At 64.1% G+C, this 57,494-nt stretch carries 55 protein-coding genes and 1 pseudogene (2 of these 56 only partly in view); 21 read left to right on the top strand and 35 right to left on the bottom strand.

The window, feature by feature from the left end; all coding sequences use genetic code 11:
* Window positions 1-1,003, bottom strand: the 5' portion of a protein-coding gene (locus tag B4393_RS08555) for an AI-2E family transporter (RefSeq protein WP_078333749.1). The gene continues 197 nt to the left of window position 1, outside the view; only the first 1,003 of its 1,200 coding nucleotides appear in the window; its start codon is at window positions 1,001-1,003; its stop codon lies beyond the left edge, outside the window.
* Between the two features lie 54 nt (window positions 1,004-1,057).
* Window positions 1,058-1,936, bottom strand: a complete 879-nt coding sequence (locus B4393_RS08550) for an alpha/beta fold hydrolase (RefSeq protein ID WP_078333748.1) — start codon at window positions 1,934-1,936, stop codon at window positions 1,058-1,060.
* A gap of 164 nt (window positions 1,937-2,100) precedes the next feature.
* Here B4393_RS08550 and B4393_RS08545 point away from each other — a divergent pair, with 164 nt between their 5' ends.
* From B4393_RS08545 to B4393_RS28280, 5 genes are all read left to right on the top strand, one after another.
* Window positions 2,101-3,624: an adenylate/guanylate cyclase domain-containing protein gene (locus B4393_RS08545; protein WP_078333747.1), complete on the top strand. Its 1,524-nt coding sequence runs from the start codon at window positions 2,101-2,103 to the stop codon at window positions 3,622-3,624.
* A 27-nt stretch (window positions 3,625-3,651) separates the two neighbouring features.
* Window positions 3,652-4,872 (top strand): lysylphosphatidylglycerol synthase transmembrane domain-containing protein, encoded by a 1,221-nt coding sequence (locus B4393_RS08540; protein WP_078333746.1) that lies wholly within the window; start codon window positions 3,652-3,654, stop codon window positions 4,870-4,872.
* 54 nt (window positions 4,873-4,926) lie between these two features.
* A complete protein-coding gene (locus B4393_RS08535; protein ID WP_078333745.1) occupies window positions 4,927-5,466 on the top strand; it encodes a YceI family protein in 540 nt (179 codons plus the stop codon).
* A gap of 30 nt (window positions 5,467-5,496) precedes the next feature.
* Window positions 5,497-5,889 carry a DUF3054 domain-containing protein gene (locus B4393_RS08530; RefSeq protein WP_078333744.1) on the top strand — a complete coding sequence of 131 codons (393 nt, stop codon included), beginning with the start codon at window positions 5,497-5,499 and terminating at the stop codon, window positions 5,887-5,889.
* A 65-nt stretch (window positions 5,890-5,954) separates the two neighbouring features.
* Complete coding sequence (locus tag B4393_RS28280; RefSeq protein ID WP_269087565.1) at window positions 5,955-6,080, top strand: hypothetical protein; 126 nt, start codon at window positions 5,955-5,957, stop codon at window positions 6,078-6,080.
* Between the two features lie 84 nt (window positions 6,081-6,164).
* Here the strand turns inward: B4393_RS28280 and B4393_RS08525 are convergent, their stop codons facing one another.
* Window positions 6,165-6,920, bottom strand: a complete 756-nt coding sequence (locus B4393_RS08525; RefSeq protein ID WP_078333743.1) for a hemophore-related protein — start codon at window positions 6,918-6,920, stop codon at window positions 6,165-6,167.
* Window positions 6,921-7,272: 352 nt separating this feature from the next.
* On the opposite strand from B4393_RS08525, the gene B4393_RS08520 reads away from it, so the two are divergent.
* From B4393_RS08520 to B4393_RS08510, 3 genes are all read left to right on the top strand, one after another.
* On the top strand, window positions 7,273-10,047 hold the full coding sequence (locus B4393_RS08520) for an MMPL family transporter (protein ID WP_078333742.1): 2,775 nt from the start codon (window positions 7,273-7,275) through the stop codon (window positions 10,045-10,047).
* The gene (locus B4393_RS08515) at window positions 10,044-10,574 is read left to right on the top strand and encodes a helix-turn-helix domain-containing protein (RefSeq protein WP_078333741.1); all 531 of its coding nucleotides are present in this window, start codon (window positions 10,044-10,046) and stop codon (window positions 10,572-10,574) included. The genes B4393_RS08520 and B4393_RS08515 overlap by 4 nt, the downstream gene beginning before the upstream one ends.
* Window positions 10,575-10,687: 113 nt before the next feature.
* Window positions 10,688-11,134, top strand: a complete 447-nt coding sequence (locus tag B4393_RS08510) for a CD225/dispanin family protein (protein WP_078281090.1) — start codon at window positions 10,688-10,690, stop codon at window positions 11,132-11,134.
* Here B4393_RS08510 and B4393_RS08505 read toward each other — a convergent pair whose 3' ends face one another.
* Complete coding sequence (locus tag B4393_RS08505) at window positions 11,135-12,370, bottom strand: GNAT family N-acetyltransferase (protein ID WP_078333740.1); 1,236 nt, start codon at window positions 12,368-12,370, stop codon at window positions 11,135-11,137.
* A gap of 79 nt (window positions 12,371-12,449) precedes the next feature.
* On the opposite strand from B4393_RS08505, the gene B4393_RS08500 reads away from it, so the two are divergent.
* On the top strand, window positions 12,450-12,869 hold the full coding sequence (locus B4393_RS08500; RefSeq protein ID WP_078333739.1) for a CoA-binding protein: 420 nt from the start codon (window positions 12,450-12,452) through the stop codon (window positions 12,867-12,869).
* Here the strand turns inward: B4393_RS08500 and B4393_RS08495 are convergent.
* Genes B4393_RS08495 through B4393_RS08490 form a run of 3 tightly spaced genes read right to left on the bottom strand, consistent with a single transcriptional unit; the run spans window position 12,866 to window position 14,225 of the window.
* On the bottom strand, window positions 12,866-13,567 hold the full coding sequence (locus tag B4393_RS08495; RefSeq protein WP_078333978.1) for a hypothetical protein: 702 nt from the start codon (window positions 13,565-13,567) through the stop codon (window positions 12,866-12,868). The two genes, B4393_RS08500 and B4393_RS08495, sit on opposite strands and share 4 nt — an antisense overlap.
* A gap of 8 nt (window positions 13,568-13,575) precedes the next feature.
* Window positions 13,576-13,743: a hypothetical protein gene (locus B4393_RS27445; protein ID WP_157901270.1), complete on the bottom strand. Its 168-nt coding sequence runs from the start codon at window positions 13,741-13,743 to the stop codon at window positions 13,576-13,578.
* Window positions 13,740-14,225 (bottom strand): hypothetical protein, encoded by a 486-nt coding sequence (locus tag B4393_RS08490; protein WP_078281280.1) that lies wholly within the window; start codon window positions 14,223-14,225, stop codon window positions 13,740-13,742. The genes B4393_RS27445 and B4393_RS08490 overlap by 4 nt, the downstream gene beginning before the upstream one ends.
* Before the next feature lie 123 nt (window positions 14,226-14,348).
* Between B4393_RS08490 and B4393_RS08485 the strand changes: the two genes are divergently transcribed.
* A complete protein-coding gene (locus B4393_RS08485; protein ID WP_078333738.1) occupies window positions 14,349-16,331 on the top strand; it encodes a M13 family metallopeptidase in 1,983 nt (660 codons plus the stop codon).
* A 62-nt stretch (window positions 16,332-16,393) separates the two neighbouring features.
* Here the strand turns inward: B4393_RS08485 and B4393_RS08480 are convergent, their stop codons facing one another.
* From B4393_RS08480 to B4393_RS08465, 4 genes are all read right to left on the bottom strand, one after another.
* Window positions 16,394-17,389, bottom strand: coding sequence for a L,D-transpeptidase (locus B4393_RS08480; protein WP_078333737.1), 996 nt, complete (start codon window positions 17,387-17,389; stop codon window positions 16,394-16,396).
* A 225-nt stretch (window positions 17,390-17,614) separates the two neighbouring features.
* Complete coding sequence (locus tag B4393_RS08475) at window positions 17,615-18,775, bottom strand: acyl-CoA dehydrogenase family protein (protein WP_078333736.1); 1,161 nt, start codon at window positions 18,773-18,775, stop codon at window positions 17,615-17,617.
* Entirely contained in the window at window positions 18,772-20,733 is a 1,962-nt protein-coding gene (locus tag B4393_RS08470) for an acetyl/propionyl/methylcrotonyl-CoA carboxylase subunit alpha (protein WP_078333735.1), read from the bottom strand. Before B4393_RS08470 ends, B4393_RS08475 begins: the two co-directional genes overlap by 4 nt.
* A 4-nt stretch (window positions 20,734-20,737) precedes the next feature.
* Entirely contained in the window at window positions 20,738-22,315 is a 1,578-nt protein-coding gene (locus B4393_RS08465; protein ID WP_078333734.1) for a carboxyl transferase domain-containing protein, read from the bottom strand.
* Window positions 22,316-22,417: 102 nt separating this feature from the next.
* Between B4393_RS08465 and B4393_RS08460 the strand changes: the two genes are divergently transcribed.
* On the top strand, window positions 22,418-23,020 hold the full coding sequence (locus B4393_RS08460) for an SACE_7040 family transcriptional regulator (RefSeq protein ID WP_078333733.1): 603 nt from the start codon (window positions 22,418-22,420) through the stop codon (window positions 23,018-23,020).
* Here the strand turns inward: B4393_RS08460 and ricR are convergent.
* The 3 genes from ricR to B4393_RS08445 all read right to left on the bottom strand — a co-directional run bounded on the left by ricR (window position 23,017) and on the right by B4393_RS08445 (window position 25,419).
* On the bottom strand, window positions 23,017-23,319 hold the full coding sequence (ricR, locus tag B4393_RS08455) for a copper-sensing transcriptional repressor RicR (RefSeq protein ID WP_070937980.1): 303 nt from the start codon (window positions 23,317-23,319) through the stop codon (window positions 23,017-23,019). The genes B4393_RS08460 and ricR overlap by 4 nt on opposite strands.
* Window positions 23,320-23,325: 6 nt before the next feature.
* Window positions 23,326-23,958 carry a DUF305 domain-containing protein gene (locus tag B4393_RS08450; RefSeq protein ID WP_078333732.1) on the bottom strand — a complete coding sequence of 211 codons (633 nt, stop codon included), beginning with the start codon at window positions 23,956-23,958 and terminating at the stop codon, window positions 23,326-23,328.
* 75 nt (window positions 23,959-24,033) lie between these two features.
* On the bottom strand, window positions 24,034-25,419 hold the full coding sequence (locus B4393_RS08445) for a WS/DGAT/MGAT family O-acyltransferase (RefSeq protein ID WP_070937978.1): 1,386 nt from the start codon (window positions 25,417-25,419) through the stop codon (window positions 24,034-24,036).
* A gap of 110 nt (window positions 25,420-25,529) precedes the next feature.
* Here B4393_RS08445 and ilvD point away from each other — a divergent pair, with 110 nt between their 5' ends.
* Entirely contained in the window at window positions 25,530-27,266 is a 1,737-nt protein-coding gene (gene ilvD, locus B4393_RS08440) for a dihydroxy-acid dehydratase (protein ID WP_078333731.1), read from the top strand.
* On the opposite strand, the gene B4393_RS08435 is transcribed toward ilvD, so the two are convergent.
* Complete coding sequence (locus B4393_RS08435) at window positions 27,263-28,075, bottom strand: SDR family NAD(P)-dependent oxidoreductase (protein ID WP_078333730.1); 813 nt, start codon at window positions 28,073-28,075, stop codon at window positions 27,263-27,265. The genes ilvD and B4393_RS08435 overlap by 4 nt on opposite strands.
* A 51-nt stretch (window positions 28,076-28,126) precedes the next feature.
* Window positions 28,127-28,852, bottom strand: coding sequence for a TetR/AcrR family transcriptional regulator (locus tag B4393_RS08430; RefSeq protein ID WP_109558208.1), 726 nt, complete (start codon window positions 28,850-28,852; stop codon window positions 28,127-28,129).
* 86 nt (window positions 28,853-28,938) lie between these two features.
* On the opposite strand from B4393_RS08430, the gene B4393_RS08425 reads away from it, so the two are divergent.
* On the top strand, window positions 28,939-30,657 hold the full coding sequence (locus B4393_RS08425) for an aldehyde dehydrogenase family protein (RefSeq protein WP_078333728.1): 1,719 nt from the start codon (window positions 28,939-28,941) through the stop codon (window positions 30,655-30,657).
* Window positions 30,658-30,706: 49 nt separating this feature from the next.
* Window positions 30,707-31,351: an O-methyltransferase gene (locus tag B4393_RS08420; protein ID WP_078333727.1), complete on the top strand. Its 645-nt coding sequence runs from the start codon at window positions 30,707-30,709 to the stop codon at window positions 31,349-31,351.
* Here B4393_RS08420 and B4393_RS08415 read toward each other — a convergent pair.
* Together B4393_RS08415 and B4393_RS08410 are read right to left on the bottom strand one after the other, a co-directional pair.
* The gene (locus tag B4393_RS08415) at window positions 31,348-31,842 is read right to left on the bottom strand and encodes a TIGR04338 family metallohydrolase (RefSeq protein ID WP_078333726.1); all 495 of its coding nucleotides are present in this window, start codon (window positions 31,840-31,842) and stop codon (window positions 31,348-31,350) included. The two genes, B4393_RS08420 and B4393_RS08415, sit on opposite strands and share 4 nt — an antisense overlap.
* Before the next feature lie 8 nt (window positions 31,843-31,850).
* Entirely contained in the window at window positions 31,851-32,603 is a 753-nt protein-coding gene (locus B4393_RS08410) for a DUF2786 domain-containing protein (RefSeq protein WP_078333725.1), read from the bottom strand.
* A gap of 137 nt (window positions 32,604-32,740) precedes the next feature.
* Here B4393_RS08410 and B4393_RS08405 point away from each other — a divergent pair, with 137 nt between their 5' ends.
* A complete protein-coding gene (locus B4393_RS08405; protein WP_330359273.1) occupies window positions 32,741-34,000 on the top strand; it encodes an oxygenase MpaB family protein in 1,260 nt (419 codons plus the stop codon).
* Window positions 34,001-34,093: 93 nt separating this feature from the next.
* On the opposite strand, the gene B4393_RS08400 is transcribed toward B4393_RS08405, so the two are convergent.
* Window positions 34,094-34,930 (bottom strand): alpha/beta hydrolase, encoded by an 837-nt coding sequence (locus B4393_RS08400; RefSeq protein WP_078333724.1) that lies wholly within the window; start codon window positions 34,928-34,930, stop codon window positions 34,094-34,096.
* Window positions 34,931-34,995: 65 nt separating this feature from the next.
* On the opposite strand from B4393_RS08400, the gene B4393_RS08395 reads away from it, so the two are divergent.
* Both B4393_RS08395 and B4393_RS08390 read left to right on the top strand, forming a co-directional pair.
* The gene (locus B4393_RS08395; protein WP_078333723.1) at window positions 34,996-36,678 is read left to right on the top strand and encodes a DUF3556 domain-containing protein; all 1,683 of its coding nucleotides are present in this window, start codon (window positions 34,996-34,998) and stop codon (window positions 36,676-36,678) included.
* 41 nt (window positions 36,679-36,719) lie between these two features.
* Window positions 36,720-37,685, top strand: coding sequence for a sigma-70 family RNA polymerase sigma factor (locus B4393_RS08390; protein ID WP_078333976.1), 966 nt, complete (start codon window positions 36,720-36,722; stop codon window positions 37,683-37,685).
* 20 nt (window positions 37,686-37,705) lie between these two features.
* On the opposite strand, the gene B4393_RS08385 is transcribed toward B4393_RS08390, so the two are convergent.
* From B4393_RS08385 to B4393_RS08370, 4 genes are all read right to left on the bottom strand, one after another.
* The gene (locus B4393_RS08385; protein WP_078333722.1) at window positions 37,706-39,190 is read right to left on the bottom strand and encodes a M1 family metallopeptidase; all 1,485 of its coding nucleotides are present in this window, start codon (window positions 39,188-39,190) and stop codon (window positions 37,706-37,708) included.
* A 74-nt stretch (window positions 39,191-39,264) separates the two neighbouring features.
* Window positions 39,265-39,666, bottom strand: a complete 402-nt coding sequence (locus B4393_RS08380; RefSeq protein WP_070937968.1) for a VOC family protein — start codon at window positions 39,664-39,666, stop codon at window positions 39,265-39,267.
* 109 nt (window positions 39,667-39,775) lie between these two features.
* Window positions 39,776-40,390: a LemA family protein gene (locus tag B4393_RS08375; RefSeq protein ID WP_078333721.1), complete on the bottom strand. Its 615-nt coding sequence runs from the start codon at window positions 40,388-40,390 to the stop codon at window positions 39,776-39,778.
* 9 nt (window positions 40,391-40,399) lie between these two features.
* A complete protein-coding gene (locus B4393_RS08370; RefSeq protein ID WP_078333720.1) occupies window positions 40,400-41,083 on the bottom strand; it encodes a DUF3137 domain-containing protein in 684 nt (227 codons plus the stop codon).
* A gap of 110 nt (window positions 41,084-41,193) precedes the next feature.
* Between B4393_RS08370 and B4393_RS08365 the strand changes: the two are divergent.
* Window positions 41,194-42,744: pseudogene (locus B4393_RS08365) on the top strand (acyl-CoA synthetase); the annotation flags it as partial.
* Here B4393_RS08365 and B4393_RS08360 read toward each other — a convergent pair.
* Complete coding sequence (locus B4393_RS08360; RefSeq protein ID WP_078333718.1) at window positions 42,741-43,016, bottom strand: hypothetical protein; 276 nt, start codon at window positions 43,014-43,016, stop codon at window positions 42,741-42,743. The pseudogene B4393_RS08365 and the gene B4393_RS08360 sit on opposite strands and share 4 nt — an antisense overlap.
* 195 nt (window positions 43,017-43,211) lie before the next feature.
* Between B4393_RS08360 and B4393_RS08355 the strand changes: the two genes are divergently transcribed.
* Entirely contained in the window at window positions 43,212-44,336 is a 1,125-nt protein-coding gene (locus B4393_RS08355; protein ID WP_070937963.1) for an NDMA-dependent alcohol dehydrogenase, read from the top strand.
* A gap of 87 nt (window positions 44,337-44,423) precedes the next feature.
* Window positions 44,424-45,164, top strand: a complete 741-nt coding sequence (locus B4393_RS08350; protein ID WP_078333717.1) for a pirin family protein — start codon at window positions 44,424-44,426, stop codon at window positions 45,162-45,164.
* A 37-nt stretch (window positions 45,165-45,201) separates the two neighbouring features.
* Here B4393_RS08350 and B4393_RS08345 read toward each other — a convergent pair whose 3' ends face one another.
* From B4393_RS08345 to B4393_RS08310, 8 genes are all read right to left on the bottom strand, one after another.
* Window positions 45,202-46,455: an MlaD family protein gene (locus B4393_RS08345; RefSeq protein ID WP_078333716.1), complete on the bottom strand. Its 1,254-nt coding sequence runs from the start codon at window positions 46,453-46,455 to the stop codon at window positions 45,202-45,204.
* Window positions 46,452-47,660 carry an MlaD family protein gene (locus B4393_RS08340; RefSeq protein ID WP_078333715.1) on the bottom strand — a complete coding sequence of 403 codons (1,209 nt, stop codon included), beginning with the start codon at window positions 47,658-47,660 and terminating at the stop codon, window positions 46,452-46,454. Before B4393_RS08340 ends, B4393_RS08345 begins: the two co-directional genes overlap by 4 nt.
* Window positions 47,657-48,790, bottom strand: coding sequence for an MCE family protein (locus B4393_RS08335; RefSeq protein WP_078333714.1), 1,134 nt, complete (start codon window positions 48,788-48,790; stop codon window positions 47,657-47,659). The genes B4393_RS08340 and B4393_RS08335 overlap by 4 nt, the downstream gene beginning before the upstream one ends.
* Window positions 48,787-49,833 (bottom strand): MlaD family protein, encoded by a 1,047-nt coding sequence (locus B4393_RS08330; protein ID WP_078281060.1) that lies wholly within the window; start codon window positions 49,831-49,833, stop codon window positions 48,787-48,789. The genes B4393_RS08335 and B4393_RS08330 overlap by 4 nt, the downstream gene beginning before the upstream one ends.
* Window positions 49,826-50,881, bottom strand: a complete 1,056-nt coding sequence (locus B4393_RS08325) for an MCE family protein (RefSeq protein ID WP_078333713.1) — start codon at window positions 50,879-50,881, stop codon at window positions 49,826-49,828. Before B4393_RS08325 ends, B4393_RS08330 begins: the two co-directional genes overlap by 8 nt.
* Complete coding sequence (locus tag B4393_RS08320) at window positions 50,878-52,413, bottom strand: MlaD family protein (protein WP_078333712.1); 1,536 nt, start codon at window positions 52,411-52,413, stop codon at window positions 50,878-50,880. Before B4393_RS08320 ends, B4393_RS08325 begins: the two co-directional genes overlap by 4 nt.
* 219 nt (window positions 52,414-52,632) lie before the next feature.
* Complete coding sequence (fadD5, locus tag B4393_RS08315; protein ID WP_078333711.1) at window positions 52,633-54,225, bottom strand: fatty-acid--CoA ligase FadD5; 1,593 nt, start codon at window positions 54,223-54,225, stop codon at window positions 52,633-52,635.
* An 11-nt stretch (window positions 54,226-54,236) separates the two neighbouring features.
* Entirely contained in the window at window positions 54,237-55,043 is an 807-nt protein-coding gene (locus tag B4393_RS08310) for an enoyl-CoA hydratase-related protein (protein WP_078333710.1), read from the bottom strand.
* A gap of 104 nt (window positions 55,044-55,147) precedes the next feature.
* Between B4393_RS08310 and B4393_RS08305 the strand changes: the two genes are divergently transcribed.
* A complete protein-coding gene (locus B4393_RS08305) occupies window positions 55,148-55,825 on the top strand; it encodes a GntR family transcriptional regulator (protein ID WP_078333975.1) in 678 nt (225 codons plus the stop codon).
* On the opposite strand, the gene B4393_RS08300 is transcribed toward B4393_RS08305, so the two are convergent.
* The 3 genes in view from B4393_RS08300 to B4393_RS08290 are tightly spaced (at most 13 nt apart) and all read right to left on the bottom strand, a layout consistent with a single transcriptional unit that may run on beyond the window.
* Window positions 55,793-56,287, bottom strand: a complete 495-nt coding sequence (locus B4393_RS08300) for an SRPBCC family protein (protein WP_070937953.1) — start codon at window positions 56,285-56,287, stop codon at window positions 55,793-55,795. The two genes, B4393_RS08305 and B4393_RS08300, sit on opposite strands and share 33 nt — an antisense overlap.
* Before the next feature lie 4 nt (window positions 56,288-56,291).
* The gene (locus tag B4393_RS08295; protein ID WP_070937952.1) at window positions 56,292-57,209 is read right to left on the bottom strand and encodes an alpha/beta fold hydrolase; all 918 of its coding nucleotides are present in this window, start codon (window positions 57,207-57,209) and stop codon (window positions 56,292-56,294) included.
* 13 nt (window positions 57,210-57,222) lie between these two features.
* Window positions 57,223-57,494: the 3' end of a TetR/AcrR family transcriptional regulator gene (locus tag B4393_RS08290; protein WP_070937951.1), read on the bottom strand. Its footprint extends 412 nt past the window's final position; the window shows 272 of its 684 coding nt (coding positions 413-684); its start codon lies off the right edge, out of view; its stop codon occupies window positions 57,223-57,225.

Below are 57,494 nucleotides of genomic sequence, written 5' to 3'. Positions count from 1 at the left end.
GCACCGCCAAAAGCGCGCCGATGATGCCACCCAGCACACCGCCCGTAGCGATGGCGAATACCACCGCCAACGCATGGATCTGTACCGCGTGACCCATGATGAGCGGTTGCAGCACATGGCCTTCCACCTGCATCACCACAACGACGATGACCAAGATCATTGCCGCGGTGAAGGCGCCCTTGGTGATGAGCGCGATGAACACCGCGACAAATCCGGAGATCGCGGCACCGATAATCGGGATGAATGCACCCAGGAAGACCAGTGAGGCCAGCGGAAGAGCAAGAGGCACACTGAAAGCCGCCAGACCCACGCCGATACCGATGGCATCCACCAGCGCCACCGCGACAGTGGCACGCACGTAGCCGATCAACGATCCGAAGCCCAGGACACCTGCACGGCGCACCCGCGGTCGCACCGCCGTCGGGAAGACGCGGGTGACGAACTCCCAAATCTCCTTGCCGCCGTAGAGAAAGAAAATGGTGGTGAACAAGGTCAGCACGGCGCCGGTAATGATCTCGGTGACCGTGGTGGCCGTGGCCAATGCCCCGCTGGTGACCTTGTCCTGGTTGTCCTTGATGGTGTTGACCAGCGCGTCGCCGGCCTTACTGATCTGTTCCTCGCTGATGTGGAACCGGCTGTGAATCGCCCAGTTCTTCAGCGACTCGATGCTGTTGGTCAGCTGGGCCGACAGGTCTGGGAGACCCTTGATGAACTGATCCACCACAAACGTCAGGATCCCGCCGACCGCGGCGCTACCGGTCAACAGGACTACGACGACCGCCAATGAGCGCGGAATATTGTGCCGCTGAAGGTAGTTGACTGTCGGAACCAGCAGCGCCGAGGCCATCAGGGCCAGCAGCAGCGGGATGGTGATCGTCTTCAGGTGCCAGAACAACCACAGAAAGGTGAGTCCGAAAGCAAGCAGCACCAGCAGGCGCCAAGCCCACGCAGCCCCCTTGCGCACATACGGGTGAACCGACTCTGCGGCATCAGCGTGCGTCATGGGCCGAGCCTAACGGCGATGAGCCGCTTGTGCGACGGGCTTCACCATGACCAGCTATCCCTTCGGCGCGGGCTCGGCCAGTACCTCCGAAAGCCACTTCACGACCAACTCGGGCTGCTCGTCGACGATGAAGTGACCGCAGTTGGGCACTTCGGTGATGTTCAGGTCGTCGGCGTGGTCCTTGAAACCATCGAGTAGCGACGGGTGCACGGCCACATCGTCGAGCCCGAACAGCACCCGCACCGGCATGGTCAGCTTCTGGTCGTCGTAGGGGCCGCGCGCAAGATTGACGAACTCCTTGCCCACCATGGAGCGATAGATCTTGGACCCCGCCACGCGACGGTCGCGATCGCGAAAACAGCCGCGGAAGAAGTCCACCGACTCCTTGGGCATGCCGCTGCGGCGAATGAACCACCACAGCGTCGGCGACAGATGCGAGAGAGGCCCGACCACGGGAGCGCCCACCACGAGCTGGTAGGCCAGCTTGTGCGCGTGCCGGGCGACGCGGCCCGGCTGCTGCCACACCGGCGGGATGTTCAGGACGGCCAGCCGCCGGATGCGCGACGGCGCCTTCAGCGCGACCAGCTGTGCGGTCCAGCCACCCCAGTCGTGCCCGACCAGGTCGAAAGATTCGAGCCCCAGCGCGTCAGCCGCGGCCAGCACATCGGAGGCGAACTGCTCCTTCTCGTAGCCCGTCGGAGCCACCTCGCTCCAGCCCGCGCCGCGCAGATCCATGGCGTGCACCCGATATCCGGCAGCAGCCAGGGCCGGGATCACCTTGTGCCACATCCACCAGTTCTCGGGCCAGCCGTGCAACAACACCACCGGTCGTCCGTCCTGCGGCCCCGCGACGGCGACATGGATCTTCACGTCCCCTGCTTGTACGTACTGGTGATCCACGCCGTCGAGAGCGGGCATGCTGCGCTGCGTCATGGACCGAACCCTACCGCGCAGTAGGTTCCGTGGCACCAGGGTCCCTGAGCCACCGCGCCAGCCCGACCTGGACATACCCGTGCTCTGAAGCAAGAAGAACTGGCATGCTTCGTCATGTCACGGAATTCGGAGTACAACGGGAGTAGACCGATCGGAATACCTGTGTGATGGAACGGCTGCGCGAATGGTTTCGGGCCATGCATGTGCTGGGCCCACGTTGGAGCGTGTTCGTGGGATCCATGGTCGGTATCAACGCCGCCACTCTCCTATTGTTGTTCTACTTTCTGCGCCACTGGATGCCGTTCAAACGCCCGGCTCACGACTGGGTATTCGAAAACGGGCCACCGCTGTTCTGGCTTCTCTTCGGCGTCATGATCCTCACCAGCGTGGGGTGGGCGCTGCACATGGAGCACCGGCTGGCCCGCTGGTACTGCCGGGGCGGACCACCCACCGCACTGGAGCTTCGCACCGCGCTCACCGCGCCGCTACAGCAGTCCTTGCTCCACCTCGCCGGATGGGCTTTGGGCGCCGGGGTCTTCATCGCGGCCGGAGCAGTCCACGACTCCAAGTGGACCCTCGCAACCATCATCGGTTGTGTGCAATCGGCAACGGCCAGCTTCGGCATCACCTATCTGCTCGGTGAGCGCATCCTGCGGCCCATTGCCGCGAAGGCATTGAGCGCCAGCGAGTTCCACGGCCGCTTCGCGCCCTCGGTGTTCGTGCGGGTCCGGCTCAGCTGGTGGATCGGCACCCTAGCGCCGGCGATCGGGCTCATCTCGCTGTGCGGCATGGCCCTCTGGAAGCCCGACGATTTGACCTCGACACGCGACCTTGCCCTCACCGTCTTGCTGATCGTCTCGACCACCTTGGTCGGCAGTTACGGGCTCGCACTGCTCACGGCCGGGCAACTGGCCGACCCGGTGCGACAGCTGCGCAGCGCGATAAGCGATGTGGCACAAGGTAATTTCGACGCGCGCGTCGAGGTTTATGACGGCAGCGAGCTCGGCGTACTACAGGCCGGTTTCAACCGGATGATGCAGGTCGGCGAGGAACGCCGTCAGCTGCGTGAGCTGTTCGGTAAACACGTGGGCGCCGACGTCGCCAGCCAGGCGCTGCAGCTGGGTACCAACCTCGGCGGCGAGAATCGTTATGTCGCAGTGTTCTTCGTCGATATGATCGGGTCCACGTCGATGGCGGCGGATCGTGACCCCGAAGAGGTGCTGACGATCCTCAACGACTTCTTTCGCATCGTGGTGGAGGTGGTCGACAGTCGCGGCGGCTTCGTCAACAAGTTCGTCGGCGACGAGGCCTTGTCGGTCTTCGGAGCGCCACTGCACCGCCCCGACGCCACCACGGCATGCCTGGCGGCCGCGCGCGAGCTGCGGGACCGGCTTGACGAGGACTTCCCCCACCCGTTCGAGTTCGCGATCGGTGTCTCGGCCGGGCTGGCGGTTGCCGGGAATGTGGGCGCCCCCGAGCGCTACGAGTATTCGGTGATCGGTGACCCGGTGAACGAGGCCTCACGACTGACCGAGCTCGCCAAGCACCGGCCAAGCCGGCTGTTGGCGTCCACCAACGCGCTGTATTTCGCCGACCCCGATGAACAGAAACACTGGGATCACGGCGACTCTGTGCTGCTCCGGGGCCGCACCAGGGCGACACACCTGGCGTGGCCTGCGGGAACCTGAAAGAAGTGGCCAGCCCGCGCCGTTACTGTGGTGCCCGTGCCCCCGTCCGATGACCGAGACCGCGACCGTCTCGAGGGCGGCTGCACGCCGCCCGAGCGAAACGGCCCGGAGCCGTGCTCGGACGACCCCGAGGCGGACACCGCTCCGCAACCCGTCATCAAGCGCCGGGGAAAGTACTGGTGGATTCGCTGGGCGATCCTCGTCGTGCTCGCGATCGTGCTCGCGGTGGAAATCGGCTTCGTCTCCGATCAGCTGGATCGGGCCTGGCAGAGCCTGAAGACCGCTAATCCCTGGTGGGTGCTGGCAGCCGCGCTGGCCGCGATGGCGTCCATGCACAGCTTCGCCCAGATTCAGCGGACGCTGCTGCGTTCGGCGGGCGTGAAGATACGTCAGTGGCGCTCCGAGGCCGCCTTCTACGCGGGGAACGCGTTGAGCACCACCCTGCCCGGTGGTCCCGTGCTCTCGGCCACCTTTATCTATCGACAGCAGCGCCTGTGGGGTGCCACGCCGGTGGTCGCGTCCTGGCAGCTGGTGATGTCCGGGGTACTGCAGGCGGTCGGACTGGCGATCCTGGGCCTCGGCGGGGCATTCCTATTGGGCGCCAAAACCAACCCGTTCTCACTGGTCTTCAGCATCGGCGGCTTGTTGGCGATCCTGGTCCTCGCCCAAGCCGTCGCGTCGCGACCGGAGATGCTCGACGGTATCGGTGTCCGCATCCTGCGCTGGGTCAACGATCTGCGCGGCAAGCCACCGATGATGGGCGTGGCCCGCTGGCGCGAGATGCTCAAGCAGATGGAGGCGGTGACGCTGACCCGTCGCGCCCTCGGGGAAGCATTCGGTTGGTCGTTGTTCAACTGGATCGCCGATGTGGCCTGCCTGGCCTTCGCCGCGTATGCGGTGGGAAGCCGTCCCTCGCTGGTCGGTGTCATGGTGGCCTATGCGGCGGCGCGTGCCGCCGGATCGGTCCCACTGATGCCCGGCGGTCTGCTGGTGGTCGAGGCCTTCCTGGTGCCCGGTCTGGTGACCTCCGGGATGACACTGCCCGACGCGATCTCGGCGATGCTCATCTACCGCGCGGTCAGCTGGGTCTTCATTTCCGCGATCGGCTGGGTCATCTTCTTCTTCTTGTTCCGCGACGAGAGCCAGATCGACCCGGACGCGAAGCCCGGGTCGACCAAGGACCCCGAACCCGACGCCGGAGCTGCGCCGGATACACCGCCGAAAAAATCTTCCGATCCCCCGAAATAAAGCGGACCATAGTCCGGTTGGCATGAGTGTCCGACCCACACTCAAGGAGCACTCATGACCACCACCACGCCCGTTCTCACCGCCGGAACCTGGACCATCGACCCGGTCCACTCCGATATCACCTTCTCCGTACGCCACCTGGGCGTCTCGAAGGTTCGCGGGTCGTTTACCGACTTCAGCGGTGAAATCACGGTTGCCGAAGACGGCACCCCCTCCGTATCGGCCACCATCTCCGTGGCCTCGGTGAGCACCCGCAACGACCAGCGCGACGGCCACCTGCGTTCGGCCGACTTCTTCGACACCGACAACCACCCCACCGCCACCTACCGGTCCACCTCGGTGCGCGCCGACGGTGACGACTACATCGTCGACGGCGAGCTGACCCTGCACGGCGTCACCCAGCCGGTCGCGCTGAACCTCTCCCTGGAAGGTGTCGGACCCGGAGCGCAGGGCGGCGCGGTTGCGGGCTTCGAGGCCAGCACCCAGATCAACCGCGGCGACTTCGGCGTCAACGGCGGCGCCGGACTGGTCGGCGAGAAGGTCGCGCTGACCTTCAACATCGAAGCCGGCCACCCCGAGGCACCCTCCAACTGATCGCCGCGCGGCACCCGCTACGGTCGGGGAATGCCCAGCGCGCAACCGAATTCACTGACGAAGAAGCCGACGGCGTCCGTACTGCTTGCACTGGTACTGGATGTCGTCGGCATCTTCGTTTTTTGCACCATCGGTCGCCGCAGCCATGCCGAGGGCATCACAGCGCTCGGCGTGTGGCAGACGGCCTGGCCGTTTCTGTCGGGTGCCGGCATCGGATGGGTGCTGAGCCGGGGCTGGTCACGCCCCGCATCGATAGCCCACACCGGCATCGCGGTATGGGTCTGCACCGTGCTGTTCGGAATGATCCTGCGCCGGCTGAGCAACCAGGGCGTCGCATTCAGCTTCGTGGTGGTCGCATCACTGGTCACCGCACTGTTCCTGTTGGGGTGGCGTGCCGTCGCCGCCCGAGTCTCAAGAAGCTGACGACCACCGTCAGGATCTCGTCAACGCGCTTGGATCGGCGCCCGGGGGACACGCAAGCTGGCTGCATGGAAGGTCTCGCCGCCGTGCTGGTTCCCCTCGCCGGTTATGCCGCGGTACTGCTGTCTGTGCGGTACCTCAATCGTCACGACGACATCGCCCCAGTGGCGAGCTCCGACGCGCTCACCCACTGAGCCCTTCAACGCCGAGTGCGAGCCTGGCGCGGATATCTCAGTTGAGATCCGCGCCAGGCTCGCACTCGATGTAGGTATGTGCCCTTAGATACGCGGCCCGGGCGCGGGGCCCGTTCCTACCGGACCCGCGGGAGCGGCGGGCTGCGCCGGTCCGGGGGCCGGTCCGGGGCCCTGCGGGAAGTTCGGCGCCGCCTGCGCGGGCGCCGGGTTCTGGATGGCGGCCTGTACGGCCGGGTTCTGCACGAGAGCCTGGGCGGCCGGGTTCTGTGCCACCGACTGCGCGGCCGGGTTCTGCGACAGGGCGGTCAGCAGCGCCGGGTTCACACCCATTGCGGCCGGGTTCAAGCCACCACCATTGACAACCTGAGCCAGATCCAGCGGCAGACCGCACTTGGTACGCAGCTCATTCAGCGGTGCGGCGATACCGCCCATGGAGGCGGCGACATCGGGACGCGACACCAAGTAGCTCTGTGTTTTCGTGGCGATCTGGTCCTGCGGAGCCGCCTTGATCTCCGTAAAGGCTTGGTCGACGTCCGGATGCTGCTCTAGGTAGCTTGCCGCGTTCTGCACGACGTTGCCGACAGTCTTGGTCATCTTGCTGGCCTGGCATCCGTCCGGCGTGGGTGTGGCCGGAGCTGCCCCCAACGTCCCAGCCGCGGCCGGTGCGGCAGCGTTGGGGGCGGGTGCCGGCGCAACGGGAGCCGCTGGGGCCGGGACGGGCGTCGGGGGGACCGGCTCGGCCGCGGCAATCGGTGCCAGGGCGCTCATCGCGAGCCCGCCAGCTAGAACACCTGCGCTCAGCAAGCCATAGGCTGCGCGCCGCGAGGTTGTGGCTGACATGGAATTCCTCCTACTTGTTGCGGGATTACAGCCAACGTATCGAAATCCGGCGCCATTTCGAAACACGGACGCGCACCGTCACCAGAGCGTTACCCACTCTTTATCGTCGCCCAGATTCTGAAATTCAAGATCCACCCCTAGATCCAATTCAACGTTGCCAGGAACGACGAAGAGCATGTACAGCCACCACTGGTTTTTCGCTAAGGGCCGCTGTTAGTAAACACGTCACCGCAGGTTGCCGCGATATATACAGACAGGGGGCGCGGTTGGTCGCGTTGCTGTAGCATCACGACCACGCCACAGGAGACTGCGTGCGTCACACCGAAGGACAGGAACCATCGTGCAGTCAGTCATGATGCGCACCAGCGACTACCTCCGTAGGTACCGATGGTTGACCGTCGCTGTCTGGCTGATTCTTATTGTCGCCGCGGTAGGACTGGTGGCGGGCAAGGGCGAGAAACTCACCGGCGGCGGTTTCGAGGTTGCCGGATCGCAATCGCTGAAAGTGCATGACGCGATGGAGACCGGATTCCGGGAACATGGGGCCTCCCCGCTGGCACTGGTCGCCGCGCCCCGTCCCGATGCGACGGTCGCAGATATGACGGCCGCCGTCGACTATCTCAAGCAGGTGGCGGCCCAGATTCCGCAGGTTTCGGTCGAGCCGATCCCCCCACAGCTCACCCCGCAACCCGACCGCCCGTTCGTCGTCACCCTGCGGATCGGCTTCGATAACACCGGCGCCACCGATATCGCCAAGAGCCTCCGCAAGAAAATAGGGGTGCAGGGCGGCCAGCCCGGCCAGATCGCCGGGGGCCGGGTATCGCTGTATGTGATCGGCCAGGGTGCGCTGGGTGCCGCGATGACCGAACAGATCGCAGGTGACATCAAGAAGGCCGAGAAGTGGAACATCCCGGTCATCCTCATCGTGCTGATCGCGGCGTTCGGGTCCCTTGCCGCGGCCTCGCTGCCCTTGTTGTTGGGTGTGTGCACGGTGGCGTTGAGCGTGGCAATCGTCCTCGGGCTGTCGAACATCACCACCATCTCGGTGTTCGCCCTGCCAACGGTAACCATGATCGGCCTCGCTGTGGCGGTGGACTATTCCCTTTTCATCCTGATGCGGTACCGCGAGGAGCTGAACTCCGGGAAGAATCGGCAGGAGGCCATCGCAGGCGCCATGGCCACCTCGGGCCTCACCGTCACATTCTCCGGATTGACGGTGATCGCCGCCCTCGCAGGTATCTATCTGATCGGCACTCCCGCACTGGCATCGATGGCCTCCGGCGCCATCATCGTCGTCGCCATCGCAGTCCTTACCTCCACCACGCTGATGCCCGCAATGCTGGCCATCTTCGGCAAGGCGGCCGCGAACCAGTCCCGCTTCCTTCGTATTTCACCGTTGCGCAAGCATTCGATTCCGTTCTGGCGCAAGTGGACCCAGCAGGTGATGCGCCGACCATGGCTCTCCGCGTTGGGTGCATCGGTTCTCCTGCTGGTGCTCGCGGCACCGAGTCTGCAGATGCATGTCTCCAATAGCATGCTGCGTCAGTTCGATTCGTCGCACGAGATCCGCCGGGGAATCGACGCTGCAGCGGTCGCGATGGGTCCGGGTGCGCTCGGGCCGGTGCAGGTACTGCTGACGTTCAAGGACAACCCCAGCAACCCGGACAACGCGGCGGCGCTCGAGACCGCCAAGGAAACCATCGCGCACGCTCCCAATATCGCGCGGGTTTCCGACGCGTCCTTCTCCACCAACGGACATGACGCGCTGATCTCGGCAGTGCTATCGGTGGACCCCGAGGCGAACGCGGCGCGCGACACCGTCAATTGGCTGCGCACGAATGTGCCCGATGCGCTCAAAGATTCGGGTGCCGATATCAACGTGGGCGGGCCTACGGCATTGCTGTTCGACTACGACGCCCGCGTCGAACACTCGCTGCTGGGGGTGTTCGCCTTTGTCTGCGTGCTGGCATTCGTGATGCTGCTGGCCACACTGCGTTCACCGGTGCTGGCGCTCAAGGGCGTGGTCATGACGGTGCTGTCGGTCGCCGCTGCCTACGGCAGCCTGGTGATCGTCTTCCAGTGGGGATGGCTGGAATTCCTGGGCTTCCACAAGGCCAATATCGACAGCAGTATCCCGCCTTTGGCGTTGGCGCTGACCTTCGGTCTCACCATGGATTACGAGATCTTCTTGCTGGCACGGGTGCGTGAGCGGTATCTGCGCACGGGAGATTGCGGCGACGCCGTCTCCTATGGGGTCCGCACCAGCGCACGCACCATCACCAGCGCCGCACTGATCATGATCGCGGTGTTCATCGGATTCGCCTTCGTCGGAATGCCATTGGTGGCACAGCTGGGCGTCGCATGCGCGGTGGCTATTGCCGTCGACGCGACGGTCGTACGCCTGGTGCTGGTACCTGCGTTGATGGCGATGTTCAACAAGCGCAACTGGTGGCTGCCCGGTTGGCTGGACCGCGTACTTCCGAACGTGGACTTCGAAACGCCATGTGTCGACGAGCTTCCCGGCCCCCACACCGAGAGCGCGCTGCGACTTCAGGGATCCGGCTTCGAGGAACCGCGTATCGATTACCACGCCATCGCGGTATCGGCCGCTCGACTCAAGCGCCTCGCCGACGGCGGCACGGTGACCGCACCCGACACGCAGTCGGTGCTCGCCGACCGCTGGCGTGACAACTTGACTGTGGCCCTGGAAGCGTTGCAAGCCGGCAAAAACGGAGCGGACACCGACACGGTCAAGATGCCCGGCCCCCTCTCGCGGCTCACTCCGGTGGAAATCACGCAGGTGAAACTGCCGACAGGGCAGAACTGCGTGGTGCCCACCGACGCCGAAGCCCTGCGCATGCAGGGGCTGTTGTTGATGCGCCGCAACGCCGAACGCGATTACACCGAGTTCGCCCGGCTCGCTTCGATGATGGAGCCGCGGACGGCGGCAAAGGTCCTCGCCGGGATCGATCAGCATTACTGTGTACAGTCCAATCAGAGGTGGGTTTCCAGCCAGCTGGTGCGCCGGCTCGCTGACCCGAAGCCCGGTGATGGTGCGATGGAGTGCGCCACGGTGCGCAGGCAGTGCCTGTCGGTGGCGGTGGCGATGTTGGAGGATGCGAGGTGACGGTCACGAGCGACGCGCCAGCCGTCTCCCCCGAAGTGCCCGAAGAGCCTTCGGGTTCCGGCGCCATCGACTCCGGTTCCACGCAGCCCGACCCTCCCGGACGCGGCGACAAACCAGTCACTCATTGGACCACCCACGAGATTCTCGACGCCCTGCAAAGCGGCGACCTATCCGACTGGCAAGCGATTGTGCACGCGCTCAAGCGCGATCCATTTGGGCGAACCGCGCGTCAGATCGAGGAAGTCGTGGGTGCCGATGAGCTCTACGGCATTTCGACCGCGCTGCAGGAGATTCTCACCCGCGCCCGCGACGACCTTGCCGAAGCCGAGCGCCGCGAAGCCGCCAACGAGATCAACCTGCTGTTCGAGGCCTCCGGTCTGCGTGAGGCCGAGTTTGCCTCGCGCATAGGCGTTTCAGGTAACGAACTGTCCGCGTATCTCGCGGGTAGCAGCGACCCGTCGGTCGCGATGCTGGTCCGGATGCGACGGGTAGCCCGCCGGTTCGGGCGTACCCGCCCCCGCGGATGACCAGCGGGTAGATCAGGCGGTTACATCCGGGTACCTGCGTACCCAGTGCCAGTTCCCTGGGAGCATCCCGATCGTTATGGCAGGCCACCTGAAATCGGCCTAACCTCGGTGCCATGAGCGACGAGACGAAGTCCGACGAACCCACTGGCGCCATCACGACGCCCACTTACACGCCCCCACCCGCACCGACTAGCCCGGCGGGGCCGCCGAAACCTCCGCCCACCAATGTCGGCTGGGCGGTGGCCTCCGTTATCTTCTTCTGGCCGTTGGCTTTCAGCGCGTTCACCAACGCGCTGAATGTCACCCAGTACTGGCTCACCGGCCAGTACGACCGCGCCCAGGAATCCTCGGACCGCGCCAAGCTGCTCGGCAAGATCGCCCTGCTCACCGGCCTGGTGCTGCTGTTCCTGTTCATCACCCTGCGCATCGCATGCGCCATTTGGTGGCACACACATGGTGGCGGCGGCTGGGGACACCACGGCGGCGGGCACCGTCCATGGGACGACGGCGGATGGAACGGCCCCGGCGGCCCGATGGGCCGTCCCGGTCACGACAACTAGCTAGAAGTCGTCGGGCGCACTGGGTGCAACGGGCCAGCCAAAGGCGATGGCGGCCCGTTGCACTGCGCCTGTCCGCAGTTCGGTGACCAAGCCGGCGCTGGCCAGCGCCTGCAGGCTCACCCCGCCCATATAGACGGACCCGAGATCGCGCACGGACAACGCGATATCTGCGTCATCCGTGGTGATTTCACAGCGGGCATCGTCCAGACCGCCGCGCAACCGGTAGCGTCCCGAGTTCTCCGGAAGGAACTCGTCGGTCACCTCCAGCACCACATCCACGTCCGCGGCGTACCGCCGCTGTGACAGTGCCCGCGCAATGTCGACCAATCGCACTTGGATCGCATCGCTCACCGTGCATTCCAGTGACGGATGGTTGGCCACCAGATAACGCAGCTCCTCGTGTACCGAGGCACCGTGATATTTGATCTTGCGGACCAGATCCATATCCAGCAGATAGCGCCACGTTCGGGCGTAGGCCCGTGGGTTGGTGCCCAGCACCTCTTGCACATGCAGCTCGGCGTTGGGGCCCGCATCGCCCCACCCGGGCTTTGGCCGGTAGATGGCGAATCCGCTGACAGTTCCGTCTGATTCGTAGTGCAGAACGAAGCGGATCTTGCCTGATTCCTTTTGTCGTTCCTCGTTATCCAACGTCCACATCGCCCACCACTCCGGTGTCCGCGACATCTGACCCGGTAACGCGGAGACGGCAGCGTCGTAAACCGCAGGGGCCGATGCCAGGAAGGTCTCGGCGTCCACCTCTTCCAGCGTGCCGTCACCCAGATCCACGGTGGAACGGAATGCCAGCTCGCGTACCTGCCCGGACAACTCGGCGGCCTCCGTCGCGACCCCGTAGCCAAATCGGCCGTAGATCAATGCTTCTGAGGCGTAAAGCATGGCGATGGCCTCACCGCGCGAACGGATGTCCGCCAGTTGGTGACGCATCATGGTGGTCAACAGCCCCCGGCGACGATGCGTAGGCGAGACCGTGACCGCGGTGATAGCGGCCACCGGCACGACGGCCCCGCCCGGCAACACCACGTGCCGGCTGTACGCCCCCGCCGTCGCCACCCACTTGCCGCCATTGTGGAAACCGATCATCCGGTCCAGCTCGGTGAACTTTCGGCTGGCCTCCATCTCGTCCTTCTGCGGGTCCTGCAGGAATACGGAGTACGCGAAGCTCAGGTACGACTCGTAGTCATCCTCATCGGCAATGGTGCGTAGGGTCAGCTCAGACACGTACCCATGTCTACCGTGCCAGCCAGACGCCTGTCACTCGAGTTTTCGATGTGCTGCGGATGACAGGAAAGGAACCACCATGTGGACCGCCCCCGATGACGCGACCATCGCCCGGATTCTGCGGGAGACCAAGAGCATTGCCATTGTGGGGATTTCGGCCAACCCAGATCGGCCAAGCCACGGTGTCTACCGCTATCTGGCCGCACACAGCCCCTACCGAATCTTCCTCGTCAATCCCACCATCTCCGAGCTCGACGGCGTGACGGTCTACCCCAGTCTTGCGGCGCTGCCGGAGGCACCCGATGTGGTTGACGTTTTCCGCCGTCGCGAGGAGCTGGCAGCCATAGCCCAAGAAGCCATCGACATCGGCGCCCGCACACTGTGGTTTCAGCTCGACCTCATCGATATCGACGCCGCCAACGCAGCGACCGATGCCGGACTGCAGGTGGTCATGGATCGTTGTACCGAAATCGAATTCGCGCGCATCCGTTCGCGTTAGTTCTTCGGCGTCTGGGCACCAATCCGATCGATCGGCGCGATATTGTCCACCAGCCAGCGGCCGTCGCGTTTGGTGAGCGTCAGCCGCAGCGCAAGCACCGACTGCTCGGGCTGTGTCTTGGCGGCGACGCTGGTGCGCCGCACCAGGGCGGCCGACACCGCGTCTTCGGGGCCGAGAGCCTCAATGCCCACCGAGATGATCTCGCCCTGCTGCGATATTCCTCTGGATTTCAGGTCGGCGGTCGCCCGGTCGAAATCACGGGTAAAGGACTGCCCCTGCGCCTCGGTCATGTGCTCGGTGGCCTTGCGCAGGTAGGTCTCCGGGCTGCCCGGGGTGAAGTTCACGACCGCCTCAGCCACTGTCGCGGCAACATCGGTCACGGCAACCCGGTCCGCGTTGCCCTCCCGGTCGGGCACTGTCCAATGCCGGTACCCCACCGCCGCCACCGCCAGCACTGAGGCCGTGGCCAGAGCGACAATTCCGGCCCGCAGCGCCGGCCCGTCGTCGTCGGTGCCGACGGTCACCGAATCCCGCCGGGCCAGATAGGCATTCACCGCCATACCTTGGGCGATGAGCAGACAGGATGCCGTGCACACCACCACCCACCAGACGGGCCAGCGCAGTATCACGCCCAACGCCACGATCGCCAGCGCCGTCACCAGCGGCGCCAGCAGGTCGAAGACGATGACCCGCAACATATTCCGGCTCATCGGAAATCACGCTCTTCGCGCAAGCGGCTCATCAGAAAATCACGCTCTTCGCGCAAGCGGCTCATCAGAAAATCACGCTCTTCGCGCAAGCGGCTCATCGGAAAATCACGCTCTTCGCGCAAGCGGCTCATCGGAAAATCACGCTCTTCGCGCAAGCGGCTCATCGCAGCAGCTCCAGACCGGAGATCAACAGCTGGTCTCCGACCTTCGACACCGCAAGGCGCATATGCCACTGATTGACCTTGGGGGCAGCGTTGGCATCGCGCGTCACCGAGGTTGCCACCACCATGACGCGGTCCAGCCGCTCCACGGACGGCAGGCCGACATCCTCATCCGGAATGGGTCGCGCCTGCCCTCGTTCGATGGCCACCGAGTCGATCTCGCCGGCCGCATCGGCATCGACCGTTCGCGCGAGCTTCACAACGCCCGCGAGCATCTCCCCCAGGTGGTCACTGAGCCGACCAACCGTGCCGTCCTGTAGCGTCTGCACACTGGAATCGAGATTGCTCTTTTTCATATTGATCAGGGTGTTCACCCAGGTCACAGCAGTGTCGAGCACGCGGGCGTCGTAACGGTCGCGTGCCACCTGGCTGTGATGTCCGGCGCCGATGAGCACCGAAAGCACCAGGGCGACAACCGCGGTCACGCCGAGGACCGCGGACAGCACCCCGTACCGGGAGAAGACGGGTGCCTCTCCACTGCCAAGGCCGGATGCCGGGTCGTCTTTGCTCACGGGCCTCACCCTAGCGACCCGTGCCACCATGGACGGGTGACGACAGAATCCGTGCTGCCAAAATCCGGTATCGACCTGAGCCATCGTGACGAATCCATCCGCCCCCAGGATGACCTGTTCGGCCACGTCAACGGGCGCTGGCTCGCCGAATATGCCATTCCGGCCGACCGCGCCGTCGATGGCGCGTTCCGGACGCTGTTCGACCGCGCCGAGGAGCAGGTGCGCGAGATCATCATCGAGGCTGCCGACTCGGGCGCCGCCGAGGGTACCGAGTCACAGAAGATCGGCGATCTGTTCGCGAGCTTCATGGACACCGAGACCGTGTCCGGTCTGGGTCTGGCGCCGTTGCACCAGGAGCTCGACCTGATCGCCGCGGCTCCCGATGTCACCGCCTTAGCCGCGGTCATGGGTGCGTTGCAGCGTGCCGGGGTGGGCAGCGGAGTGGGCTGCTACGTGGATACCGACGCCAAGGATTCCTCGCGCTATCTCCTGCACGTCAGCCAGTCCGGCCTTGGCCTGCCCGATGAGTCCTATTACCGCGAAGATCAGCACGCGGCGACACGGGACGCGTACCGCACGCACATCGCCGCGATGTTCGCGTTGGTGTACGGCGGTGGCGACCACACCGATACCGCCGAGCGGATCGTGGCGCTGGAAACCAAGATTGCCGCGGCGCACTGGGATGTGGTGAAGCGCCGGGACGCCGAGCTGAGCTACAACCTGCTGAGGTTCGCCGACCTGGAGCAGACCGCACCCGGATTCGATTGGAACGGATGGATTTCCGGGCTGGGTGCGACGACCGGCCAGGTCACCGAACTCGTGGTGCGACAGCCCGACTATCTGACCACCTTCGCACAGCTCTGGGCTTCGGAGCCGCTGAGTGACTGGCAGCAGTGGGCAAGCTGGCGGCTCATCTGTGCCCGTGCCGCGTACCTCACCGAGCCGCTGGTGAACGAGAACTTTGATTTCTACGGACGCACGCTGTCGGGTACCGAGCAGATTCGCGATCGCTGGAAACGCGGTGTTGCGGTGGTCGAGTCGCTACTCGGCGAGGCCGTGGGCCAGCTCTACGTGGCACGACACTTTCCGCCGAATGCCAAGGCGCGCATGGAGGTTCTCGTCGACAACCTGCGCGAGGCGTATCGGGTCAGCATCACCGACCTGGAGTGGATGACCCCGGAGACCCGTGAACGGGCCCTGCAGAAGCTCGATAAGTTCACGCCCAAGATCGGCTACCCGTCCACCTGGCGCGACTACTCGACGATCGCCATCAGTCGTGACGATCTACTGGGGAATGTCCGGCGCGCCACCGCCGCCGAGTGCGATCGGGGCTTGGCCAAGCTGGCCGGGCCGGTCGATCGGTACGAATGGTTCATGACCCCACAGACGGTGAACGCGTACTACAACCCCGGCATGAATGAAATCGTCTTCCCCGCAGCCATTTTGCAGCCCCCTTTCTTTGACGCGGACGCCGACGATGCCGCCAACTACGGAGGCATCGGAGCCGTCATCGGGCACGAGATTGGCCACGGGTTCGACGACCAAGGTTCCAAGTACGACGGCGACGGCAATCTGGTCAACTGGTGGACCGACACCGACCGTGACGAGTTCGGGGTGCGCACCGAGGCGTTGATCAAGCAGTACGACGGATTCGTCCCCCGCGAGCTCTCCGATCAGCATGTCAACGGCGCCTTCACCGTCGGCGAGAACATCGGCGATCTGGGTGGACTGTCCATCGCACTGCTCGCGTACGAGATCTCGCTGGGCGGCGGCACGGGGCCGGTCATTGACGGATTGACCGGTGTGCAACGTGTCTTCTACGGCTGGGCGCAGGTCTGGCGCACCAAAGCCCGTGAGGCCGAAGCTATCCGGCGCCTTTCCGTCGACCCTCACTCACCGCCGGAGTTCCGGTGCAACGGCGTGGTGCGCAATATCGACGCGTTCTACGGGGCCTTCGAGCTCAGCACCGACGACGAGCTGTTCCTGGAAGCCGATCAGCGCGTACGCATCTGGAGTTGACGACGACGCAACGAGAAAGCCCCCGACCATTGGCCGGGGGCTTTCTCGTTGAGCTGAAAACGCTAGAAACGCTGCCAGTCGTCGTAGCCGTCGTAATCCTTGTACGGACCAGTCGGCGAGTTCTTGACGATCACCGGGTCACCGGGGTGCGACTGGTTGAAGAACCAGGTCGCATTCTCGGTGCTCAGGTTGACGCAGCCATGGCTGGTATCGCTCTTGCCCTGCTGGCCAACCGACCACGGCGCAGCGTGGACGAAGATGCCGGAGTTGGTCAGGCGGGTGGCCCAGTAGACGTCGAGCTTGTAGCCCTCGGGCGAGTTGACCGGAACCCCGTAGGTCGACGAGTCCATCACCATCTTCTGGAACTTCTCGCTGACGTAATACGTGCCGTTCTTGGTCTCGTGCTTCTTGTCGTGCTTGCCCATCGACATCGGCATGGTGCGCTCGACGACACCGTTGCGCGTGGTGGTCATCGTGAAAGTCGCGTCGTCGATGGTGGACACGAATGCGTCACCGACCTTGAAACTCCACTTGGTACCGCCGGCGTTCACGTTCACGTCGGTGTTCGCGGGCCAGAACTGCGTGGGCTTCCAGCGCAGCTGCTGATCGGTGTACCAGTAGAAGTAACCCGGAGCCGGCTTCGACGAGGTGATCTTCACGGCGGCCTCGGCAGCCTTCTTATCCGTCACCGGTGCCGCGAAGACAATCGTCACGGGCTGGGCCACACCGACGATGTCGCCGTTGTTCGGGGAGTTCTTCAGCAGACCCACCGGCAGCGGCGGCACATCGCCCGTGGGGGGTGCCCCAGGCGGCGGGGTGGTGGGTGCCGGAGGCGGCGGAACCTCACCGGGCGGCGGCACATCGGGCGCCGGCGGCGGGGGTGGTGGCGGCAACTCCCACGGCAGTGGCGGGGGCGGCGGGGGACCGGGCTCTTCGATACCCGGATCTGCGGGATCACCCGGATCAGCGAGTGCAGGAACTACCCCGGCACCCAACAGTCCTGCGACACATACACCGCTGACGAGGGCGCGCCGGAACCAACGAGTTAAGACAAGCATGCTCACTCCTGTAGACACGACACATCCAGTGTGTCATAGGGTTCGTCGCCACCAGGCGACGCGATGTTTCACCCGCCCAAGAAAATAGGCACTGAGCAGTCATAATCGCCATTGATTAGAAAAGGTCACATTCATAACCCCATAGGGGTATGTGACATGGATCATCACACTCGATCTCTGAGCAAGAGCCCTAAGACACTCGTCCAGCTAAGTACTACCGACAGATTACCGGGTGAGCGCGCGGGCAATGAGCATCAGCTGTACCTCGCTTGTGCCCTCGCCGATCTCCAGGATCTTGCTGTCCCGGTACTGGCGAGCGACAGGAGACTCGTTCATGAATCCGGCTCCCCCGAAGATCTGGGTGGCGTCACGGGCGTTGTCCATGGCCGCCTCACTGGCCATCAGCTTGGCAATCGAGGCTTCGGTCTTGAACGATTTTCCGGCCAACAGCAGTGCGGCAGCGTGGTAGTACGCCAAGCGGGCGGTGTGCGCGCGGGCCTGCATCCGAGCGATCTTGAACGAGACGGATTGGTAGTCGATGATGGCGCTGCCAAAGGCCGGGCGGCTGCGCGCGTATCGCAGGCTCTCGTCGACACATCCCTGCGCGGCGCCGGTGGCCAACGCCGCGATGGCGATCCGCCCCTCGTCGAGGATGCGCAGGAACCCCGCGTACCCCCGGCCGCGTTCACCCAGCAGATTCTCGTAGGGCACCCGGACATCGTCGAAGCTCAGTGGATGGGTGTCCGAGGCATGCCAGCCGACCTTGTCGTATCCCGGCTCGACGGTGAACCCCGGTGTTCCTGCCGGCACGTGAATGACGGAGATTTCCGGCGATCCGTCCGCGGCGCGTCCGGTGACCGCCGCGACGCCCACCACTGCGGTGATGTCGGTGCCGGAGTTGGTGATGAATGCCTTGGAGCCGTTGATGACCCAACTGCCGTTGTCCTCGACGGCCCGGGTGCGGATCGATCCAGGGATATCGGTACCCCCACCGGGCTCGGTTAAGCCGAAGGCGGCCAAAGAATTTCCGGAGGAAAGCTCGGGCAGCCAGCGCTGCTTCTGCTCCTCACTGCCGAACCGATAGATCGGCATGGCGCCCAGCGAAACGGCCGCCTCGAGGGTGATGGCCACGCTCTGGTCCACCCGGGCCAGTTCTTCCAGCGTCAGGCACAGGGCGAAGTAGTCGCCGCCCATACCGCCGTACTCCTCGGGGAATGGCAGACCGAACAGTCCCATCTCACCCATCTGCGCCACCACCGCATACGGGAAGGTTTTGGTGGCATCATGGTGCGCGGCGACGGGTGCGACCACCGAATTCGCAAATTCCTCAACGGTTTTGCGCAGCGAGTTGTACTCGTCGGGCAGTTCGGCGGTGCTGAAGGTCATGGTGTCCCCTCCTTGGAGTTGATGGTCGGGTAGATGGTGGCCAGAAGCTGGTCGACGGCCACCTGGTCGCCGACGGCCACCGATACCGTCACGGTTCCGGCAATGGGTGCACGCAGGGTGTGTTCCATCTTCATGGCCTCGACCACCACCACTGGAGCGTCGCGCTCCACCACGGTGCCCGTGCTCACCGAAACCACCCGCACAACCCCTGGCATGGAGCTACGGATCTCCCCGTCCTCGTCTTCACCGTCGATGTGCCGCAACCGGGGCTCGGGCGCGATATCGGCGCGCCAGGTTCCGTCCTCGGTCGCGATCCACGCGGCAGAATCCGCCCGGATGGCGTCAGCACGGTGCAGCTGGCTCGCCAATTCGACACTCACTTGCCCTGTCCCGCAGTGCACTCCGCCCGGAGTCTGTTCGCCATCACCGATGCTGACATCGGTAACCGGGTCACCCCAGAGCCGCACCAATTCGACCGAATCTCCGATGCGGAGTCGATGTGCCCGCGGCGCGTGTACCCCAACGCGCCATCCGGACTTTCCGTTCCACAGTGTCCCGGAGCTGGATTCACCGTCAAGCAAGCCGGACGCGGCCACCCATACCCACGGCGGCGCGACGGGCGGATGGTATTCAGTCGCGATCTTGTCGAGTAGCGCCGTATCGATGTCTCCAGATACCACAACGGGATTGGTCAGCAACGCACGTAGGAAATCGATATTGGTGCCCACCCCAAGTATCCGGGTTTCGGCGAGTGCCCGGTCGGCATCGGCGAGCGCGGTTTCGCGGTCGGCCGCATGCACGATGATCTTGGCCAGCATCGGGTCGAATCGTGAACCCACCACCGATCCCGTCGCCAACGCTGTATCGGTGCGTGCACTATCCGAAAAGCGTGCCAATGCAACCGTTCCGCCGGTGGGGAGGAACTCGCGAGCGGGATCTTCGGCGTATACCCGAGCCTCGACCGCGTGCCCGGTCAACGAAATCTGCTCCTGCGCCAGCGGGAGCCGTTCTCCCGACGCGACGAGGATCTGCCACTGCACCAGGTCGATACCGGTCACCATCTCGGTGACCGGATGTTCTACCTGTAGCCGGGTGTTCATCTCCATGAAGTAGTAGGACTCGGGAGCATCGCTGTCGAGGATGAACTCGACGGTTCCGGCGCCGAAATATCCCACACTGCGCGCGATCTGACATGCCGTCTCCCCCATCGCGGCACGCAATTGCGGGGTCAGCAGCGGCGACGGCGCCTCTTCGATCACCTTCTGGTGCCGGCGCTGCAGGCTGCATTCACGCTCACCCAGGTGCACCACGTTGCCATGGGTGTCGCCGAAGACCTGAACCTCGATGTGCCTGGGGCGAGCCAGATAACGCTCGACCAGCAAGGTGTCATCGCCGAAGATGGCGGTGGCCTCACGCCGGGACGCGACCAGCGCATCGGATATGACGCTTAGATCGTGCACCACGCGCATACCCTTGCCGCCACCGCCCGCGGAGGGCTTGATGATCAGCGGGGTCCCGATCTTCTCGGCAGTGGCTACCAGCTCGGCATCGGAGAGCGCACCGACGCTGCCCGGAACGACCGGCTCACCGGCTGCGGCCACGGTGTCCTTGGCCCTGATCTTGTCGCCCATGGCATCCATGGCTTCGGCGGGCGGTCCGACGAATACGATTCCCGCAGCCTGGCATGCGCGCACGAAATCGGCATTCTCCGAGACGAATCCGTATCCGGGGTGGATAGCTTGCGCACCGGTCTGTTTGGCCGCACTGATGATCGCATCGATGTCGAGGTAGCCCGAGGAATCGGAACCGAGACGCACGGCGGTGTCGCAGGCACCGAGGTGGTCGGTGTCTCCGTCGGTGTAGACCGCGATGGAGCGAATTCCCATGGCCCGCAGCGTCGATGCGATGCGGACCGCGATCTCGCCGCGGTTGGCAATGAGGACACTCTGCACTGTCACCTGTTCACATCCTGAAGACGCCGTAGGAAACCGGTTCAAGGGGTGCGTTGGCGCAAATCCCCAAGGCCAAGCCGACCACCGTGCGGGTGTCGGCGGGGTCGATGACCCCGTCGTCCCAGAGGCGCGCCGTCGAGTAGTACGGGTTACCTTGCCGCTCATATTGTTCGCGTATCGGTGACTTGAAGGCTTCCTGTTCGGCCTCGGTGAACTCCTTGCCCAATGCGGCACTCTGATCGGCGCGAACGGTGGCCAGCACCGAGGCGGCCTGTTCACCACCCATCACCGAGATGCGGGCATTCGGCCACATCCAGAGGAATCGCGGCGAGTACGCGCGCCCACACATCGAGTAATTGCCGGCCCCGTAGGAGCCGCCGATGACCACGGTCAGCTTGGGCACCCGCGCACACGCGACGGCGGTGACCATTTTTGCCCCATGTTTGGCAATTCCGGCGGCCTCGTAGTCGCGGCCCACCATGAACCCGGAGATGTTCTGCAGGAAGAGCAGCGGAATGCGTCGCTGGTCGCACAGCTCGATGAAATGTGCTGCCTTCATTGCGCTTTCAGCGAAAAGCACACCGTTGTTGGCAATGATCCCGACCGGATGCCCATGCAGTCGCGCGGTGCCGGTGACCACCGACTTGCCGTACTCCGCCTTGAACTCGGTGAAGGTGCCGCCATCTATGAGCCGGACGATCACCTCGTGTACGTCGTACGGGATGCGCGGATCGGTCGGCACCACGTCGTACAACGTGCCCGGATCACGCTCCGGGGCAATTGTTTCCACGACGGGCCACGGTGACTCGACCCTCGGCGCAAAGGTGGACACGATCCGGCGCACGATCTGCAGCGCGTCCTTGTCGTCCGCGGCCAGGTGATCGGTCACGCCAGAAGTACGCGAGTGCAGGTCACCACCGCCCAACTCCTCGGCGGTCACCACCTCACCGGTGGCGGCCTTCACCAGCGGCGGTCCACCCAAGAAAATCGTGCCCTGCTTGCGCACGATGACGGCTTCGTCGCTCATCGCGGGCACATACGCACCACCTGCCGTACAGCTGCCCAGCACCGCGGCGATTTGCGGAATTCCCTTGGCGCTCATGGTCGCCTGGTTGTAGAAGATACGGCCAAAGTGCTCGCGATCCGGGAACACCTCGTCCTGCTTGGGCAGGAACGCGCCACCGGAATCCACCAGATAGATGCAGGGCAGCCGGTTCTGCAGCGCGACTTCTTGAGCGCGCAGATGCTTCTTGACCGTCATCGGATAGTAAGTGCCGCCCTTGACCGTCGCGTCATTGGCGGCGATCACGCATTCGCGACCCGAGACACGGCCGATGCCGGCGATCATGCTGGCACCGGGGGCGTCATCGTCGTACATGCCATTGGCCGCCAACGGCGACAATTCCAGGAACGGGCTGCCCGGGTCGAGGAGCGCGTCCACCCGATCGCGTGGCAGGAGCTTGCCCCGGTCGACATGTCGTTGCCTGGACTGTTCGTTGCCGCCGAGCGCTGCGAGTGCGAGCCGCTCCCGCAGCTCGGCGACCAGCCGGGCGTGCTCCGCCCTGTTCTGCTCACCAACCAGAGTCATTACCCAGCTCCGAAGTTTGAGATTTCAGTTAATGACGATTAACTAGGTTTAGGCTAATCTCGATTAACTGTTTTGTCTATAGCGGGCCATGGCGGAGGTTTGATGACCAACCTGATACCCGAGTCGGAATCCCCGAACAAGCGCGAACGCGCCAAGGCCGATCGGCGCGATCAGCTGCTGCACGCCGCCGGCCGTCTCCTGGCCATGCGTGGATACGCGCGGGTACGACTGGAGGATCTGGGCTCCGCGGTCGGCATCAGCGGTCCGGCGATCTACCGGCATTTCCCCAACAAGGAAGCGCTCTTGGTAGATCTGCTCACCGGCATCAGTCGCCGGCTCCTCGAAGGCGGGATGGCCGTCGCGGAGGCGGCCGGCACCCCGGCGGAGGCCCTCGACGGCCTCATCGATTTTCACCTCGACTTCGCGCTCAACGAGAGTGATCTGATCCGCGTGCAGGACCGCGACCTTGATTCACTACCCGAGAACGCGCGGCGCCAAGTACGCCAGTATCAGCGCCGCTATGTGGAGGCCTGGGTTCAGGTGCTGTGCCGGGCGGACCCCGACCTTGATGAGTCGGACGCGCGGATCAAGGCGCACGCGGCCTTCGGGCTGATGAACTCCACGCCCTACAGCGCGGGCCGATCGGCGCCCGCACAGACACGAACGGTATTGCGGCAGATGGTGGTTGCCGCACTGAACTCCTAGCTGCGGACCAACCGGGCGATCGCCGCGGAGGCCTCTGCCAGCTTCTCATCGGCATCTGCGCCGCCGGAGGCGACGGCGTTGGAGACGCAATGACCGAGGTGCTCGTCGAGCAGCCCCAGGGCAACCGACCGCAGTGCACTCTGCGCCGCGCTGATCTGGGTCAGCACGTCGATGCAGTACTTGTCCTCGTCGATCATCTTCGCGATACCGCGCACCTGTCCCTCGATGCGCAGGAGCCGCTTGGCGTAGTCATCTTTTTTCAGCGAGTAACCGTGTCCGGTCGAAGTCTTGGTGGTCATGTCCCTTTACCCCTTGAGAAGGCCCTGCATTGTGTCGATCTCAGGCTGCTGATTATCGATGATCTGTTGCGCCAACTGCTTTGCCGCAGGGTACTGGCCTCCGGAGAGTTCCGCATTCGACATAGCGATGGCCCCCTGGTGATGGGCGATCATCGACTGCAGCCACAGCTGATCAAAGACCTCACCATTGAGCGTCTTCATCCGGTCTAACACCGGTGTGTCCACCATGCCAGGCATGTGCCCCGCCGGATCATGCCCCTCGGGCATGGTGGGCTGATTCCAGTTCTTGAGCCACTCGGTAAAGGTGTCGATCTCCGGCTGTTGAGCCGTCTCGATGTTCTTCGCGAGATCCAGAACCGCGGGGTTGACGGTGCGCCCCTCCGTCAACTTCGACATCTCAACGGCCTGCTGGTGATGCATGATCATCTGCTGGGCGAAGGTCACATCGGCATCGTTGTGGTCGGATACCGGAGCCGCGGCGCTGTTGGTGTCCAGTGTCGTCGTCATCCCCGACATACCGGAATGACCCGAATGCTCGGACTTCGATTCATCCCCCTTGTTATCCGAGCTACAAGCCGACAGAATCAGCACTGCGGCAGCAGTGCCAGCCAGGAAGGCAGTCCGAGTCCGGTTTCGCATGCCACCATCGTAGCCCAGATACCCCCGTAGGGTACGAAATCGGGATGTGGCATACCCCTCGCGGGTATGAATCGGCTAAGCCACCGACTCTTCCAGTTGCGTCAGCGCCTCTTCCAGATGGGTGAGAATGCGCTGCAGATGCGGCACGCTCGTGCGGCATCCGGTCAATCCGAAATGCATAGACGGTCCACTGCTGGTGCAGGTGATGTTCAAGGCCACCCCGTCGATCGGAATGGATGCGGGATAGCACCCATCCATCTCGAACCCGTTCCAGAACATGTCGGTGCGCGGGCCGGGGACATTAGAAATGATCACGTTGAACGCGGGTGCCGCCCGGTCCACCAAGCCCGGGACCGCACCGCTCAGCACAGGAGCACCGTTGAGCGCACCCACCAGCATCCGCTGCAGGGGCGTCATCTCCGAGAGCACCGACTTGGCGGCCTGCACCGAGTCCCTGATCGCGCTGAACCGCTCCAGCGGATCGGGCTTATCGGTCGCGAGGTTAGCCAGCAGTGCGGTGATCGAGTTCCCCGCGTTCTGGTCACCATCCGCCCGGATCGACACCGGGCACATCGCGATGAGCGGCTTGGCGGGTAGCGCGTTCTGCTCCTCCAGATAGGTACGCAAGGCGCCCGCGCACATGGCCAGCACGACATCGTTGACGGTGCCGCCCAGTGCCTTGCCCGCCTCCTTGATCCGGGCCATCGACCAGGTTTGCGCCGCGAATCGCCGCGCACCTCCGATCGAGACGTTCAGCATCGTGTGTGGCGCCGAGAGAGGCTTCACCAGCTGCGGATCAGATAGCGCATGACGGCCGTATTTGAGCAGACCGGGCGGAATGGACACGACCTGTCGCACCGCACCTGCCGCACCCTTGACCAGATCCAGGGCCGAGGTGTTGGTCGTGCTCACGATGCTGCTCTTGGCGCGCCGCTTGGCCGGGGCCCACACGGCCTGGCAGTCACGCGCATCAGGATCGTCCGATAGCGAGCGCATCATCATCCGCAAGGCGCCGACGCCATCGATCACCGCATGATGCATTTTGGTGTAGACGGCCAGGCGTCCATCCGAAAGCCCTTCCACCACATGCATTTCCCACAACGGGCGGTGCCGATCAAGCGAGGAACTATGCCACCGGGAGGTGACGGTCAGCAGCTCACGCACGCGGGCCGGGCGCGGCAACGCCGAGCGGCGCACGTGGTACTCCCAGTCAACCTCGTCGTCGATGATCCACCTGACGTTGCCCATCACCGCCAGCGGCTGGCCCGGCCGTTTGCGGAAGTCCGATGACACCTCGGTGGTCGACATCAACTGTTCGTAGAACACCTCGGCATAGTCCGGACCTGCGTCGACAGGCGGTTTGAACAGCTGCAAGCCGCCGACATGGAAGGGATGTTCCCTCGTTTCCCCGATGAGAAACATCGAGTCGCTGACCGGCATGAATGGCATACCGGCCATCATTGCTGTCGACTCTCCGTTTTGCGGCGGTTTCGTCGTGCACGTTTTCGCCAGCAGACGGCGTGTCGACGCCTGCGCAATCCCGTTTGCACGGGCGAGGGATACTTAACCCCATGTCAGCCCCGCACAAGCCTGATTCTCTTCGCGCAAGCGGCTCATCGCAGCCCGATATCAAGCCCCGTAGCCGCGACGTCACCGACGGCCTGGAGAAGACCGCCGCCCGTGGCATGCTGCGCGCGGTAGGCATGGGTGACGACGACTGGGTCAAGCCGCAGATCGGCGTCGGCTCGTCCTGGAACGAAATCACCCCCTGCAACATGTCGCTGCAACGACTCGCCCAGTCGGTCAAGGACGGCGTGCACGAGGCCGGCGGCTACCCGTTGGAGTTCGGCACCATCTCGGTGTCCGACGGCATCTCGATGGGCCACGAGGGCATGCATTTCTCGCTGGTGTCCCGCGAGGTCATCGCCGACAGCGTCGAGACCGTCATGCAGGCCGAGCGCCTCGACGGGTCGGTACTGCTGGCCGGATGCGATAAGTCGATCCCCGGAATGCTCATGGCCGCAGCACGTCTGGACTTGGCCTCGGTATTCGTCTACAACGGCTCGATCATGCCCGGCAAGGCCAAGCTGACCGACGGAACCGAGAAGGAAGTCACCATCATCGACGCCTTCGAGGCGGTCGGCGCGTGCGCGCGCGGGCTGATGTCGCGTGAGGATGTCGACATCATCGAGCGCGCCATCTGTCCGGGCGAGGGCGCTTGCGGCGGTATGTACACCGCGAACACCATGGCCAGCGCCGCCGAAGCATTGGGAATGTCCCTGCCGGGTAGTGCCTCTCCCGTCGCCATCGACAAGCGCCGTGAGGTCTATGCGCGCAAGTCCGGCGAGGCCGTTGTCGAGATGCTGCGCCGTGGGATCACGGCGCGCGACATCCTGACCAAGGAAGCCTTCGAGAACGCCATCGCCGTGGTCATGGCGTTCGGCGGGTCCACCAACGCGGTGCTACACCTGCTGGCCATCGCTCGTGAAGCAGAAGTACCGCTGTCCCTGGCCGACTTCACCCGCGTCGGTAACAAGGTGCCTCACCTGGCGGATGTGAAACCCTTTGGCCGCCACGTGATGAAGGACGTCGATGAGATCGGCGGTGTGCCCGTGGTGATGCGTGCACTGCTGGATGCCGGTCTGCTGCACGGTGATTGTCTGACCGTCACCGGCAAGACCATGGCCGAGAACCTGGCCCACATCGCCCCGCCGGATCCGGACGGCAAGGTGCTGCGTGCCATGAACAACCCGATCCACCCGACCGGCGGCATCACCATCCTGCACGGCTCCCTGGCACCCGAGGGCGCCGTGGTGAAATCAGCAGGCTTCGAATCGGATGTGTTCGAGGGCACCGCAAGGGTTTTCGAACGGGAGCGGGCGGCGCTAGATGCGCTGGAGGACGGCACCATCACCCACGGCGATGTCGTCGTGATCCGCTACGAAGGCCCCAAGGGCGGCCCCGGCATGCGTGAGATGCTGGCGATCACGGGCGCCATCAAGGGCGCGGGGCTCGGCAAGGACGTGCTGCTGATGACCGACGGACGTTTCTCCGGAGGCACCACTGGCCTGTGCGTCGGGCATATCGCGCCCGAAGCCGTGGACGGTGGCCCCATCGCCTTCGTCAAGGACGGTGACCGGATCCGGCTCGACGTCGCCAGCGGCAAGCTGGATCTCCTCGTCGACGAGGCGGAACTTGCCGCGCGCCGTGAGGGATTCGAGCCGTTACCGCCGCGCTACAAGACCGGCGTGCTGGCCAAGTACACCAAGCTGGTGCAGTCGGCGGCTGTCGGAGCGGTCTGCGGCTAGACCTTCCGGCCCCTCTTGAGTGCGGGGTGGCTCCGCGCAACCATCCGCGTGAGCAATCCACGCGGAAGCAGATGATTGGCGGCCACACCGATCCTGTTGGCCAGACCGGGCACGATCACCGTCTTGCCCGCTGCCAATCCATCGACCGCGGTCCTGGCGACGGTCGCCGCGTTCACCCACATGACCTTGGGCATCGCGGCTTCGGCATCTTCGTCCGAGATTCCCACCGCCGCGCCGAATCCTGTCTTCACAGGCCCCGGACACAACGTCGCGGCACTGACACCGGTGCCGCGCAGCTCTTCGTTCAGCGCGTGGGTGTACGACACTACGAATGCCTTCGCGGCCCCATAGGCGGCCTGGCCGGGCAGTGGGCCAAAGGCGCCGACCGAGCCGACGTTGAGCACCACACCGCTGCTGCGTGCCACCATCTGCGGCACAAAACGTGAACACAGGTCCCCGACCGCGCTGACGTCCACCGCCACCAGGTTGAGCTCGGCGGCCGGGTCGGATTCGGCGACGGGCCCTGCGGTACTCAGCCCGGCGTTGTTCACCAGCACATCGACCGCGAGTCCCAGCTCGGCGACTCGGCCCGGCAATTGGGCGCGTTCGTGATCGTTGGACAGATCGACGGCCAACACCCGCGCGGATGGTCCCAGTGCCTCGGCCAGCTCCTGCAGCCGATCGGCGCGCCGGGCCACCAACACCACGGGATAGCCGCGTCGCGAGAATTCGCGCGCCAACTCCTCCCCGATGCCCGACGAGGCTCCGGTGATCAGAACGGCGGCAGCGGCGCGCGGTGAGGGAAGCACACTCCGAGCCTATGCGGCCGGCACTGCCGCGGCGGAAGGAAATTTTCGGGGCTAGCCGAGGCGCGCGGGATCTCGGTAACTCTGCGCGTTCCGCGCGATTTCCCCGGGCTCTGGCAGCGGCTCCTCACTATCGAGGTAGACGCCACCCGTGCGCAGGTTGTCCTCGACAATGAGCCAGATCCGCCGGACCAGACTCTCGATCAATCGCTCTTGAGAGGTCTCCCCCGGCTGATCGAGCCAGTAACTCACCGAGGTCTCGGCCATCCCCACGATGCACATCGCCAGCAGCTCGGCATCGGTATCCACCCCAAACGCATCGAGGTAGACGGCGAACACACGCGAAAGATGCAGTCCCGCAGACATTTTGATATCAGCAATGGCGTCTGGCGCGTCCGAACCCTCGGAGAGCGAGCAGCGCGCAAGATACCGATACAGATTGCGGTGCCCGACAAGAAAACGGACGTACCCACCGATGCCCGCCTCGATGATCTGCGTCATCGAACCGAGGGGCTGCCATACGGGTGCAAGCTCGGCGATGATCATGTCGCCGGCCCGGCGGGCCACGGCGCGCTGCAAGTCCACGGCGCCGTCGAAATGCCTGTAGAGCTTCGTTCGGGTGACCCCCACGTAGACCGCGATCTGCTCCGTGGATGTCTGCGGTCCGTGTTCGGCGATGGCCGCAAGGGCGGCCTCGACGAACTCGGCCCGGCGCCGTTCGCGCTGGCCATCCCACCTGCCAGCGGGGAGTTCTTGACTGTCGGGCTGCACAAAGCTCACTCTAGCAATGGGGTGGTACGTCACGTACCATGTGATCCACCGAACATGTCATCACCCGACTTCGACTAGAGCGCGAGCTGAATTCCATGACCGACGTACAGATCGAATCCCCCGTCGACCAGGCCCTGAAGGATTTGGCCGAAGGCGAAAAGAACTGGGCCGAAACCTCTTTGGCGCGGCGCTTGCAGCTGCTGGCGGACACACGTCAACGCGTGATCGACAACGCGCAGCAGTGGGTGCAAGCCGCGGCGTTCCAGATCAAGAAGCTCGACCCGGAATCCCCGCTGGTCGGCGAGGAATGGATCTCGGGCCCCTATGCCGTCGCGGGCGCCCTTGCCGCCCTGATCGCCAGCCTCGAACAGCTCCAGGCCGGGCACAGCCCACTGCGCGACGCCACGTTCGGTGTCACCCCCGGTGGCCGTACGACGGTTTCGGTATTGCCGCTCAACATCTTCGACAGCCTGCTGCTGTCCGGATTCAGTGCCGAGCTGTGGTTGCAGCCCGGCGTGGACCAGGCCGAGGCACTGCGCACCGCGGGCCTGGCACAACGCGACCCCAGCCACACGAACGGGGTCGGCGCGGTGCTCGGCGCCGGCAACATCACCTCGATCGCTCCCCTGGACACGCTCTATGAGCTGTTCGCCAACAACCGAGTGGTGGCGCTCAAGCTCAATCCCATCACCGATCCGCTGCTGCCGGTATTTACCAAGGTGCTGCAGCCCTTCATCGAAATCGGCGCGGTACGGATTCTGACCGGCGGGGCCGATGTCGGCACCTACCTGGTGCACCACCAGCTGGTCGACCACGTGCACATGACCGGCAGCTCGATCACCCACGACGCGATCGTGTTCGGCACCGGCGAGGAAGGCGCGCGCCGAAAAGCTGCGAAGGCGCCCATATTGGACAAGGCCATCACCAGCGAGCTGGGCGGCGTCTCGCCGACCATCGTCGTGCCCGGCGAGTGGAGCTCCTCGGACATCGAGTTCCAGACCCGCCATATCGCCACCCAGCGCCTGCACAACAACGGCTACAACTGCATCGCTTCGCAGGTCGTGGTGCTCTCGAAGGCATGGCCGCAACGCGAGGAGTTCCTCGCCGCGCTGCGCAAGGCCGTCGATGAGGCGCCGCCCCGTCCCGCCTACTACCCCGGATCCGACGACCGGGTGGCCGGCGCGCAGCAGTCCTATCCAGACGCCGAGCGACTCGGCCAAAACGGTGCGCGCGTGCTCGTCGTCGACCCCGACGATCGCACGGCCCTGCTGCGCACCGAATACTTCGGGCCGGTCCTGGGTGTCATCGAACTGGATATCGCCAACGACCCGGACGGAGCCGAGTTCGTGCGCGAGGCGACGCGGGTCGCCAATGAGGAATTCGTCGGAACTCTCGGCGTGAACGTGCTCGCGCATCCCGACACCATTGAGCAGCTGGGATCGCAATTCGATGCCCTGATCGAGGACCTGCGGTACGGCACCGTCGCCATCAACGCCTGGACCGGTGTGGGTTACCTGACCCCCGCCGCCACCTGGGGCGCATTCCCCGGCCACGTCCTCAACGACGTGCAAAGCGGAATCGGTGTGGTGCACAACGGGTTCCTGGTCGAAAAGCCGGAACGTACCGTGGTGCGCGGACCTTTCCGGCCCTTCCCGCGGTCCGTCGTGCACGGCGAGTGGGCCCTGTCCCCGAAGCCGCCGTGGTTCGTGAGCAATGCCACAGCGGCGAGCACCGGCGAACTGCTGGTCAACTTCGCCAGTAAGCCCAGCCTGCTGAAAGTCCCCCGGATCTTCATCTCCGCGCTACGGGGCTGACACGAATCACCTTGTGCGCCACGGTCTACATGCGGCGTAGTGTCGAATCATGGCCGAGGCAGACACCCGCTGGATAAAGATCGACGACTACCTGGAGCGCACCGTCGCTACCGACGCTGCCGAGTTGAACCACATTCGGCAGGCACAGGAGGACGGCGGGCTGCCGGATATCGCGGTCTCCGCGACACAGGGCAAGTTCCTGTATCTGCTGGCCACGATCGCCAAGGCCCACCGGGTACTGGAGGTCGGGACGCTCGGCGGGTACAGCACTGCGTGGCTCGCCAAGGCAGTCGGACCCGAGGGTGCGGTGGTGGCCCTAGAATTCGATCCCAAGCACGCCGCCGTCGCCCAGGCCAGCCTGATCGAGGCGGGTCTCGGGGACCGGGTACAGGTTGTGGTGGGCGCTGCCCTGGACTCACTGCCCGCCGTCGAGGGCCCGTTTGATCTGGTGTTCATCGACGCCGACAAGTCCAACAACCCGGGCTATCTGGACTGGGCGCTGCGTCTGACTCAACCGGGAGCAGTCATCGTCGTGGACAACGTCATTCGCTGGATCTCCGAGGAGGGCCCGAATGCCGAAGGAACCCGCCAGGCGCTGGAACGGCTGGGCTCCGATCCACGTCTGGATGCCACCGCGCTGCAGACCGTGGGCGTCAAGGGCTGGGACGGGCTGGCGATCGCCGTCGTGCGCTAGCGCGCACCCTCGCGGGCATAGACCGTCCGCAGAATAAATTCGACCTCCGGCCCCATCGCCAGCCCCGCCAGCTCGGGATACAGCACCACGAAGTCGTGTCCGTGCGCCGGACCGTCCTGCGGGCACAGGTGGTGTGCGAGTTCGTGCAGGATCACCAGTTCACGCATGGCCCAAGCACTTCCATTGCGATCGTCGGGGACGGCGATGGCCGCTCGATCCCCGTCGCGCTCGTAGTGGGCCGCCGTCGCACCGCGCCGGGCACGCACCGTGACGGGCCCGGCGGACCATCTACCGCCCACGAGAGCCAGCACGTCATTGACATAGCGCTGCACCGATTCGACCGAAGCGAAACGCGCCTCGGGCGGGAGTGTCAGCCTGGTACCGAAAAAGTCGATATCGCGTTGGCTATGGCTGGCCGCCCGTTCGAAGATGGTGCGCACGAACTCTTCGGCCGCGTACACCTTGGCGCGCTGCGTATCGCGAGGGCGCAGCTGATCACTCAGTTTTTGTCCAATGCCGTTCGAGCACCGGCTAATTCCGGGCTCGCGCCCAGCTTGGCCCGTCGGCCCGCACGATCACCGGCACGACGGGCATGCGACGAATACCCGGCCTGCGCACTCACCGCACGCCACTGCCCGCGCGCCATCGAGGCACCCTTGTAGAAGTCACGCAGCTCAATGTCCTTATCGCGCAGCACCAGTTCGGTCCCCGTGCCACGTTTCTCGGTCTTGACGGCCTCGGCCCGCGCCTCCTGGCGCGCATCGGTCAGCCGCTGCCCCACCCGCGTGCCGAACGCCAACTGGAAGTTCAGGCGGGCCGTGATGGTCGGGGTGGGGCGGTGTGCCCCCGAGCTGATGTAGGCGTCCGAAGCCCTGACCATCTGGACTACCAGGCTGGCGTAGAGCGCGTGCACGGCGTCGATGTCCTCGGCGAAGCCGTAGGCATACACATAGGTGGAGTTGGACGCGACATCACAGGTGACGTCGTTCGCGCCGGCGATCAACGCGAAAAGATTGACGTATGTCCGCAGGCCGCGGGTGCCCGCCTCACCGATGGTGATGGTGCGCTGGGTGGGCCGCGCCTGGGCGTCTCGCTTGGCCGAGTGCGCTCGGGCAACTGCCAGATCGATGGAGGTGGCGGTGGCCAGTCGCTGCGCCGCCGCCATAAAGGCCTCGGCCTCGTGCGCGTTGTCCGTGCCCTCGGCCTGACGGAGCAGGGCGGCGATCCGCGAGAGCTGCTTGTCCTCTGTCACGAAGGCCAGGTTAGGCGAGGGCGACGACAGACGGCGGCAGCAAGCGCCGGAAGCATTCTGACAACCATGGTTGTCAATTCGTTCGGGTTGTGTTTCGATTAGCCACACATGAGACATCGAGAGACAGTGGAGGCCGCGTGACCCTGCAGGAAAATGCCGTACTGCCTGCGGCTTACGCGGAGAATCTCTCGCACCCCGCACCGGCGCACACAAAGGTGCGCAATGCCCTTCGCCGCTGGACCGGGTTCGATCTCACTCCCTCGGAGGACGTGGTGCGCCAATACGGCGCGGGCCTGTGGATAACCGATCCGGTCGCCGAACGCTTCGTGGAAGAGGTTTACTACGGGCAGATCGGCCCGGAGCGCGGCCGCGCCCTGCTTGATCGCGCGCTCAGCGAGGGAATCGACGCCGTAGAAGACGCCCCGGAATCGATGCGGGCGCTGTTCACAGAGTTCGACACGCTGCCACCCTGGGCCGACCCGGAGCTCATCGAGGCCGGGGCCGCGGTGTGGAGACGGTGGGGCTACGACATGGGCTCCATCGCGAACGCCGGCACCATGGACACCTACACCGAGGGCTGGCTGGCAACCCCGCTCTCCCTGGCGGGCGGTTACGCGGGGCAAGGCGCGATGCACCGCCATCTGGAGACCAGCAGGTGGTGGCTGGAGTGCGCGCGGCCCGGTGCCGCCCTCGACCGGTACTCGGTTGCCCGGCAGATCACCATGAAGATCCGCGTCATGCACGTCTCGGTACGCCGCGGGGTCCGCAAGCATCCCGAATGGCGCCGCGAACAATGGGGTGAGCCCATCAGCCAATCGGAGATGCTGCTGACGCTCATCGCAGGCAGTGTGGCGCCCGGACTCGGGTTGTGGGCCGTCGGCTATCTCACCACACGATCGGAAATGATTGCGGCCCTGCATTTTTGCCGATATCTAGGGTATCTACTCGGAGTGCGATGTGATGACATCTATCCCGAGACGGTCGCCGACGCGGTACGCATTCTCTACCACTTCGACGCCACCCGTGCCTATGACGGCGGAGAAGCCTCACGCGAACTCGTCGAGTCGTTCGTCCCGTCCTTCACGCCGAGTCCCGGCTCGTCACCGGCCAATCGGCTGCGGGGACTGTTCCATCTGCAACTCCAGGCCGGATTCACCCGACTGTTCATGCTGCCGTGGAACCGCAGGCTCTATCGGATACCCAACGGCTGGCTGGGCACCGCGGCGCTCGTCGCACGTTTCCCGTTTGTCGCCGCAATCGAGCTCGCGCGTCATGCCGTGCCTGCGGTAGATCGGCGCTGGCAGAAGGGCAAGATGCGGCGCTGGGAACACTGGATCGACTGGCAGTCCGGTGCGCACACCCACGACTTCCGCGATCTGTCGGACATGCGCCGCTAACAGCCCTTCTTCGACACGCCGTCTTTCGACGCATTCGTCGAGTAGTCAGCGCAGAACGCGGCGTGTCGGCGGTCAGGAATGGCGTGTCGGGAATCAGGAAAGGCGGGCGTCGATCCAGCCGACGACCTCGTCGAGCACGAGGTCCTTCTCGAATTCGTTGAAGATCTCGTGGTAGAGGCCGTTCCAGATCTTCAGCGTCGCATCGGGCGCTGATTCGGCCAGCCACAGACTGCCTTCCGGCGCCGTCAGCCGGTCGTCCCCGCCGTGCATGGTCAGTACCGGACGCTTGAGACCGGCGGCGCGCTGCCGCATCGTCTTGCCCACGCCCAACAGCGCACGCCCTATCCCTGCCGGCACCCGGCCGTGGTGCACCAGCGGATCGGCGTTGTACGCGGCGATGATCGCCGGGTCGTGCGAGATCCCGTTGACATCCAGCTTGGTCACCGGCAGCCCGGGCGCCAGGCGTCCCACGACCGGAGCCACCAGCGTCAGCACGTACGGCAGCCCCACCTGGGCGGCGATGGCCGGCCCGGAGAGCACCATCAGGTCGTAGCGGTCCTGGTGGTCCGCACCGTAGGCGAAGACGATTCCGCCGCCCATGCTGTGCCCCAGCACGATCCGCTTGAGATCGGGGTACTCACGCGCCGCGATGTCGACCAGGGTGCCGAAGTCGTCGGTGTACTCGGAGATGTCCCGCAGATAGACGCGTTTGCCTCCCGATCGGCCGTGACCGCGGTGATCCAGGGCGTAGACCAGGTATCCGGCGTCATTGAATCGCCGGGCGACGTGGTCGTACCGGCGCGCGTGTTCGCCGAATCCGTGGGAGAGCACCACCACCGCGCGCGGTGATCCCGCCGGCGTCCAGGTGTCGTAGACGATCCGCACGTTGTCGGCGCCGTCGAAGGCGCGCTGTACCCGAGATCCGCTCACGATGGAAACTCTACGGAACTGCCGAACCCGCCAACATCAACTAGAACACGTTCTAGTGTGGGCGCATGGGATTCCTCAAGCCCACGCTGCCCGTCGTCGATGTCGCCGAATGGAGCAAGGGAACTCGCGCCGAGAAGATCCGCCCCATGGCCCGGCATTGGGCCGAGGTGGGCTTCGGGACGCCGGTCGCCTTGCACCTGTTCTATGTGTTGAAGATCGGCCTATACGTCTTGGGCGGCTGGCTATTCGCCGTGGTCTCGACGGACGGACTCGGGCTCACCGAATACTCCGCACCCGTCGTCTTCCAGAAGGTGGTGCTCTACACCATGCTCTTCGAGGTCGTCGGCCTCGGATGTGGGTTCGGACCACTCAACAACCGTTTTTTCCCGCCCCTGGGCTCCATCTTGTACTGGCTGCGCCCCAACACTATTCGCTTGCCTCCCTGGCCCCGCATCCCGCTCACCAAGGGATCGGGACGCACCCCTGTCGATATCGTGCTCTACGCCGCCTTCCTGGGCATGGTCCTGTTCGCCCTGCTGTCCCAGCCCTCCGCAGCCGGCTTGCTGCCCACCTGGCAGACGGCCACCATCCTCGGGCTGCTGGCCATCACCGGCCTACGTGACAAGGTGATCTTCCTGGCAGCCCGCGGCGAGGTGTACGGCACGCTCACCGTGACCTTCCTGTTCACCGGGGCCGACATGATCGTGGCCGCCAAACTCATCTTCCTTGTCATCTGGATCGGCGCGGCGACCTCAAAGCTCAACCACCACTTCCCCTTTGTCATTTCGACGATGATGTCCAACAACCCGCTCATCCGCGCCAAGCGGCTCAAGCGCGCATTCTTCGAGAAGTTCCCCGATGACCTACGTCCCGGGCGCCTGTCACGCTTTGTCGCACACGTGAGCACCGCGGTCGAAGGTCTGGTGCCGATCGCACTGTTCTTCAGCCATGGCGGCTGGGTAACCACCACCGCGGCCATCGTCATGGTGTGTTTTCACCTGGGCATCCTGACCGCCATCCCGATGGGCGTGCCGCTGGAGTGGAACGTATTCATGATCTTCGGCGTGCTGTCGCTGTTCGTCGCGCATGCGAACGTCGGCCTGGGCGACATGGCGCACCCCGTGCCCGTGCTGCTCCTGTTCGCGCTCAGCGCTGGTGTCGTCGTCGCCGGAAACCTGTTGCCCCGCAAGATCTCCTTCCTGCCAGGCATGCGGTATTACGCCGGAAACTGGGACACCACATTGTGGTGCGTCAAACCGTCGGCGAGCGCGAAGATCGACAAGGGGATCGTCGCCATCGCGAGCATGCCGCAGGCACAGATGGAGCGCTACTACGGCACCGAGCAAGCGCCGCTGCTCATGTACATCGGCTACGCGTTCCGTGCCATGAACACACATGGGCGGGCCATGTTCACGCTCGCGCATCGCGCCATGGCGGGGCAGAACGAAGATGACTACGTCATCACCGATGGCGAACGCATCTGCAGCACCGCCATCGGCTGGAACTTCGGGGATGGACACATGCACAACGAGCAGCTGATCGCCGCGATGCAGGAACGCTGCCAGTTCGAACCGGGCGAGGTCCGCATCGTGCTGCTCGACGCCCAACCCATCCATCGGCAGACCCAGCAATATCGGCTTGTCGATGCTGCCACCGGCGAATTTGAAAGTGGCTACGTGCGGGTGGCCGATATGGTGAACCGCCAGCCCTGGGATGACGAGCTACCCGTGCACGTCAACCCGGCCTAACCACCTGACATGTGTCGGTGGACCGGACTATTCTCGCGGCCGTGACGGCACAAGCCATCGAGGATGAATTTCTTTCGCACACCGAACAATATCGGCGCGAGATTCTGGCCCATTGCTATCGGATGACGGGGTCCATCCACGACGCCGAAGACTTGGTGCAGGAGACCTACCTGCGCGGGTGGAAGGCGTACGACCGGTTCGAGGGCAAGTCGTCGGTGCGCACCTGGCTGTACCGTATCGCGACCAATACCTGCCTGACGGCGCTGGAGGGCAAGCAGCGCCGGCCCCTGCCGACAGGATTGGGAGCCCCCAGCGCCGATCCGCTCGACGAACTAGATGAGCGCACCGAGATCCCGTGGCTGGAACCACTGCCCGACGATGCCACCGATCCCGCTGCCATCGTGGGTTCACGAGAGTCGGTGCGCTTGGCATTCGTCGCGGCATTGCAGCATCTGCCCGCCAAACAGCGCGCGGTGCTGGTGCTGCGCGAGGTGTTGCAGTGGAAGGCTCAGGAGGTCGCCGACGCGATCGGTTCCAGCACCGCCGCGGTGAACAGCCTGTTGCAGCGTGCCCGCGCTCAGCTGCAGGAGGTGTCGCCACAGGAGGAAACCCTGTTGGAGCCCGAGGACCCGATGCTGCGGGAACAGCTTCGCCAATACATCAACGCGTTCGAACGTTACGACGTCGATGCGATCGCGAAAATGTTTACCACCGAGGCGATTTGGGAGATGCCGCCGTTCACCGGTTGGTATCGGGGCGGGCCGAGCATCGCCGCACTCATCAAGGAACAGTGCCCCGCCGAAAAGGCCGGCGATATGCGTCTCATCGAAACGTCCGCCAACGGTCAGCCCGCCGTCGGTCTCTACATGCGTGAGGGCGACGGGGTGCACCGTCCGTTCCAGATGCACGTTCTGGACGTCACCCCAGACGGCGTGGCGCACGTGGTGTGCTTCTTCGACCTCTCGTTGTTTGAAAAGTTCGGTCTACCAACCGAACTCCTCGACTAGCCGCCTCGGCGACCAACCGGCTACCGCTGGGCGAGGCTCCCGGGGAACAAGTACTGGTCCGCGGGCCGGGTCACGCTGTGGAACCAGGCAGTGAAGAACCCGGACAGGTCCTTACCCGTCACCTTCTGCACGTACGCCTCGAACTGCGGCCAGGTGGCGTTGCCCCACTTGTGTTCGGACGGCCAGGTTCGGAGGATCTGCAGGAATGCCTTGTCCCCGATGGTGCGCCGCAGTGCATGCAGCGCCAGCGGTCCCTTGCCGTACACGCCCAACGGGTTGAATACCTGGTCCGCGCTGCATTCCGTGCCGCCCGGGCACATGTCGTAAAGCAGGTTTCCCCAGACCTTGTCGTCGTCCCACACCTTGTCGACGGTTTCGCGGTAGTGCTTGTCGATCGACTTGCCTTCCTTCTCCTCCGACCACATCCACGGCAGATAGGAGGCGAAGCACTCATTGAGGCAGATGTCCCGCCATTGCTCGACCGACACCACGTCGCCGTACCACTCGTGGGTGTTCTCGTGCACCACCACCGCAAGTCGCTTGTCGTCCTCGACATCCCGGCTGAACGTGTAGTACGGGCGGGTCTGAGTTTCCAGGGCGCTGAACGCGATGTCCTCACGGATCGGGTCGGCGAAGATGCCGCCGGCGGCCACGTGGGGGTACTTGCCGAGCTTGGACTCCAGGAAGCCCAATATCTCAGGCAGCCGTGCCTCGGCATTGCCCGAACCGGCGTCGGGCGCAAACGCGCTCACGACGGGAGTGCCGCTGGGCAAGGTGGACCGGAACACCGAGAAGTGATCCACGGCAAACGGAACCAGGTACATGGCAACGGGATTCGGCTCATTCCAGGTCTTGGTGGTCCAGCCACCAGACTCGACGGCCTGCCCTTCCCTGCCACCGCCCACCGCAACCCACGAGGACGGCACCGTCGCCGTGAGCTTGAACGGAGCCTTGTTCACCGGGGTGTTGTTCGACGGATACCAGTTCTCGGCTCCATCAGGCTCCCCGCCCTTGGCATAGCCGCCGCTGGTGCTGCGGACCCAGCCGGGCAACGCGCCGAGACCGCGCTTTCGCGCCTCCTGTTGCTCGTTGAAGGTGTAGTCGACCGTGGTGGTGAAGGAGCTGCCGCTGCGGATGCCCTTCTCCGGCGTGACGGTCATTTCGTGCTCCCCGCCGAACTCGGTGGCGGCGGACCGGCCGTCCACCGAAGCCGTCACGGTTCCCAGATCCGAAAAGTCCAGGTTGAAGCTCGACAGATTCTGGGTGGCGGCGGCACTGATCACCATCGTGCCGTGTACGTCGGTGGTCTCGGGGTCCACGCGCAGCGTCAGGTCGTACTGGGTGACGCGATAGCCGCCGTTGCCGTCCTGCGGGAAGTAACTATCAATGCCGTTGGGCGATCCGGGGGTGAAGGCGTCGCTCGCGTATGCGGGCGACGCGCCCGCGCTGCCGGCGGCTAGGAACACCGCTACTGCGACGGGCACCCCGAGAATCCTGTGTGTCATGTGAACCTTACGTAGAGCGAGCCGGTGTGACTCCAGAGGAAGACTCTACGTAAGGCATCACCGATCGCGCGTAGCTACTGCAGGTGCGCCGGGTCCATCCAGCTGACCTCCCATACGTGGCCGTCCAAGTCGCGGAACGAGCGCCCGTACATGAAGCCCAGCTCCTGCGCCGGCATCCAATCCACACCGCCGGCTGCCAGTGCCGCATCTGTCAGCTCGTCCACCCCGTCACGGCTGTCAGCCGAAACGCACAGCAGTACTTCGCGATTCTTCGAGGTGTCGGCGATGTCATCGGCGATGAATCCGCGGAATCGGTCTTCCTCCAGCATCATCACCCAGCTCTGCTCGTTGATCGCCATACAGAGGGTGTTCTCGTCACAGAACTGGTCGTTGAAGGAGAAACCGAGGTGATCGAAGAATTTGCGGCTGGCCGCGGCGTTGGCGATGGGAATGTTGACGAACAACATGCGGGACATCGGTTCTCCTCGATACAGGACGGCGGCATTTCCACCGTTTCACCTGTATCGACAGCGCTGCACCCAAAAACTCATCGCCGCTCCCATGGCTCAGCACAACCATCAACTACTACTGCTGTTGCGGTGGTGGGTTCAGACGGTCGAAGGCCCCTCGGATATTGGGCACGTTCCGCGCCTGCGGATCGTCCAGCTCGAAGTACTCGGCCTCAGTGAACCCGAACCACCCCGCGACGAGATTGGACGGCACCGTCTGCACCTTGGTGTTGAGCGCCCGCACATTGCCGTTGTAGAAACGCCGGCCCGCGGCAATGCGGTCTTCGGTGTTGGCCAGCTCGCTCTGCAGTGCCACGAAGTTCTGAATCGACCGCAGCTGCGGGTAGCTCTCGGCGATGGCGAAGAACCGCCCCAACGCCCCGGAAAGCTGCTGCTCGGCCTGTGACTGGGCGGCAACCCCCTGATGCGTCGCCGAGACCTCGCGCGCGAGGTTCCGGGCAGCGGTTACCTGCTGCAGCGTGTCCCTCTCGAACTGGGCTGCCGCGCTGGCTGTTTCGATGAGGTTGGGAATGAGGTCGTGTCGGCGTTGCAGCTCCACGCCAATCTGCTTCCACGCCTCCTGCACCAGATTGCGAATTCTGACGAACCCGTTGTACGTGGTCAGGAGCCAAAGTCCGATCACCAGGGCAATGAATACTGCGATGACGCTCACGATCAGAACTGGGGTCATTTCCTTCTCCTAGTGTTGTTCCCACGCGTAGGCAGGCACGGGTTCGAGAGTATCGATCAGGTACTGCACCTCGCCGGTGATCCTTTGTTCGTCGAGCTTGCCCCGGCGCCACGTCAACAACCGGCCATTCTCGAATCGCAAAGGCTGGGAATACCTTTGATCGGCCAGCATTCGTTCCATGGTGCGCGGATTGAGCACGTCATAGGCGAACCGTTCCGGTGTGGCCTTGATTTTGAACTTCTTGTTGAACTCGTCGGACTCGAATTCCAGATCCGTAAAGCCAACGGCGCGAGCCAGTCCCGCGAACACGCCCTCGCGCTTGATCTCCAGCCGGTATGACGACGGCGGTGTGACGATGGCCGTCACCATGAACTCATAGGTCTGTGTGCTCTGTTGCTCGCCCGAACCGGTGGTCACCTTGTACGAGTACTGGAAGGACACGAAGTCGTGTCCGCCGATCGAGCCGTTGAAGACATCTTGCGCGGTGCGGCTGTGCCCCTGCCTAAACGGCTCGCCCTCGGATAGCGCCACCAGGCTCTGATCGTCAGGTGTGTATGTCCAGCCCTGTGTCTGAGCCCAGGATGCCAGCTTGGCAATTCGCTTCTTGCGCATCCTGGCCAAGAGAAACCACAACCCGCCGAAGACCAGCGCGAAGAAGCCAAGGCCCGCCAATATCGGCACACCTGCTGACACGATTCCCCCTCGCCACCTGTTGCCCCTGCGCCCATCGTACCGGGACACTGAAGGTTGCCCGTTAGCTCGACGAAACCCGCACCCCCGGCGCTCCGGAACGGCAGGATCGGTATATGCAATTCACCCAGTGGCTGCACCGTGCCTTGCAGCAGGACCCGAGCCGCCCCATCACGATCCACCAGGGTCGGGAGCGCACCGTGGAGCAGTTCGCCGACCGTGTCGCCCGCTTGGCCGCGGCGCTTCGAGCCCACGGTGTCCAGCCCGGAGATCGCGTCGGCATGCTGTCCCTGAACTCCGACCGCTACGTCGAGTACCTCACCGCGGTGCCGTGGTTGGGCGCCGCACTGAACGCCGTCAACATCCGGTGGAGCGTTGCCGAGATCGGCTACTCCCTGCGGGAGTCCGGCACCCGGGTACTGCTGGTGGACGACGCGTTCAAGGCCGCCGCCGCGCCGCTGCGTGCGGCCTGCGCATGCCTGGACACCATCGTCTACTGCGGTGACGGTCCGGTACCCGAGGACATGATCGGGTACGAGGATCTCCTTTCCGCACACGATCCGATCCAGGACACCCGCGCCGGCGGCAACAGTCTGCTCGGCGTCTTCTACACCGGCGGCACCACCGGAAATCCCAAGGGCGTGATGTTGTCTCACAACAACGTGCTGACCTCCGCGATGGGGTCACTGTCCACCGGTAACTTCCTGACGCGCGGCGGCCGACTGCTGCATTCGGCGCCGATGTTCCACATGGCCGACTTCAGCGCCGTGATGGCGGGGAACCTATCCGGGTCTACCCATGTGATCGTCCCATCGTTCACACCGCAGGGGGTGCTGGATACGATCGTCCAACACGATGTGCAGGACATGCTGTTGGTACCCACCATGATTCAGATGCTGGTGGACCATCCGGGAGCCGCTCAGCTCGACCTCAGCGGAATCCGCACCATCATCTACGGAGCCTCGGTGATCTCCGAGGCGGTATTGCAGCGCGCCAAGCGCGTGTTCCCCAATGCCCGATTCACCCAGGCCTACGGCATGACCGAGGTGTCGCCCGTGGCAACACTGCTCCTTCCCGACGATCACGACGACCCAGCACTGCTGCGTTCGGCGGGACGCGCGGCTCCACATTGCGAGGTGAGGATCGTCGACCCGGACCACAACGAGGTGCCGCGCGGTGAGATCGGCGAGGTAATCGTCAAGGGCGACAACGTCATGCTCGGCTATTGGGAGCTCCCCGAGGAATCGGCTACCGCCATCCGGAACGGGTGGATGCACACCGGCGACGCCGGACGAATGGATGACCGCGGGTACGTCTTCATCGTCGATCGCATCAAGGACATGGTGGTAACCGGCGGCGAGAACGTCTACTCGGCCGAGGTAGAGAACGCGCTGGCCAAGCACCCGGCGGTGGCGGCCTGCGCGGTAATCGGCATCCCCGACGAACGATGGGGTGAACGCGTGCACGCCGTCGTCGTCAAACAGGCCGAAGCCGACTGTTGCGGGGACGACCTGACGGAGCACTGCCGCGAGCACATCGCCAACTACAAGGTGCCGCGTAGCTTCGAGTTCGTCGACGAACTCCCCCTGTCCGGTGCGGGCAAGATCCTCAAGCGTGTGCTGCGCGAGAAGCACTGGGAGAGCCACGACGCCGGGGTTTCCTAGTCGGGTATGCGCTCGGCGACCGTGAGCCGGAATCGGAACTGACTCATCGCGCCATCGACGACAACCACCCAGCCGTCGACCGTGCGGAAGCGCGCGCGGCCCTGAGGGCTCATGGGATGCCGCGGGGCGTACGACGACGAGAGTTTCTCAGCGAGCCGTTCGGCCGCGTCGCGCTCGTCGCCGGCCGCGCGGATCGCCGTCAACTGCCATTCCCGGTACTCCCTCGAGCCGACCTGTTCCTCGATCAATACGTTCCATCGCACGTTCGTCATGAGCACATCGTCCGCCGCGGCAAGCCACAGCGCATGGATGACAAGACCTCATAGCTGTGCATAGATCGTAGTCAAAGCCACTGTTGACCCGCTGACCACGCACTTTTAGAACGCGTTTCACTTTTCGCCGAGAGCCGCTATCCTCGTCCACGAGAGTGATCTGGTTCACGTGTATCTGGAAGGACTAGCCAGTCAATGAAGACAAAAGGCGCGCTGATTCGCGAGCTCAACAAGCCGATCGTCGTCGAAGAGATCACGTTCGGTGATCCGGCCGAGGGCGAAGTCCAGGTCCAGCTGCACGCCGCCGGTATGTGCCACTCCGATTATCACGTACTCACCGGCGCCACCCCGATGGAACTGCCGGTGCTGCCCGGCCACGAGGGCGCGGGTGTCGTCACCAAGGTCGGCAAGGGTGTCACCTCCGTTCAGGAGGGTGACCACGTCATCTTCGCGTTCATCCCGGCCTGCGGTAAGTGCCCGCCTTGTATGCGCGGTTACCGATCGCTGTGCGACCGTGGCGCAATCCTGCTGGGCGGCAAGGCTATCGCCGACGGCACCAACCGCATCCACGCGGGTGACACTCCCGTCTCCGCGATGAACCTGCTCGGTACGTTCTCGCCGTACGCCGTGGTCCACGAGGATTCCGTCGTCAAGATCGACGACAGCGTGCCCTTTGAGTCGGCCGCGCTGCTCGGCTGCGCCGTGCCCACCGGGTTCGGCTCCGCCACCAACATCGCCGAGGTCAAGCCCGGCGAGGACGTCATCATCATCGGGGTCGGTGGAATCGGCATGAGCGCCCTGCAGGGCGCCGTCGTCTCCGGCGCCCGCTACGTCATCGCGATCGACCCGGTGCCATGGAAGCGTGAGCAGGCCCTCAAGTTCGGCGCCACCCACGTTTACGCGTCGATGGCCGAGGCCATCATGCCGGTTATGGACCTGACCTGGGGAATCATGGCACAGAAGACCATCATCACGGTCGGCGAGATGAAGGGCGAATACATCGAAGAGGCCATGATCCTCACCGCCAAGACCGGCACCTGCGTGGTCACCGGCATGGGCGCCATGGTCGACGTGGACGTGAAGTTCAACCTGTTCCTGTTCACCATGTTGCAGAAGACACTGAAGGGCAACATCTTTGGTGGTGGCACCACGCACACCGAGACCCCGCGTCTGGTCGGCCTGTACAAGCAGGGCCTGCTCAAGATCGACGAGATGATCACCACCACCTACAGCCTGGAGCAGATCAACGAGGGTTACCAGGACATGCTCGACGGCAAGAACATCCGCGGCGTCATCAAGTACACCGAAGCCGACTGGTAGGCCCCTTCTTTCCCCGCGAGCAGGCGCTCAGTCCTCGTCAAGACACACTTTTCCTAGGACTGAGCGCCTGTTCGGCATACTTGGGTAATGGACATCCGCCGCGCAAGCGATCGGCTCGCGACCAAGATCTCGTGGCTGGATTCCAAGCACTCGTTTTCGTTCGGCGAGCACTACGACCCGCACAACACCCACCACGGGCTACTACTGGTCAACAATGACGACATCGTGCTGCCAGGCGCCGGGTTCGAGACGCATCCTCACCGCGATATTGAGATCGTCACCTGGGTGTTGCAGGGTTCGTTGGTACACCAGGATTCCGAGGGCAATTCCGGGGTGATCTATCCCGGTCTGGCACAGCGGATGTCGGCCGGTACCGGCATTCTGCATTCGGAGAAGAACGACTCCTGGCGGCTGTCCGGCGAGCGGCACTCCGATCCGGTGCGCTTCATCCAGATGTGGGTGACCCCGGACGACTCCGGAATCGATCCCGGGTACCAACAACTCGAGATAGACCACGAGTTACTCCGCGGCGGGCTGGTGACCGTGGCCTCCGGGATGCCACGGCATCGGGATCAGACAGCGATCACCATCGCCCAAAAGAACGCCGCGCTGCATGCGGCACGCATCGCCGCCGGCGACAGCGTCGAACTGCCCGCAGCACCATTCCTGCATCTCTTCGTCGCCCGCGGGGCCGTGACCATTGAGGCCGCCGGTGAGCTGACCGAGGGAGATGCCGTGCGCCTCACCGACACCGGTGCCCTACGCGTCTGCGCGACCACCGATGCCGAGATCTTGGTCTGGGAGATGCACACCCGCTTAGGGGGCTAGCCGAGTACTACCCGGCTGGCGGGATGCAGCTAGACCCCTATTTCGGCGGGTCAACGGGGAGCGTGGGCCCACCGTACGGCGTGGGAATGGTGAAGCGGCCCTTGGGAGTCGGGTCGGCCATCCGGCCCAGGTCGGCACCCAACGGCGGACTGGCCGTGTCATCGTCGGCCGGCCGTGGAGCGTTCTTGGCACCGCGCACCAGCACCGCGGGGTCCTGATCTCGGCAGTAGCCCGCGTACAGGAAAGGCTCCGGGTAGTCCGCGGCCGATACCGCGGTGCGTGGGTATCCGTAGTCGCAGGTGTATCGCGGATAGATGTCGGCGACGGCCCAAACGCCATGGTCGTAGAACGTGTTGGCGACCGCCTCGATCACCGATCCACGGTACGAGGGGAACAGCGCGTTGAGCGCCGGCACGCGCACGTAGGACAACTGCGCCACCGTGGTGAGATTCCCCAACAGCTGCGCCATATTGTCGGAGTTGTCCGCAATCACCGCATCGGTAGTGGCCAACGGCCCCGGAACCCTGTCGATCAGCGTACGAAAACCGCCATCCATCCGTGCCACACCGTTCAAGGACCGGTTCAGGCCCCGCGTGGTGGTGGCGAGACCGTTGTTCATTTCCGCGAATGAGGACAGCGTCACGCGGCTCTGCTTGAGCACACTCACCGTCTGCGGAAGCACGGAATCCAATGTGGACAAAAGGAACACGCCGCCGTCGATGATATCCGTCATCTTGCGCGGCGCCTCGCGGGAGAGATGCAGTTCCTTCTTGATGAGCTCCAGCTTCTTGGTATCAGCCTGCGCCAGTGCACCATCGGCATTGGCGAGTAGTTTCGCCAACGAAACAGGAACCGTCGCTTCCCCGCGCGCGATCACACTGCCATCACTCAGATACGGGCCCGCTGTGGTCACCGGCGCGAAGTCCACATATTGCTCGCCTCCCGCAGAGAGGCCCGACACGCGCACCGGGCTTCCCACCGGGATCTTGACCGAGGACTCGATATGAATCACCGCGACCGGTCCGCGAGGCGACGGAGTCACCGACTCGACCCGGCCTATCCGCAAACCACGCAGCGCCACATCCTGATTGGGGATCAATCCACCGGATTCGGGCAGCTCGATCGACACCTGGTAGGTCGAAGCGAAGGCGCTGGCACGCAACGCGCCAACGGCCAGGTAGGTGCACGCCACCCCTAGCGTGAGAGCCAGCGCCAGCCCGGACAGCCAGAAGCGGTTGCGGTGGCCTAATTTCACGGTGTCGACCACCGCGTTCGCCAGTGTCCTGATCATCGCGGCGGCCCCTGAGGCGTGGGCACGGCACCGGGTACCGGTTCGATCACACCCGGCTCGGTCGGGCTGGGCCGCATAGGAACTGTCGGGACATCGGGCCCCTGACCCACCACGCGCTCTTGCAAGCGCCACAGGGTGTACTTGAACGAGCCGACAAGTTTGGCCCAGTCATAACGCTTCGGGCCATGCAGCCCAGGATCACCCTTGTATCCGATATCGGGAATGGACCCGAGCGCAATCTTGTCGATCGACACCCGGGCCGCGAACGCCGATCCCGCCATGATTTTGACGATCGGCGGCATCAACCGATTCAGGGCGGCAAGGCTGGTGTCCGGGCTGACGGCGATGTCGTTGAACGAAGCCGACAGCGTGTTGAAGTCGGCGATGACGCTGCGGCCGCTGTTATCGGTGCCCGCGATCGACGGGAACTTGGAAAGCTGCTTTGTCACCGCGCCCACCTGGTCGGCCAGGTCGGCGATGTGGGATGCATTGGCCGACAGCGTGTCGGTGGCAGGTGCGGCCGCCACCAACAAATCGGAGAGCGCCTCACGCCGTGTGTTCATCTCGGCGGCAAGCTGGGCGGTATCGCGCAGTGCGGAATCCAGTTGACCGGATCGGGCGTTGAGCGTGCCCAACAGTCGATTCGACTTACCGATCAGGTCTCCGAACGCCTGGCCGTTGGGTCCCGTTGCACGACCGAGTCCATTGACCGTGCCGGTGAGATTGCGCACCGCACCACCGTTGACGATGATCGCCGCCGAACTCAGAACCGCCTCCACGGTCGCGGCAGCTGTTGTCGAATCGAGCCCAAAGGTGTCCCCATCGCGCAGGAGTGGCGCGTTGGGGTCAGCCGGCCGGGGTGGTTTCAGTGCGACAAACACGTCTCCCAGCGGTGTCGCGGTACGCAATTCCACAGTGGTCCCCTTGGGGATCTCCACATCCGAACGGATCCGCATGGTGACCACTGCGGTGTAGTTGGTGGTGCTCATGGAGTCGACTTCACCGATATCGGCCCCGCCCAACTTCACCTTGGCACGCGACGGCAAGTTCAAGATGTTGGTGAACATCGCCGTCAAACCATAGGAGCCACCTGTCATGCCCGGCGCCGGAAGCGGCAGGCTGGCAAGGCCGCTGGTACCGCATCCGCTGGTCAGTAGCACGGCAATGGTCACCGCGGGCGCGGCCAGCCTTCGTAATCCGTTCATTTCTGCCCCATCGCCGCGAGACCGTCGAGCACGTAGGTCAATCCGAAATCGGGTCCGTAGTCCTGCAAAGTGCCAGTGCTGCAACCAAGTTGGCGCAGGCCCATGAGATTGCAGATCTCCTTGGCGGCCTGGGTGTCGAACAGCAGCCTGTCCACCGGGACGTGGGCGCGCACCACATTGTTGACCGGGTCGACGATGTTGTAGACGTTGTCGGCCATCATCGGAAGCAGATCGAATCCTTCGGAGAGTTCACGCCGGTTGTCGTACACCGCCTGGGCGATCTGACCAGAATTTGCCACCGAATCCTTGATGGCATCCCGATTCTGTTCGAGAAGTGAACCTGCTTGCAGGAGAATGTTGTTCAGCTGCTTACCGGTGGTACCGGATCCGAGCTGTTCTTCGTCGAGCACCTGGGACAGCTGCCGCACCGTCGAGGAGAACTCGCGGATGTTCTGGTCATTGCGCGCCGCGGCCTCGAAAAGCGAGCTGAGGCGGGTGATGATCTTGGTCAGCTGGTCCCGGGTCATGGCGCCGCCGTCGGCACTCAATCGAAGTGCCTTGGCCAGTTCATCCAGAGATGACGTCATCAGTTCGCCGTTTCCGGACAATGCGTTGGCGCTGTTGTTCACCACGTCCGCGAGCGGTCCGCCGCCCTTACCGTCGCCCTTGAGTGCCTTCGAGAGCCTGTCAACCATCGCCAGCACCCGGTCGAATTCCACCGGCGTTTTGGTGCGGTCCAGCCCGATGATGTCGCCGTTCTTGAGTGTCGGTCCACTGCGGTAGACCGGGGTGAGTTCGATGTGCCGGTCGGTCAGGATCGAGGACGACACCGTGACGGCCTTCGCATCGGCCGGCACCTTGACCTTCGAGTCGACCGTGAACTCCACCTCCATGTATGTGCCGCGTGAGGTGATCTTGGTGACCTTGCCTATGGGCATGCCCAGTACCGACACCTTGTTGTCCGGATACAGACCGGATACGGACTCGAACTGCGCCGTGATGGTCAGCCTGTTGCTCCGCTCACGCAGATAGGTCCATCCGAAGGACGTCACCACCACCGCGGCCACCAGCGCCAGTGCCCCCGCGACCCAGATGATCCGTCGCGTCCTGGTACTCAGTGGTGTGCTCATTTGCAGTCCTTGAAGTACGGGATCATGTTGAACTGCTTGGCTCTTCCGCTGATCGCACACATCCATGAATCCACCGCGAGGCCGCCGGGCGCACTGAGCTCAAGTGCGTTGCCATAGCCCGTGAGGTTGGTGAAGTTGCGGGCCGCGACCGCGGTCACTTGCAGGAGACTCCGGAACAAGTCATCGTGACCACCGATCAACTTGCTGAAGGTCTTCACATCGGCGATCAGTGCGTCGACGGCCCGCCTGTCTTTCACCACGATCTTGCTCAGCACGGTCACCAGCTCGTTGACCGCACGCATCATCGAGTGGAAACTCGCTTGTCGAGAGACGAATTCACCCAGCAGGTCTCGTCCCTGGACAATCAGCTTGCCGATATCCCCCTGCTGCCGATACAGGGTGCCCGACACCAGCTCCGTGCTGGACAGCAGCGTGCCGATCTGATCACGCCGATGTGAGATCACCGAGGACAGCGTGCGGATGTTCTCCATCGCCTGGGGCAGCACCGGAGGCAGGCCCTCCAGTTGTTTGGCCAAGATCTCCATGGACTCTGCGATCTTGTCGGCGTCGACCTGTTCGAACGTCGACGTGGCATCCTGCAGTGTCGCCTGCAGATCGTACGGAACCTCGGTGTGCGCCAGATCTATTCGACGGTTCGGCAAGACACCGTCACCACCGTTGCGCAGTTCCACGTATTGATTACCGAGAATCGTGGTGATCTTGATGGCCGCCTTGGCATCCTTGCGGAGTTTGATGTCATCGCGGACCCGCATGCCGACCTCGATGCGGTCGCCCACCAACTCGACGCTGGTGACCTCCCCCACCGACACTCCCGCATAGGACACGTTGGCACCCGGTTGCAGCGACGCCGCCTGCAGAAACTCCCCGGTGTAGTGGCTGTAACCGACGCCAATCACCTTCACCAGCAGCATTGCTCCGACCAGGGCGCCGATCACCGCGAGTGCGATCGCGCCCAACCACGTCTTGTTGTAGGTCTCGACGGGGCGTCGCGAAATACGCTGCCACACACTGGGTTTATCCATCTGCCAGGTTCCTGCATTTCGGGGAGTATTGAGCCTTGTTGCCGGGAGTGGCAGCATTCACGATGATCGGTACGACGTCATTGAGGCCAGGGAAGAACCCGGTGATGTTGAGGTCGCAGACATATCCGTTGATGAAGGCACCTTCTTGGGTGGTCCGCGCGACTCCCTTGAGGAGCAGCGGCAGGTTATCCCCGGCGAAGGCCAGCTGCGGCTCGACGGAGTTCAAGTGGCTGACGAATCCCGGTTCCCGATGCAGTATCTCGTTGAGTTGCGGATACACCGTGTCCGAGATCTTCGAAAGCCTGCGCACGGCGAACGCCGTCGAACCAACCGAATCGACCAATGCCGAGCGTCGATTGTCCAGAATCGCCACCATCTCGCGGGTGTGCGTCAACACGGTGTCCAGGTTTTTATTCTGTCCAGCAAGGGTTTTCGTCAAACCGTTGAGATTGGTAATCACATCGTCGAGAACTTTGTCTCGACCTGCGAAGGTTTCGGTGAGTTGCGATGTCTGGTCCACCAGCCCGACGATCGAGCCGGTATCCCCCTGCAGGGACTTGACGACACCGTCCGTGAGGTTGTCGACCTGCGTGGGATCGAGCACGCTGAAAAGGGGCTCGAACCCGTGCAGCAGCATGCCGATATCGAACGAAGGCTCCGTCTGCTCCACGGGAATGACGCTTCCCGGCTTGAGCCGATCCGTGCTTCCGGTCTTGCCCAACGACAACCCGAGATAACGCTGACCAACGATGTTTTGGTAGGTGATCGTCGCAATCGTGTTGCCGTACAACGACTGCCCTGTCTCGACCCGGAAGTCGACTTTGGCCAGGTCACCGGCAATGGCCACGGATTCGACGCGGCCAACGCGCACACCCGCGATCCGGACGTCGTCCCCCTCGCGCAATCCGGTCACGTCCGTGAACATCGCGCCGTAGTTGTTGGTCGACCCCGCGACCTCACGCCGCAGGGTCGCATACACGAGCCACGTCATGGCTAGCGCGATCACCATGAACACCGATAGCCCGATCAACGGACCGCGGAACTTCATCGCTGCCCTCCTGTCGAGACTTGCTGGGCAATAACGGGTTTGGTACCCCTGGCAACCGGCCCCAGCAGCAGCTGGGTGGACGAATTGGCCTCGCCTCCGGTGATCAGACCCAACTGCTCACGCTCGGTCCTACTGCCGACGGGACCAACGGCACCGCCGAACGAGGCCGGCGCGGTCGCCCCCGGGGCGGGAACACCCGGGCTCCCCGGCGGAGGTTCGGCATCACCCGGGTCGGCCGAACCCGGCACCCGCGGGGATGGGTTGGGCTGCCACCACGGCAAGGGCGGGTTGGGGTCCTGCAGATTCGGGTACGGGTTGTGCAGTGGAGGTCCGGTCACGATCAAGTTCCCATCCGGCCCGACCTCGGTGCCCGGCGGCGGCGCCAGATCGGGCGGCGGCTTGTAGTTCTGCGGGAGCAACGTTTCCGGAAGATCGGGCCGGACCACGAGCTCCGGTGCGGTGTAACAGCTCGGCCCCTTCAGTTCCCCGTATTGCGGGCAGTCGGCGCGGGTATACATCGTCGACGGCGTGAACGACAGAACTCCGCGGATGTTGACGACGTCCTTCTCCGGGTCCCACACATCGCTGAAGAACTTGTCGGAGAACACCTTCAGCCGTGTGGCGATCGGCAGGAAGTGCACGGAATTCTGGGCAAGCACACCAATGACCGGAGTCAGCTTGGTGGTGATGTCGATCATGCGATCGGTCTGGTTGTCCAACGACTGCCGCAGCGTGCCCGTCGTATGCAATCCGGCGTTGAGCAGCGTCTGCAATTGCTCACGCTTTTCGGCGAGTGTCTGCATGGGCTTGATGGCCTGGTGCAGCGCATCGACAAGTTCCGGGGCTGTCGTCTGCAAGCCCTTGGTCGCGTTGAGGAGCGCCGAAAGAGTCGACGGGCCGGTATCGGTCGCGACGATGTCGTTGAGTTGGTCGATGATCCGGGTCAGCTGCCCGGCCGCGTTCAGCAGCGTGGCGCGACGTCCCTCTGTCGCCGCGGCGATGACGGCGAAGATGCCCACCGAATCGTCATCACGCCCGCGTCCGTTGGCCAGCAGGATGTCACGCAGCTTGCTGATGGTTGTCTGAAACAGCACCGTGGGCAGCTCGGTCTCTTCGGCGATGACGGTTCCATCGGAGATCGCGGCACCGGGGCCGTGGTCGACCAGTTCCACCGAGGAGACCGCGAACACGTTACTGGGGACCACCCGGGCGGTGACTGACCGCGGAACCGTCTGCGCCAAACCGGGTTTCAGGTCGATATGCACAACGTTGGGCCTGCCCCGCTGGGACGGAGTCACATCGTCCACCGCGCCGACCAGTACGCCTTGATATTTGACATCCGACTTGGCGGGGAGGCCATCGCCGACATTGGCGAGCTCGGCGACTACCCGCACATAGTTTTCGAACCTGCCGGTCGACTTGATCACCAGGGCAGTGCCGACCAACGCGGCCACGACGGCCATCGCCACGCCGCACAGCAGGAGTTGTCGGTCCGACGGTCCGCGGCCGTCCGTCTCAAAGGAGTTGGGCACACTGACCTGCCCTGGTGTTCCCTACGCGCGCGTCGGCACCGCGCCACTGCAGGATGTCAAACACCACCCGATCCCTTTCGTCAGCAAACAAAACCCGCCATTCAAGCGGATTCGGTCACACCAGTCCCCCCGATGTGATGGCAATTACAGGAATGTACAGTACTTCTAGTTTCACGTTTCACTCTTGACTAAACTTTTCTGAATCCAGATTCATGTTTGCTATTCGGCTACACCGAACTGCTGTCGGAGTTCCGTTTTGAGCACCTTGCCGGAGGGGTTGCGCGGTAGTGCATCAACGATCACCAGGTGCTTGGGATGCTTGTACCGGGCCAGTCGCTCGGTGAGGAACCCGTCGAGGTCACTGATCGTCAGTGCCTCACCGTGTATGGCCGCCACGGCGACCGGCACTTCGCCCCACTTCTCGTGTGGCCTGCCGATCACCGCTACTTCGACGATTTGCTCATGCTCGGCGAGCGCGTTCTCCACTTCCGCGCAGTAGATGTTCTCGCCGCCGGAGATGATCATGTCCTTCTTGCGGTCCACGACCCATACGAAACCGTCCGCGTCCAGCCGGACCAGGTCGCCCGAGTGGAACCAGCCACCGGTGAACGCGTCGGCGGTAGCTTCGGGGTTGTTCCAGTAGCCCTGCATCAGGGTCGGCGCCCGGTAAACGATCTCTCCGACTTCGCCAACCGGCACATCATTCATGTTGTCGTCGACCACGCGGGCCGCGACGGTCGGAATTACCCGGCCGACGGATCCCATCTTGCGAACCGCATCCTCGCCCATGAGCATGCAGGTGACCGGCGACATCTCGGTCTGCCCGAACGCGGCCAGAATCCTCGCCTCGGGAAATGTCTCGGACATGGTCCGTAGCAGGACATCGGTGGCCGGCGCGGCACCCCAGGAGAGGGTCTTGAGCTTCACCCTCCGTGGGTTTGCTTGCTGAGCCGCGCAAACCGCTTGCCATTGCGCCGGAACCAGGAAGATTCCGGTGACACCCTCGGCCTCCAGAACGTCCAGTAGGGCTCCAGGATCGAAAGCACCCAGCGGATGGATGACCGTCGGCAACCCCAGCAGCAACCCCGTGATCATGTTGCCCACACCAGCGATGTGGAACATGGGAACGCCGATGAACCCGACATCCGAGCTCAGGTCGACCGTAGTGCTCAGCAGATAGGTCATCGCTTGGCCGGATAGATTGAGGTGTGTCAGCACCGCGCCCTTGGGCCGGCCCGTCGTCCCCGAGGTGTACATGATGAGCGCGGGGGTATCACCGGGGAGATCCACCTCGTCGTGCGCTTCGCCCTGCTCGGCGATGACCTCTTCATATCCCAGAGCACCGTCTCCGGACTCCGAGCCCGCGACAATGACCGTCTCCAGTGCGGGCGTCTGCTGACGCACCGCGGCGGTCACCGGAGCCAGGACCGTCTCGGTGATCGCCACCTTGGCCCCGCTGTTCTCGACCAGGAACGCGACCTCTGGCGGCGTCATCCGGAAGTTCACCGGGATCGCGATGGCGCCGAGTTCATTGATGGCAAGCCATGATTCGACGTACTCGGGACGGTTGAGCATGAGAATGAGGACGCGATCCCCGAATCCGACGCCGCGCCGAGACAGCGCGTCGGCCAACGATTGCACACGCTGATTCAGCTCTCCCCACGAGATACTGCGCCCCAGGTATCGGATGGCGGTGGCGTTGGGTTGCATGAGCGCATGTCGGGCCAGCTGGTTACACCAGTTCTGGCGCCGAGCGCGGTACGGCTGCTCGAGGCCTGCGGATTGGACGGTCGCATCGATCGTGTCGGTCACAAATTCTCCTACTAACTGAAGTTGGGGCGTCGGCCCTCGAGGAATGCGGCGAAGCCTTCCTGGGCATCGGGCGAAATCAGCAGCTCAATCTGCCCTTCGCGCTCGCGAGCGATGGCCTCGTCGAACAGCTTGAGCGAGACCGAGTTCATGGCCTCCTTGGTCAGCTGCATCGCACGGCGGGAACCGTGGGCCAGCCTGCGCGCCGTCTTGTCGACACGCTCGCGCAACTGGTCTCCCGGCAACACGTCGTTGACCAGTCCCGCCGCGAAAGCGTCTGTGGCATTGAGGGGTTGGGCTAAAAGCGCCATCGCGTTGGCCTTGACACGGCCGATAGAGGCAGACACCAGCGCACTCGATCCGCCGTCGGGCATGAGCCCGATGTTCGCGAAGGCCAAGAGGAAGAAGGCCGTGTCGGCGGCGTAGATCAAATCGCACGCCAGACCCACCGAGGCGCCAATACCTGCCGCCGCACCCGTGACCTCCGCGATGGTGGGCACCGGGCAATTCAGCACCGCGCGCACCAATCGCTCGGCGTTGTCCATGGTGAGTTCAGCGGCCTGCAACGGGGTCAGATCCCCGGTTCCCGCAGCCAGCTCCGCGACATCGGCGCCTGCGGTGAAGGCACTGCCCGGGGCGCCACCGCTGATGACGACAACGCGCACATCATCGCGACCGGCCACCGAATCAAGAGCCTCGATCAGTCCGGCCGTGGCCGGCCCGTTGAGCGCATTCATTCGATCAGGCCTGGTGAACGTGATCCGCATGATGCCGCCATCGACGGTTACATCAGGTGCACCGACAGGTTCATCGGGACTCAAGTCACAGCCTCCTGGATTGTCGCTTCGTCGCGTCGGCTCAAATATATTTGATATGACTTTAGATGCAAGAGCGTCACCACAAGTGGAAATGGCAGGCAGATCGGATGAAAACTCCCCGGGCGCAGACCCGCGAAATCCGTAGGCCGCAGCTGTCCGAAGAAGTTGCTGGCCGACTTCGCGCAGCGATCATGACCGGCGAGCTGCGGCCCGGTGAGTACATCCGGATGGATGAAACAGCCGCCCAGCTGGGCGTCAGTGTCACCCCGGTGCGGGAGGCGCTGCTGACGCTGCGCGGCGAGGGCATGGTGGACGCGGTTCCGCATCGCGGCTACGCGGTGGCCGCGCTCAGCCGCAAAGACGTCGAGGACATCTTCGCCCTGCAGTCGCATCTGGCGGTCGAGCTTGCCAAGGCCGCCGCGGCACGGATCACGCCGGAACAGGCAGATGCCCTGGCCGAGCTCAACGATGCGCTGCGGAACGCGGCCTCGCCCGAGGAGATAACCTGGGCCGAGTTCGAGTTCCACCGTCTTCTCAACCATGTGGCCGACCGCCCCAAGCTGGCCTGGTTTCTGCTGCAGGCGGTGCGGTACACACCGCATCAGCTATTCGCCGAGGACGCCTCGTGGATCGGGCCCACAGTGCAATCTCACGACAAGCTCATCGCGGCACTGCGCGCGGGAGACATCACCGAGGTGATCGCCCAGACCGAGGTTCAGTTCATCGACGGCGCACGCCGATTGATCGAGTACCTAGACCGCGCCGGGATGTGGTCCGGGGGGTAGGTGCGGATCGGCCGGTTGTAGCTGACCGGAAGCGACCGCTTCGGCACGGCCCTTCAGTCCCTCAGCCAGGTGCTCGAGCACCTGGTTGGCAAGCTTCTTCACCATCGGCTTGGGGATCGGCAACTTGGTCTCGACATCCATGTCGACCGTGAGCAGGCAAATCTGCCCCATCGGGACGATCGAGAACGTCTGTTCCTGCTTCTCGAAGATGTCGCTCTCCAGCAGCCGCGTCGCCACCTGCGAGGCATTGAGGTAGGCGATCTCGGCGACGTTCGTCGAGGACATACCGGAGGTCTCCACCTTCAGCCGCACGATGTGTGGGCGACCGTCCGGGAGGCGCTGCAGAATCTCAACGCTGGCGATCTCCTTGTTCCACTCGGGGTAGGCCTCGTAGTTGGTAACGATGGAGACGATCACCTGCGGTGGCGCGGCCACCTCGACGGTCTGACTGACGACTGGCATTGGTTCACTCTACCTTTGCAGTTGGCGGGCCCAGGAACTCACGTACAAGTTCATAGACCACATCCGGGCATTCCAGATGCACGAAATGTCCACCGCCATTGATGATTTCAACGCTGCGATGAGGCAGATCCAGGCGCGCAGAATCTACCAGTCGCTGCGTCATGCATCCATCGTTACGACCATGGAGGTACAGCACCGGCGTACGCGCCCCGTCCAGGAGGGATCGCTGGGTCCGCCAGTACTTCCGCGACGGGAACAACGCCCTCCGAATGTTTGCGCGGTAGTAGCCGATGACTGCGCGGCGATTCCCCTTCTGAAGCATCGCCTCACCGGTGTACCGCAGATCCGCTCGCGCGTCGTATCCCGGCGACCACCGGCGCCAGTACAGACGAAGAAGCCAGGGCAACAACAATTCCGGTAGCACCGGCACCTGATGAAACAGCGTGTACCAGCTCATCAGCAGTTGCCGTCCGAGTACGCCCGGCCAGCCGGTGGGCCCCATCGAAGCCAGATTTGAGCCGATCACTTCAAACGGCGGCACGGCCATGGTGACCATGCGGGCGAACGGTGAACGGCTGCTGCGGGCGAGGGCATTGCCGACCAACGCTCCCCAGTCGTGGCCGATGTATACCGAGCGTTCGTCGCCATCCAACGCTGCATGAATGTCGAGAACATCTTGCATCAGGGCGCCCAGGCCGTATTCGGCGTCGGCCGGTATCTCGCTAGGTGAGTAGCCGCGGGTGAATGGGGCCACCACGCGCCATCCCTCGGCGGCCAACCTCGGCCCCAGCAGGCGCCAGGTGTGTGCGGAGTCGGGGAAGCCGTGCCCGCAGATCACCAGCGGGCCGTCGTGGGGTCCCCAGGACAGCGCCTGCAATCTGACGTTGGGCAAGTCCAATGTCAGGATGGAGTCAGCGGCCACTACCGGTCCGCCGCTACGGGGTGCCGTCAACGGATGTTGTGGACGCGACGCCCAACGGATCGTTGATCCGTGTCGCCTCGTCCCGAATCAGCCCACGCAGCAGCGTGGTGCTGAACTCCACCGCGATCTCCTGCGCGCTGCGGCGCCCACTCGGGTTGAGCCAGCGGTACGAGCCCAGCACCATTCCGATATAGCCGAGTGCCATGACATGAGAGTCGCATTCGACGAACTCACCGCTGGAGATACCGCGCTCGATGATGTTCTGGACCCGTTCCTGGACCATGT

Source organism: Mycobacteroides franklinii (genome assembly GCF_002013895.1).
GTDB classification, from domain to species: Bacteria; Actinomycetota; Actinomycetes; order Mycobacteriales; family Mycobacteriaceae; genus Mycobacterium; species Mycobacterium franklinii.
The sequence above is the reverse complement of the archived record's forward strand: the minus strand, read 5'-3'. Positions and strand labels throughout refer to the sequence as shown.

Excerpts from the sequence above, each read along its gene's own strand:
- B4393_RS08300 (WP_070937953.1), bottom strand. The coding sequence starts at position 56,287 with ATGCCAGTCGTCAGTCAGACCGTCGAGGTGGCCGCGCCACCGCAGGTG.
- B4393_RS08530 (WP_078333744.1), top strand. The coding sequence starts at position 5,497 with ATGCCCAGCGCGCAACCGAATTCACTGACGAAGAAGCCGACGGCGTCC.
- B4393_RS08500 (WP_078333739.1), top strand. The coding sequence starts at position 12,450 with ATGTGGACCGCCCCCGATGACGCGACCATCGCCCGGATTCTGCGGGAG.
- B4393_RS08325 (WP_078333713.1), bottom strand. The coding sequence starts at position 50,881 with ATGAAGTTCCGCGGTCCGTTGATCGGGCTATCGGTGTTCATGGTGATC.
- B4393_RS08475 (WP_078333736.1), bottom strand. The coding sequence starts at position 18,775 with ATGACCTTCAGCACCGCCGAACTGCCCGACGAGTACAACTCGCTGCGC.
- B4393_RS28280 (WP_269087565.1), top strand. The coding sequence starts at position 5,955 with ATGGAAGGTCTCGCCGCCGTGCTGGTTCCCCTCGCCGGTTATGCCGCG.
- B4393_RS08360 (WP_078333718.1), bottom strand. The coding sequence starts at position 43,016 with ATGACGAACGTGCGATGGAACGTATTGATCGAGGAACAGGTCGGCTCG.
- B4393_RS08550 (WP_078333748.1), bottom strand. The coding sequence starts at position 1,936 with ATGACGCAGCGCAGCATGCCCGCTCTCGACGGCGTGGATCACCAGTAC.
- B4393_RS08510 (WP_078281090.1), top strand. The coding sequence starts at position 10,688 with ATGAGCGACGAGACGAAGTCCGACGAACCCACTGGCGCCATCACGACG.
- B4393_RS08465 (WP_078333734.1), bottom strand. The coding sequence starts at position 22,315 with ATGACTCTGGTTGGTGAGCAGAACAGGGCGGAGCACGCCCGGCTGGTC.
- B4393_RS08385 (WP_078333722.1), bottom strand. The coding sequence starts at position 39,190 with ATGACACACAGGATTCTCGGGGTGCCCGTCGCAGTAGCGGTGTTCCTA.
- B4393_RS08330 (WP_078281060.1), bottom strand. The coding sequence starts at position 49,833 with ATGGATAAACCCAGTGTGTGGCAGCGTATTTCGCGACGCCCCGTCGAG.
- B4393_RS08345 (WP_078333716.1), bottom strand. The coding sequence starts at position 46,455 with ATGATCAGGACACTGGCGAACGCGGTGGTCGACACCGTGAAATTAGGC.
- B4393_RS08535 (WP_078333745.1), top strand. The coding sequence starts at position 4,927 with ATGACCACCACCACGCCCGTTCTCACCGCCGGAACCTGGACCATCGAC.
- B4393_RS08450 (WP_078333732.1), bottom strand. The coding sequence starts at position 23,958 with ATGCGAAACCGGACTCGGACTGCCTTCCTGGCTGGCACTGCTGCCGCA.
- B4393_RS08420 (WP_078333727.1), top strand. The coding sequence starts at position 30,707 with ATGGCCGAGGCAGACACCCGCTGGATAAAGATCGACGACTACCTGGAG.
- B4393_RS08340 (WP_078333715.1), bottom strand. The coding sequence starts at position 47,660 with ATGAACGGATTACGAAGGCTGGCCGCGCCCGCGGTGACCATTGCCGTG.
- ricR (WP_070937980.1), bottom strand. The coding sequence starts at position 23,319 with ATGACCACCAAGACTTCGACCGGACACGGTTACTCGCTGAAAAAAGAT.
- B4393_RS08355 (WP_070937963.1), top strand. The coding sequence starts at position 43,212 with ATGAAGACAAAAGGCGCGCTGATTCGCGAGCTCAACAAGCCGATCGTC.
- B4393_RS08445 (WP_070937978.1), bottom strand. The coding sequence starts at position 25,419 with ATGATGGCCGGTATGCCATTCATGCCGGTCAGCGACTCGATGTTTCTC.
- B4393_RS08425 (WP_078333728.1), top strand. The coding sequence starts at position 28,939 with ATGACCGACGTACAGATCGAATCCCCCGTCGACCAGGCCCTGAAGGAT.
- B4393_RS08480 (WP_078333737.1), bottom strand. The coding sequence starts at position 17,389 with ATGCTTGTCTTAACTCGTTGGTTCCGGCGCGCCCTCGTCAGCGGTGTA.
- B4393_RS27445 (WP_157901270.1), bottom strand. The coding sequence starts at position 13,743 with ATGAGCCGCTTGCGCGAAGAGCGTGATTTTCCGATGAGCCGCTTGCGC.
- B4393_RS08460 (WP_078333733.1), top strand. The coding sequence starts at position 22,418 with ATGACCAACCTGATACCCGAGTCGGAATCCCCGAACAAGCGCGAACGC.
- B4393_RS08350 (WP_078333717.1), top strand. The coding sequence starts at position 44,424 with ATGGACATCCGCCGCGCAAGCGATCGGCTCGCGACCAAGATCTCGTGG.
- B4393_RS08305 (WP_078333975.1), top strand. The coding sequence starts at position 55,148 with ATGAAAACTCCCCGGGCGCAGACCCGCGAAATCCGTAGGCCGCAGCTG.
- B4393_RS08525 (WP_078333743.1), bottom strand. The coding sequence starts at position 6,920 with ATGTCAGCCACAACCTCGCGGCGCGCAGCCTATGGCTTGCTGAGCGCA.
- B4393_RS08520 (WP_078333742.1), top strand. The coding sequence starts at position 7,273 with ATGATGCGCACCAGCGACTACCTCCGTAGGTACCGATGGTTGACCGTC.
- B4393_RS08495 (WP_078333978.1), bottom strand. The coding sequence starts at position 13,567 with ATGTTGCGGGTCATCGTCTTCGACCTGCTGGCGCCGCTGGTGACGGCG.
- B4393_RS08380 (WP_070937968.1), bottom strand. The coding sequence starts at position 39,666 with ATGTCCCGCATGTTGTTCGTCAACATTCCCATCGCCAACGCCGCGGCC.
- B4393_RS08335 (WP_078333714.1), bottom strand. The coding sequence starts at position 48,790 with ATGAGCACACCACTGAGTACCAGGACGCGACGGATCATCTGGGTCGCG.
- B4393_RS08375 (WP_078333721.1), bottom strand. The coding sequence starts at position 40,390 with ATGACCCCAGTTCTGATCGTGAGCGTCATCGCAGTATTCATTGCCCTG.
- B4393_RS08395 (WP_078333723.1), top strand. The coding sequence starts at position 34,996 with ATGGGATTCCTCAAGCCCACGCTGCCCGTCGTCGATGTCGCCGAATGG.
- ilvD (WP_078333731.1), top strand. The coding sequence starts at position 25,530 with ATGTCAGCCCCGCACAAGCCTGATTCTCTTCGCGCAAGCGGCTCATCG.